Below are 56,886 nucleotides of genomic sequence, written 5' to 3' on the forward strand. Positions count from 1 at the left end.
CAGCGCGGCGCCGTCGTCCGCGGCCCACGCCGTCCCCCTCGTGGTGCGGGGCGCCGCCGACCCGTCGATCCAGATCTGCCCGCCCCCGGGGCCCGGGCAGGTGGCGTGCGCCGCCCGCCAGGCGATCGACGCCGTGGGACGGGCCGCCGGCGGGGCGGCCGCTCCGCCGGCCGGAGCCCTCACGCCCGCCCAGGTGCGCGCTGCCTACAACCTCAAGGGCACCGCCTCGGGCGGCAGGACGGTCGCGATCGTGGACGCGTTCGGCTACCCGAACCTCGAGCGGGACCTCGCGGCGTACCGGAAGCAGTTCGGCCTGCCGCCCTGCACTACGGCGAGCGGCTGCCTGAAGATCGTCAACGAGAACGGCGGCAAGGCCCTGCCCAGGTTCGACCTCGGCTGGGCACAGGAGCAGGCACTCGATGTCGACGCCGTCTCCGCCGCCTGCCCGGACTGCAAGATCGTGGTCCTGCAGGCCAGCACGACCGAGCTCACGAGCGTGGGCACCGCCGTCCAGACCGCGGCGAAGATGCGCGGCGTCGTGGCCATCTCCAACAGCTACGGCGGATCCGACGCCTCCGACGATGCCTACGGGAAGTACTACAACGTGCCCGGCATCGCCGTGACGGCCAGCGCCGGGGACTCCGGGTACCAGGGCGGGTCCTACCCCGCGACGTCCTCCTACGTCACCGCGGTGGGCGGCACGAGCCTGAGCCCGGCGCCCGGGACCAAGCGGGGCTGGGCCGAGAGCGCCTGGGCCGGCACCGGCTCCGGCTGCTCCTCGTTCAACGACCCTCTGGGCGCGGCCGACGAGTACGGCACCGGGTGCGACAACCGGGCGATGAACGACGTCTCGGCGGCCTCTGACCCGGCCCACGGCGGCCTCGCGGTCTACTACCCGACCTCGGCGACGAGCGCCAGCTGGGGCCAGTTCGGCGGCACGAGCGAGGCCTCCCCGATCATCGCCTCGGTCTACGCCCTCGCCGGCCACACGGGCTCGAAGGCCAAGGGCACCTACGCGAACAGCATCCCGTACGCCCACTCGGAGGCGCTGTTCGACGTGGAGTCCGGCTCCAATGGCACCTGCGACCCCGCCCTGTGGTGCACCGCAGGCCCGGGCTGGGACGGCCCGACCGGGCTCGGCACCCCGAACGGCATCAGGGGATTCTGACCGGGGACCAAAGCCTCACGCGGCAGCGGGCCTCCCAGGAGGATCATGGGCACCACAGCCCGGGACCTTCCTGGGCAGGCCCGAGGGGTCATGATGCGCCGCTTCCCAGCCGTCCTCGCGATGATCGCGCTGCTGGTCCTCACCGGCTGGACGGCCGCCGGCGGCCCGCGTCCTGCGATGGTTCCCGCCCTCAACGCGATCGACCTGCACTACGAGCAGCTCGGCGGCGCGGCCTCCTTCCTCGGCGCGCCCCTGGCCGCCGAGTACCCCGTGGCCGGCGGTGCAGCCCGGGACTACCAGGGCGGCAGCATCTACTGGAGCGCCGCCACCGGGGCCTGGGAGGTCCACGGCGGCATCCGTACCGAGTACCTGGGCCGGGGCGGTCCGGGCGGGTTCCTCGGCTTCCCGCGCACCGACGAGACCACCACCCCGGGCGCGGCCGGGCGGTACAACGACTTCGCCGGCGGTTCGGTGTACTGGAGCGCGGCCACGGGAGCGCACGAGGTCCACGGCGGGATCCGCGCCGAGTACCTCGGGCGCGGCGGCCCGGCCGGCTTCCTCGGCTTCCCGGTCCGGGACGAGAGCCCGACCCAGGCCCCGACGGGGCGGTACAGCGACTTCACCGGCGGGTCCGTCTACTGGAGCCCGGCCACGGGAGCGCACGAGGTCCATGGGGCCATCCGCGCGAGGTATGTCGGGCTGGGCGGCACGGCCAGCATCCTCGGCTTCCCGGTGACGGACGAGGCGGGGGCGCCCGACGGCATCGGCCGCTACAACCACTTCAGCGGCGCGAACGGCTCCTCGATCTACTGGGACCCGCTGTGGGGTCCCCACGAGGTCCTCGGTGGGATCCGGTCCCGGTGGTCGTCCCTCGGCTGGGAGCATGGCCGGCTCGGGTACCCGATCAGCGGCGAGTACAGCATCACCGGCGGACGCCGCAGCGACTTCCAGCACGGCGCGATCCTGTGGAACTCGACCACCTCCACGACCCAGGTGGTCTACGCGGCCCTCCCGTCCGCGCTGATGGGCGTGGACCTGGAGCGCATCCCGACTAGCCGCAGGGTCGTCGCCCTGACCTTCGACGCCGGCGCCAACAACGCCGCCGTCCGCTCCATCCTGAACACGCTCGCGGCCAACGGCGTCCCGGCCACGTTCTTCCTGACGGGGGCCTGGGCGAACCTGTTCCGCTCCGACGTGTCCGCCATCGTCGCCGCCGGCCACACCGTGGGCAACCATTCCATGACGCACCCGTACTTCACGGCGCTCACGGACGCCCAGATCGCCGCCGAGGTAGGCAACGCGCAGTCCGCCATCGTCGGCGCCGGCGCCGACCCCCGCCCGTTCTTCCGGTTCCCCTACGGGGACCGGAACGCCCGCACCATCGCGGACGTCAACGCCGCAGGGTACGCCGCCATCCGCTGGACCGTGGACACCCTCGGCTGGGAGGGGACCGTGGGCGGCACCCGAGGGCCGGACTTCGTCCTCCAGCGGGTCATGGCTGCGGCGCAGCCGGGCGAGATCGTGCTCATGCACCTCGGCTCGAACCCGGACGACGGCTCGACCCTGGACGCGGCCGCCCTGCCCGCCGTCATCGCTCAGCTGCGCGCCGCGGGCTACGGGTTCGTGACGCTCGACGCCGCCCTCGGCTAGCGGCCGGGGTCAGAGCGGCCGCGTGAGCGCGGGGTCACGCAGGGAACCGCAGCAGGTGCCAGTAGGGCGAGCCTGGAGTGACGTAGGCCCACTGGTACTGGTCGACGCCGATGCTCGGCAGCCACAGCCAGTTGCCCACCACGACGAGGCCCGGGCAGTTGTAGCCGCACGCAGGCGGAGGCGGCGGGGCCGCGGCAGCTTCCACTGCCGGTCCCATCAGGAGCAGCGAGGCGGCAACCGCCACCGTGCCCCTGAACTTCTTCATCTTCATGGTCGATCCCGTCGAGACCCCGAGACCAGGAGACAGGTTCCCTCAGTAGGGCCATTGTTCCCGGTGTCTCTTGCCCCGGTCAACGGACGGCGCCCCGAAGTCAGTGCGGACCATCACCTACCGGCCGGCGAGGTCGTCGGCCACGCGCCGGAGGTCTTCCATCCAGCCCTTCGACCGGTTCGGCTCCCGGGCGGCGCCTTCGAAGTTCTGCAGCGCTTGCGCGATGCTGTCCAGCGCGGCCGAGATGTTCGCCTTCACCGCGTCGTAGCCCTCGTTGGAACGGGGATCAGAAGACGCTGCGAAGAGCAGGTCTGCTCCGGCCCGCACCACCAGGGACGCCTCAAGTTCATTCATGCCATACGTCCTCAGGGAAGCTGTAGATCCGGGCCGTGGTCGCGCTGCAGGGCGACGGCGCAGGTGAAGCCCGCGAGGTCCTCCCAGTGCAGCGGTATGGGTTCGGCGGGCGTCGCGCCGATCGACGAGAGCCAGGCCGTGAGTTCAGCTCTGTCGTCGAAGGTCAGATGCGCCCCATCGATGAGGACGCCGGCGATGAGATCTTCGATGTCTTCTGGGCGGGAGATCACCGCCTCCCACCACCCGTTCTCGGTCCAGCCGCCCAGGCGGCGGACCGCCAGCGAGAGCGTTGTCCCCGTAAGGAGGCCGGAGGCGGCGTCCGCGATCATCGTGCGGTACATCCGGCGGTCGTAGTCTTCCATGTCATCCGTCCGTTGCTGTCAAGAGGATGCAGCCGAGGCCGGTGACTCATACTCTGAGTGATGTCGAAGGGGCACGGGCAAGCCAGGCGCCGCGGACGGCCAACGGCCGTAACTACTCAGTATTCTCTACTTCGTCGCCAGGTGAAAGCGGCGGCTGGGAAAGCGGTATGGCCGTGGAGGGTGCGGTACCGTGGAGGGATGCCCTACACTATGTCGCCCTTGGCCCCGAGGGGCGGCGAGCGGGCGCTGACCATCCCCGAACTGGCCGATGTCCTCGGCGCCGACGCCTTCAGCAACCCGCGCTACCACGGGTACGGCGAGTGCGACGAGGAGACGAGGCGGCAGCTGCAGAAAGTGCGCCACGCGCCCGAGGCCTTGGTCCGGATCTACCGGGCACTTCCCTCGGGCCTCGGCCAGATCAACCCGGGGGACTGGGTCACGCTGTCCCAGGACTACGCACGCCAGCACGCGATGCGGGACGACGACGCAGCCAACGACTGGCCGATCGTGTTCGCCGACGTCCCCGCGCGCACCGTGATCACGGACGGCAAGGACCTCGACCAGTACGGGTACGCAGGCCCGCCCCTCACAGGACTGCGGGACAGCGCCGCCGGGGACAGCGTGGCCCCGTAGGCCCGTAGGCTTTCAAGGCCAGTGGGGGGCGAGCCGGGCCGTCACGCCACCTCGTACACCCTCCCGAGCGCCGGCAGGTGCATGAGCACCCGCACGACGGGCCGCCCGGTGGCCGCCTCGACCGCGCGCCGGTAGGTATCCATCTGCCCGAGGTAGTGGGCGCGGATGTGACCCGCCGGGTCGTGGCCGGGGTACGTCTTGTGGTCCACGAGGACGAACCCGGCCGGGCCTTCGAGCAGCAGGTCGATCCAGCCCTCCATCGTCTGCCCGTCCGGCCGCCAGCCGATGGCCGCCTCACGGTGCCGCGCCCAGCCGGGGAACTCGGCGTCGAGCCACGCCTCGAAGCGCTCGCCGGCCGAGGTGAGCAGCGACGCGTCGATGGTCCGCGCGACGCCCCAGCGCTCCACGAGGCGCTCGGCGAGCCGGGCGCGGCCGGCCGGGTCGAGGGTGCGGAATTCGGTGCCGAGGTACGCGTGCACCGCGCTGCCCACGGCGCCCCAGTCCTCGGAGCCGTGCGCGGCCAGGGGCGAGCCGAGCACCGCGGCCTCGCGGATCTCGGCCTTGAGTCCCTCGACGGGCACCTCGCTCGCCTTCAGCCGGGCCGGGAGGCGCACGGCGCCGGCACCCGCCGCGGGCGGGTCGAGGAACCTCGGCGACCACTCGCCGTCGTCCGCCTCGGGCTCCGCTGGCTGCAGGCAGGCGAGCCGGGCCGGGACCGCCGTCTCGCGGCAGACGGTCACCGGCCCGTCTGCGGGGTGCTCGCCGGCCTTCCACGTGACGAGGCCCTCGATCCCGAGGTCGTTGAGCAGGCCGGGGGAGCCGTTCTTCGCCGTGAGCACCGTGGTGTGAGCGGCGCGGGTCATGCCCACGTACATGAGCCGGGCCTGGTTGCGCTGCTCGCGGGCGAGGAACCGTGCGGCGGCCTCGGACTGCTGGGCCCGCTGGTCCAGCGCCGACCCGCCATAGGGGAACGGGCTGGGCCACAGCCGGATCCAGCGCCCCGCGAGCGGGTCGGCGAGGTCCAGCTCGCGCGTCTGCTCCACGCCCGTGCCGAACGGCCGCGCCTTGGCCTCCCTGTCGAGGCTCTCCATCACCACCACGGGCCATTCGAGCCCCTTGGCCCGGTGGTACGTGAGCACATTGACCACGTCCGGGCCCGAGTTCTCCGCCGACTCGTGCTCGTCCGAGGCGAAGAAGTCCAGGAATCCGCGCAGGGTCGCCGGTTCCCGCAGCGCCCGGCACCGCTCGTAGTACAGCTCCACGGCGCCGCGGAAGGCGTCCAGGTTCCGCAGCCGCCGCTCGGGGGCGGACCAGCCCGCGATGAGCCCCGGCAGGCCCAGCACGCCGGTCACGGCCTCGAGGACCTCGGTCGGGGTGGCGGCCACGGCCTGCTCGCGCAGGGTGTCGAGGGCCGCGACGAGGGGCGCGTCCCGCCAGGCATCATGCACGAGGCGGGGCCCGGCGATCATCTGGCCCTCGTCGTTGCGGACCTGCTCGCGGGGCACGACGGAGCCGAGCAGCTCCCGCTGCCACGTCAGGTGCGAGGGGTGTTCCGGGTGGAGGGCCACGAGCTCTGCGAGGGCCACGGTGTCGTACCGGTCGGCGACGTACGCCATGCCGGCGCGGGTCAGCTGCACCTCGCGGGCGCCGCCGAGGGCGCGGGGGTCCAGGCTCGCCCTCAGGCCCAGCGCGTCGAGCGCGGCCGCGACCGCGCGGACCTCGCCGTTGGTGCGGGCCAGGACGGCCACGTCGCAGGGCTTGAGCTCCGGCCGCCGCCCGAGCAGGTCCTTCACCCCGGCGGCGGTGGCGCGGAGCCGGTCCTCGGCTCGGCTCGCCGGCCTTGTCCACGCCTCGACCCCGCCCGGGTCGGCACCGAAGGCGGCGGCCCTGGCCGGCGGCAGCTCGAGGTGCACGGACTCCCGTGCCATGCCGTGGTCGGCGAAGACGCGCTCGAACACGGCGTTGGAGAGGTCCACCACGGCCTGCCGCGACCGCCACGTGTGCGAGAGCTGCTCGCGCCGCTCGGGCGGGACCTGCGCCATGACGGCCTCCATGAGCTCCGGGTCCGTGCCGCGGAACTCGTAGATCGCCTGCTTCGGATCGCCCACCCACACGGCCCGGCGCACGAGGGCGCCGAGTTCGAGGAACAGTGCCAGCTGCAGCGGGCTCGTGTCCTGGAACTCGTCCACCACGAGCACGTCGATCCGGCCGCGGAACGACTCCCGGAAGGCGCGGTTGTGCCGGGCGAGGTCGAGGACCTTGGCCTCCTGGTCCACGAAGTCCATGAGGGCGTTGTCCCGCTTGAACTGCTCGTACGCCTCGAGGGAGTCCGCCGCGCAGTGGAACAGGCCGCGGACGTAGCCCTCGAGGTCGGCGTGGAGGGCCGGGTTGGAGAGCAGCTCGGCGGCGATGCGGTCGCGCAGGGGGCCGAAGATCTTCTTCAGCGGCGCCGGTGCGCCCGAGCCGAGGAAGCCGCGCCACACCTCCCACGGGGTCGCCTCGACGCTCTGGGCCCGGGCGATCCGGTCCAGGACCTTGGGGTGGTTCTCCTGGAAGGACTTCGTGGTGAGGTTCGCGGCGCTGCCGTCCTCGTGCACGCCGCGGGCCACCGTGCGGTCCAGCTCGGCCCGCAGCGTGTGCAGCTCGTGGAACCAGTCGGCGCGGTGGTCCTCTCCCGGGGGATCGAGGAAGCCCCGGAATCCGGCCCACGAGGGGTCGGCGCAGCCGCGCACCGCGTTGGCGTCGAGCTGGTTGGCGCGGGCCAGGTTCACGATCCGCTGGAGCGTCTCCTCCCACGACTCCACCCCGTACCCCTGGGCGAGGTCGGGGTGGGTGCCCAGGCGCACGGCGATCGGGTTCAGCTCCTCGGCGTGCCGGGCGCGGATCTCGTCCGTGGCGAGCCGGAACATGGCCTCGAGCTGGTCCTCGCCGATCACCTCGAGCGCGGGCGAGAGGCCGGCGTCGATCGCGTACTCCGCGAGCAGCTGCCCGCACACGCTGTTGACCGTGCCGATGAGGCTCGCCCCGAGCTGCTGGGACGCCGCGGCGAGGACCGGCGACGGTGCCGCGCCCTCGGCGTCGAGGAGCCGGGCCGCGATCCGCTCCCGCAGCTCCCCGGCGGCCTTCTTGGTGAAGGTCGTGGCCATGATCCGCTCCGCCGGGGTGCCGGTGGCGATCTCCTGGACGATCTTCTCCGTGAGGGTGTACGTCTTCCCCGTCCCGGCGCTGGCCGAGACCATGGTCACGTTCCGCAGCAGGCGCGCGCTCACGAGTAGTCCCCCTTCAGCCCGCACAGGGCCCCGAACCGGCAGAACCGGCAGCCCGGCTCGACGTACAGGCGGCCCACCGCGGTCTCGACGTCCTTGACGGTGGTGGGCTCCCCGTCCTCGGCGGCCGCAGCCTCGGCCTGCGCGGCGGCGAACGCGTCCTCCACGGGCTTGGTCGCCGTGACCCTGCCCGCGAGGACCTGCTCGACCGTGAACTCGGCCGAGCGCACCGCCCGCCCCCACAGCTGCCCCGGGTCCTCGTCCCGCGGGATGGCCGCCCCGAAGTGCGCGTGCGCGGAGGCGAACGCGTGCTGCTTGAGGAGGAAGTACGCGGTCGGATCGTCCGGCGGTGCCTCGCCCTCGTGCAGCGCCCACTGGTACAGGGCCAGCTGCAGCGCGGTGCCCTCCTTGATCTTCTGGCGTAGGTGCTTGGCGGAGCTGTACCACTTGAGGTCCACCACCACGGTGCGGCCCTGCTCGTCGATCCCCACGGCGTCGGCGCTGCCACGCACCGGGACGGTGAGGACGCCCTCCGGGGTGACGAGCTGCAGGTCCTTCTCGATCGGCTTCTCGACCTCCTGCAGCACCACGCCCCCTTTCTCGAGCCCGCGGAAGAACTCCCGCGCCGCCACCGTGACAGCCTCCACCACGGTGAGCCGGCGCGCCTTCTGCCCCGGCAGGAGCAGCTCGGAGGCGAGCTCGGGGAGGAGGGCCTCGATGACCTCGGCGATCTCCGCGGCCTCGGGCACGGCCCGGTGCGCCGCCCGCAGCCGACCGTGCAGGACCTCGATGACCCGGTGGGCGAACGAGCCGATCATGCGGCTGCCCTCGGGGATGTCCGCCGCGTCCGGCACCCGCAGGCCGCCCTTGCGCTCGAGCGCCCACCGCATCGAGCAGCCCAGCAGCACGTCGAGCTGCGAGTAGGACATGGTCTCCGGGGCCAGCGCGGGGTTCGCCCCGACCTCCTGGACCGGGTCGGGCGGCGCCGGCCGGTGCGCGGCGGCCCGGGCGAGCCGCGCGGTCCGGCCCGCGAGGCGCCACACGCCATCCTCATCGGTGAGGTCCCGCGGCGTACGCGTGGCGCGCCCGATCCGCCCGCTGAGGCCGGCCCCCGGCTCGGCCGGCGGCCCATAGCGTTCCACGAGGGATTCGAGCAGTGGGTTCGGGCCCACCCGTTCGCCGTTGCGCTGCGCGGCCTGCACGAGCACGAGCCGCCGGCACCGGCCGGCCGCCGCGAGCGTCTCGCGCACCGCCAGCGCCGTGAGGTCCTGCGGGGTGGGCAGCTGGACGCCCACCCGGGCGAGCGAGGCGGCGTCCTGCGGGTCCCAGCGCCGCACGGTCGGCGCTGAGGCGGACTGGAACCCCCACCAGAGGGCGTCCTCGACGTCCTCGCCGAGCTCCGCGAGGTGGTTCAGGCGCAGCCAGGGTGCGGCCTCGGCCGGGGCGAGCGGCTCGGCGCCGGGCGTGACGACGGAGGCGATGATCCGGCGGAGCTCCTTGCGGTCCACGCGCCGCAGCGGGGCCACGAGTGCCAGGACGCGGCGCAGCTGCGCAGCCGTGGCCTGCAGACGCGGCACGACGGCGGCCCTCGCCGTGAGCGCCGCCGCGAACCAGGCCGTGGCCTCGACGAGCTGCGCCCCGCTCGGCAGGCGGTGCTCCATGTCGGGGAGCAGGCCCGTGCTGAACAGCCGGTCCAGGGTGGCCGCGAGCTCGGGGCCGAGGGTCTCGTCTTCGCCGATCGCGCGGATCGCGAGGTCCCACACGGGCCCGCGGGTTCCGGGCTCGCGGCTGAGCGCGCGCAGCAGGTGCCGGGCCGCGCGGCGCTTGACCGGGGAGTCCTCGAGCGTGAGGAACTCCGCGAGCAGGTGCACGTTGACCGGCTCCCACACGAGCTCGAAGAAGAGGGGGATGAGCTGGTCCTGGGCCCGCCAGGGCGACCGGGCGCCCACCCCGAGCCGGGGCTGGCCGCGCTGGGCCAGATACTGGTCCAGGACGGCGGTGGGGTCCGAGCACACGACGGCGGTCCGCCCGTTCGCCCCGGCCGCGAGCCAGCGCGCGGCATGCTCGGCCGCCTCCCACTCGGTCTCCGCGGCCAAGACCGTGAGCTCGGGAGCGCCCGCGGGCTCCGGAGCCTCGCTGATCCTGATTCCCCGGTGGCGCAGGGCCCCGACGACCCGGCGCCACACGGCCGGGAAGGTGTCCTCGGGATGCTGGAGGACCAGCTCGTCGATGCCGAGCGGCAGGGGAGAGGACCCGAGTTCGGCGAGCAGCTCCACCACGTCGTCCGCGAGCGAGGGCGCGAGCCCCAGGTCCGCAGCCTGCGGACCGCCGGCTTCCCTGCCGAGGCGCTCCGCGGCGGCGAGGGTCTGCAGCAGGGGCGAGGCCCCGCCGTCGGCCGTGCTGGTAGGAAGCGTTCCGTCCCACCCGTTGGCGACCGCGTCGTCGCGGGCGGCGAGGAGCTCGTGGGCGGTGGACCAGGGATCGGCTGCCAGGGAGCGGTGGAACCACGCATCCGGCGCATCCAGATGCTCGAGCCGGCGCAGGTACTGGCTCACGCGCTCGGCGTTGGGCACGTCGGGGCGGGTGAGCCCGAGGCGCGTCTGCAGGAGGCCGATGAGGTTCTTCCGGCCCACCCGCACGCGGTTCAGCCCCGGGTCCGCGTACGCCCACGGCGCGCGATCGAGGAACCACCCGAACTCGACGATCATCCACTCACCCTAGCCAACCCCTCCGACAGAACAGGCGTCCCCGGGCCGTGACGAGGTGACCGGGCCCGATGCACCTACTCCCCGAGAACGCCGGCACCTACGCTGGCCTGCACGCCGGGCACTCGGCGCGAATCGAACGGAGGAGCAGCGGTGAGGCGGACACCGATCGAGCGCATCAGCAGCAACGACCTCACCGTGCTCGCGACCGACCGGGGCCCCGCCCCCATGCACATTGCCGCGGTCCTCGAATTCGGCCCGGGGGCCGCGCCCACCTTCAGCGAGGTCGCCGCCGCCCTTCAGGAGCGGATTTCCACGGTCCCCCGCCTGCGCCGCCGGCTCCTGGCGCCTCCGCCTGGCTGCGGACGGCCGGTGTGGGTCGACGACCCGGGATTCGCCCTGTCCCGCCACCTCGCCGAGGCCGGCCCGCTCGCGGCCGACGAGCGGCTGCTGGACGCCGCGGCCCGGATCGCGTGCCAGCGGCTCCCGCGCGACCGCCCGCCGTGGGCGGCGCACTGGCTGCACGGCGGACCGGACCGGCCGGCGGCCCTCGTATTCGTGGCCCACCACGTCCTGGCGGACGGGCTCGGCGGCCTCGCGGTCCTCGCCGCCCTCGCGGATCCCCCGCCAGGCGTCGCGCCGCCCCCGGCCGATGCCAACCCGCCCCCACCGGCTTTCCCGCAGCGTCCACCCCGGCGGCACGAACTCTTCACCGACGCCTGGACCGAGCGTCTCGGCGCCCTGGCAGCCACCCCGCGCGCGCTCGCGGCGGCCGCCGCCGGACTGCGCGAGCTCGGACTGCTGGGCCGGCGCCGCGGGAAAGACGGCCATCGGGCACGCCTCCGCGCGCCGCGCACGGCGTTCAACCGACCCACGGGGAGCCGGCGCCGTATCACCGCCCTCTCCGTCCCGCTCGAGGGCGTCACCGAGGCCGCCCACGCCCGCCGCTGCACCGTCAACGATGTGCTCCTCGTGGCCGTCGCGGGCGCACTCGGCTCCGCCTTGCAGGTCCACGGCGAATCGCCCGAGCGATTCGTCGTTTCGGTCCCGATCTCGTCCCGCGGGAGAACGGAGGCAGGCACACTCGGCAATGCCAACGGCGTGGTTCCCGTGGAGGTCCCTGCCGACCCCGACCCCGCCGTGCGGCTCGCCCGGGTCGCCGAGCAGTCCGACGCGCGCCGCAACGCGCCCCGCGGGACCTCCGCCGGCCCGCTGGGCGTCGCCTTCCGGGTGCTGGCCCGCGCCGGCGTATTCCAGCACTTCATCGACCATCAGCGCCTCGTGAACACGTTCCTCTCGAACATGCGCGGGCCCGCCGAGCCGCTCTTCCTCGCTGGTCACCGGATCACGCAGATCGTGCCGGCGAGCCTGACCCCCGGGAACGTCGGCGTGTGCTTCACGGTCCTCTCGTATGCCGGCCAGCTCGTCGTCGCCGTGCTGGGCGATCCGGAGGTGGTCCCCGAGCAGGATCGGCTCACGGTGCTCCTGGACCGTGAACTGGCCCGCTTCACCGGGTAGCGTGGGCCCATGGAACGTCTCACCTCAGCTGACGGCACCACCCTCGCCTACGACCGCCTCGGAACCGGGGCCCCGCTCATCCTCGTCTCGGGGGCCTCCGTGGACCGCCTCGGGGACGCCCACATCGCGGACGCCCTCGCCGAGGGCTTCACGGTCTACAACTACGACCGCCGCGGCCGCGGCGACAGCACGGACACGCTCCCGTTCGCGCCCGAGCGGGAGATCGAGGACATCGGCGCCCTCCTGGACCGCGCCGCGCACGACGCCGGGTCCCCGGCCGCCGTGGTCGGCCTCTCCTCGGGCGCCGCGCTCGCCGCGCGGGCCGCGGCCGCGCTGCCGGTGCGCGCGCTCGTGATGTGGGAGCCGCCGTTCATGACCGACGACGCCGGCCGCGCCCGCGCCCGCGAGTACACGGCCACCCTCGATGCGAGGCTCGAGGCCGGCGACCTTGACGGCGCCCTCACCACCTTCCTGCGCTACGTGGGGCTGCCCGACGCCGCGATCGACAGCACCCGCCAGTCGCCCACGTGGGCCACCGCAGTCCGCCTCGCCCCCACCCTCGCGTACGACAACGCCGCGATGGGGCGCGACGGCGTGGTCCCGCAGGAGGTGTTCGGCCGCATCACGGCCCCGGCCCTCGTGCTCTCCGGCGGCGCGAGCCCGGCCTTCATGCCGGCCGCCGCGCAGGAGGCCGCCGCCGCGATCCCCGGGGCGCGCACGGGCGTGCTCGAGGGGCAGACGCACAACGTCGACGCCGCCGTCCTCGCCGCGGCCGTGAAGGAGTTCCTCGCGGCGCAGCAGCCGCCGGCGTGACGACGGCGCCGCCTGCGCTGGACTTCGGCGAGGCCCTCGACCGCGTCGCCGCGCTCGCGCAGGGCTTCGCCGAGAGCGCCGGCGAGGCAGCGGCGCAGGATCCGGGCCTCGCCCAGCCCATCGCGGCGTGCCCGGACTGGACCGTGCGCGAGCTGGTGGACCACCTCGCGGGCATCCACCGCTGGGCGGCCGCCGCCCTCGGTGCCGAGCATGCCCCGCGGCCCGAGGAGCGCCCCGCCACGCAGGCGCCCGTCGACTGGTACCGCGCGAGCGCAGCCCACCTGGTCGCCGCGCTCCGTGCCGTAGGCCCCGACGCGCCCGCATGGACGCTCTGGGGCGACCGCGTCGCGGCGTTCTGGGCCCGCCGGCAGGTCCACGAGCTCGCGGTCCACACCTTCGACCTCCTCGACGCCCTCGGCCGCGCCGACCGCTGGCACCTCCCCGAGGACCTCGCCCTCGACGGCATCCGCGAGGTCCTCGACGGCTTCTACCCGCGCCAGGTGAGGCTCGGACGCTCGAGGGGACTGCCCGGCGTCGTCCGCTTCGCCGTGACGCACGACGACGGGCGGCCGGCGGCGTCGCTCGTCACGCCGGCGGTCTCCGGCGGCGACGGCGGCCACGCGCTGCTGGGCACCGTCGAGGGCCCGGCGGTGGCGGTCTACCTCGGGCTGTGGGGGCGGCGGCCGCTGCCGGGCGCCCCGGAGGCCCTCGCGGCAGCCGTCCGCGAGGCGCGCCTCACGCCGTAGCCCGCCCCGGGCACGGCTGGGACTGAATGCCGGTTGACGTGAGACTGAGTTTCACGGTTGAATCATCTGTGGCCTACGCCACAGTAGCTTCCTGCCGAGGAGTCCCCATGAACCTTGCCGCGTACCTCGAGACCACCGCCGCCGCCCACGGGCCGCGCACGGCCATCACGTGCGGCGAGGAGGCCTGGACGTACACGGACCTCGCCGCTGCTGCCGCGCGCGCCGCCGGGCTGCTCGCCCGGGCGGGCGTGGAGCCGGGGGACCGGGTGGCGGTCATGCTGCCCAACGTTCCCGAGTTCGCGGCACTCTACTACGGGGCCCTGCGGGCGGGGGCCGTCGTGGTGCCGATGAACCCCCTGCTCAAGCAGCGGGAGATCTCCTACTACCTCGAGGACTCCGGCGCCAAGGTCCTCTTCGCGGCGGAGAACGTCGCGGAGGAGGCCGCCGAGGGCGCCCAGGGCGGCGGGGCCCGGGTCCTCCCCATCGGCCGCGGGGCTTTCACCGGGGCGCTCGCAGGCGAGGAGCCGCTCGGGGCGGTCGTGGACCGCGCGGACGGGGACACCGCCGTCATCCTCTACACCTCGGGCACCACGGGCCGGCCCAAGGGCGCGGAGCTGACCCACAGCAACCTCATCCGCAACGCGGACCTGACCGTACGCACGCTCCTGACGCTGACGTCCGAGGACGTGGTGTTCGGCGGACTGCCCCTGTTCCACACCTTCGGCCAGACCTGCGCCCTGAACACCACCGTCATGGCCGGGGCGACCATCGCGCTGCTGCCGAGGTTCTCCGCGCAGGGCGCGCTCGAGATCATCGACGCCCAGCGCGTCACCGTGTTCGCCGGCGTCCCCACCATGTACAGCGCGCTCCTCGGCGTCCCCGACCACCGCAGCTACGACACGTCCTCGCTGCGCGTGTGCATCTCGGGCGGCGCCGCGCTGCCCGTGGAGGTCCTGCACCGCTTCGAGGACGAGTTCGGCTGCATCATCCTCGAGGGCTACGGCCTGTCCGAGACCTCACCCGTCGCCGCGTTCAACCACCCGGACCGCGTCCGCAAGCCCGGCTCCATCGGCACTGCCGTGGAAGGGGTCGAGCTGCGGGTCGTGCGACTCGACGGCGAGGACGTGCCGCAGGGAGAGGTGGGCGAGATCGCGGTGCGCGGGCACAACATCATGAAGGGCTACTGGAAGCGCCCGGACGCCACGGCGGAGGCCATCCGCGACGGCTGGTTCCTCACCGGGGACATGGGCCGGGTCGACGCGGACGGCTGCTACTCGATCGTGGACCGGAAGAAGGACCTCATCATCCGCGGCGGCTACAACGTCTACCCGCGCGAGGTCGAGGAGGTCCTCTACGAGCACCCGGCCGTGGCCGAGGCCGCCGTGGTGGGCGCCCCGCACGCCGAGCTCGGCGAGGAGGTGGTCGCCGTGGTTGCCCTCAGCGCCCCCGGCGCCGCGACCGCGGAGGAGCTGCGCGAGTTCGTGAAGTCCCAGGTCGCCGCCTACAAGTACCCGCGCGAGGTGCGGATCGTGGAGGCGCTGCCCAAGGGCCCCACCGGCAAGATCCTCAAGCGCGACCTCAGGGCCGAGCTGGCCGGCTGAGCGCCGAGCCTGGCGGGGGGGCCTCAGGCGCCGGGCCAGGTGCCGCGGCGCTCGGCCTCGCGGGCCTCGAGTGCCGCAGTGAGCCGCTCGACCCGCTCGGTGAGGGCCTGGACCTTCGCCTCGAGCGTCTGGTCGATGGCCTCGACCTCCGCCTCGACCCCCTGGACCTCGGCCTCGACGGCCTCGACGCCCGCCTCGACCTCGGCGGCGGTCTGCGACGTCATCGTCTCGACGAGCCACGCCGCGATGGAGGCGGTGACCACACCGAGGACCGCGATGCCGGAGACCATGAGCGCCGCCGCGACGAGCCGGCCGATGACCGTCACGGGGTAGTGGTCGCCGTAGCCCACCGTGGTGATGGTCTCGAGGGCCCACCAGATCGCCGCCCCGAAGCTGCGGATGTTCGACCCCGGCACGTTCTGCTCGACGTCCTCGACGGTGAGGGCCCCGCAGTACATGAGCATCCCGGCGGCGGCGATCACGTAGACCACGAGGCGGCCGCGCAGGGCGTTGCCGGCCTTGTTGTGCACCACCCGCAGGAAGGTCACGAGCCGCAGCGGCCGCAGCGCCGGCAGGGCGAGGATCGCGAGCTCGTGCAGGTTGCGCACGAACCACCGGCCGCGCCGGGGCGCGAGCCACAGCTGCCCGGCGTAGTCCACCACGAACACGGCCCACGCCGCCCACAGCAGCCACTCCGCCCACTGGCCCTCCTGCGGCGGCAGGTTCCCGATGACCTGCACCGAGTAGGCGGCAAGGAACACGAGGGCGGCAACGAGCGTGGGCCACTCGGTGAGATTGCGCCAACGGTCCTGCGTCATGCCCGAAGGGTACCGCCGTCCGGCGCCTGTGCGGCCTCCCTCGTCATTCCGTGACCGCCGGGAGCCCTAGCGGGGCGCATCCGGCGGCGTGGACGGACGCGCGGTGGAGGCGCGGGGAATGAGCGTGGGGGCGAGTGTGCGGTGCGCCGCCGTGGGCGCCCGTCCCTGGATGGAGTTCAGGAGCGCGTCGACCGACGCCGAGGCGATGTCCGCGAAGGGCACGCGAACGGTGGTGAGGGGGACCGGGAGGCGGGCCACGAGGGGGATGTCGTTGTAGCCGACGATGGAGAGGTCCCTCGGGATGCTCAGCCCCGCGCGCTGGATGACGGAGGTGAAGCCGAAGGCCGTGTTGTCGTTGACGGCGAACACCGCCGTGGGCCGGCGCCGGCCGGCGAGGAAGGCCTCGGCTGCGGCTTCGCCGCTCTCCATGCTGAACGTCGACGGGTAGACGAGCTCCGGAGCGTCCTCGATGCCGGCTTCGCGGAGTGCCTGGCGATGGCCCTCACGGCGGGACAGCGCCGTCGGCGCATGGTCGGGACCGGCCACGAGGCCGATCTCCCGGTGGCCGAGGTCGATGAGGTGTCGGGTGGCGAGGTACCCCCCGAGGACGTCGTCGCCGACCACGCTCAGGCTCTCTCCGTAGGAGCGCAGGGCGAGCACATGCGGGATGCCGCGCGCGAGGAGCTCGGTGCACAGTCCCCCCTCGGTCGTCGCCGTGGTGAGGATGAGGCCGTCGACGCGGGAGGCCAGCATGGCCAGCCCGTTCTCCCGCTCGAGCGCCGGGTCGTCGTAGGTGGTGGCCACGAGGGCGTGGTAGCCGCGCGCGGCGCTGGCTGCCGCGATCTCCTCGAAGAGCATCGCCATGACCGTGTCCGTCAGCCGGGAGACGAGGACGCCGACGGTGTTGGTCTGCTGGCGCCTCAGGTTCGCCGCGGTGGGGTTGGGCTCGTAGCCGAGGGACTCGGCGACAGCGCGGATCCGGGCCGCGGACGGGCTGCGGTAGAAGCGGTGCTCGCGGTTCATGGCCCGCGAGACGGTTGACCGCGCAACGCCCGCCGCCTCCGCGACATCGGCGATCGTGGGCCGCGGCCCGCTCGATTCCCTGACCTCCATGGCGCCTCTCCTGAACCCCTTGACGTGCTCTCGTGATCAAGCTTACAGTCGAAGCAATCGATAACGGAATCGATTGCACAACTTGGATCGATCACTCGAAGGAGAGCCACATGAGCACCATCGACCTGCGGGGCCTGGTCCCCGCCCCCGTCACCCCCTTCACGCGCAACGGCGACGTCGACGTCGAGGCGATCCACCGCCTCGGCGGCTGGCTCGCGGGCGTCGAGGGCGTCAAGGGCCTCGTCGTCCTCGGTCACGCGGGGGAGGGCACGTTCCTGACCCAGGCGGAGCAGGCCCTCGTCATCTCGTCCTTCCGCGACGCGGCGGAGGGCCGGGTGCCGATCATCGCCGGCATCACCGGCGAGGGCAACAAGGTCGCCGCCGAGGAGGCCCAGCGCGCGGTGGAGGCCGGCGCCTCCGCCGGCCTCGTCTACCCCTCGCACGGCTGGCTGCGCTTCGGCTACCAGAAGGGCGCCCCGCAGACCCGGTACCAGGAGATCTACGAGACCAGCGGGCTGCCGCTGATCCTCTTCCAGTACCCGGACGCGACCAAGGCCACCTACGACCTGGACACCCAGCTCGAGATCGCCGCCCAGGAGGGCGTGTTCGCGACCAAGAACGGCGTGCGGAACATGCGCCGGTGGGACACCGAGATCTCCGTGCTGCGCGCTGCCTTCCCGGAGCTGCAGATCCTCACGTGCCACGACGAGTACCTGCTGCACACCATGTTCGACGTCGACGGCGCCCTCGTCGGCTACGGCGGCCTCGCCCCCGAGCCGCTCGTCGAGCTCATCGCCGCCGGCAAGGCCAAGGACTACGCCAAGGCGCGCGAGGTCCACGACCGCCTCCTGCCCGTGACCAAGAACGTCTACCACCGCGGATCCCACATGGAGGGGACGGTCGCGCTCAAGGAAGGCCTCGTCGCCCGCGGCATCCTCGAGCACGCCACGGTCCGGCACCCGCTCCTGCCCCTCGCCCCCGGCGCCCACGACGAGATCGCCCTCGCCCTGGCATCGGCCGGACTGGGCCGCGTCGGCGCCCCGGCCCGCGCCTGAGCCGCACCGGCACCGAGCCGTCCCGACACCCCACTGGACGCACGACGGCGGGCACCCGCCCGCCGTCGTGCGCCCACCCGAGCGAAAGCTCACCTAGGATTCACTGGAGCCTCAACGACGAGGAAGCACACATGATGTCCGTCACCAAGGGAGCCCTCAGCGTGGGCACCGCAACCCTCTACTCGCGCCGCGAGATCCGCCTCATCCTGGCCTTCGCCCTGCTGGGGACGCTCTTCGACGGCGCCGAGCTGAACCTCATCGGCTACCCGCTCGTGTACATCTCGGGCAGCCTGCACGTCTCGACGCTCGCCCTGATCACCGTCGCGACCGTGCAGGGCTTCGCCTCGATCCTCGGCGGGTTCGTGTTCGGCACCCTCGGCGACACCCTCGGGCGCCGCCGCACGTTCGCGATCTCCGTCGTCGCCTTCGGCATCGCCGCGACCCTCGGAGGCCTCGCCGTCAACTACGAGATGTTCATGGCCACCCGCGTCCTCGCAGGCGTCGGCATGGGCGGACTCTTCGGCCTGTCCTTCTCGATGTTCACCGAGTGCTGGAAGACCGCCCGGCGCGGGACGATGGGCGGCATCATCCAAGCCATGTACTTCGTCGGGGAGATCCTCACCGAGGGCGTCCTCTTCCTCTTCCTCACGGTCCTCGGCCACGACCTCGGCTGGCGCGCCGGCTACGTCGGCATCGGCATCATCAGCACGGTCATCGGCATCGCCTCGCTGAAGCTCCTGCCCGAGTCCAAGCAGTGGCTCGCCTACCAGCAGCACCTCAAGGCCGGCACCCTGCCCGAGGAGCTGCGCCGCACCAAGGTCCCGGTGGTGGACATCTTCAAGCCCCAGTTCGTCGTCGGCACCGTCCTGTTCATGGTCCTCTCGACCGCCATGTTCCTCACCACGAACTCCGTGGGGGCCTACCTCTCGACCTACCTGCTGGCCACGCAGAAGCTCCCGCTCGACACCGTCAGCCTCATCGTCCTGATCGGCTACGTCGCCACGATCGTCGCCTACACGCTCACCGGGGTCGTCTCGGACACGATCCGCCGCAAGTACGCATTCAGCCTCGCCTCCGCGGTCGGGACCGTCGGCTTCGTCTGGTTCCTCGTGCTCCTGGGCACCAAGAGCGCGCACGTCGGCGCCGACTTCTGGGCGTGGCCCGCCTTCTGGGCCCTCATGCTCTGCGCCGGTGCGGCCGGCGGCTTCGGGGTCCTCGGGGTCTGGATGTCCGAGTTCTTCCCCACCCGCATCCGCTCCACCGGCTCGAGCGCGAGCTACTACGTGGGCCGCGGCCTCGGCGCGGGCATCTTCCCGCTCTTCGCCCTCGCGATCGCCGGCACGGTGCCGTTCGCCCTGGCGCTCGGCATCATCGGCCCCGTCGCCGGGCTCGCCTTCTCCCTGATGGCCCCGGACCGCACCGGACGGGCCATCGCGGACCTCGAGTAGCCGGACCGGCCCGCCCACGACGGCGGCGGGTGCCCGTCAGCCGAAGTTCGAGGCCGTAGCGTAGCCCTTGCCGTTGTACTTCTGGACGAGCACCGAGGAGATGGCCGGCTGGCCGTCCATGGTCGTGTCCACCGCGGTGCCCTTGAGCATGAGCGGGGCGTTGAAGCCCTTGATGTCCCGCAGGGCCTTCATGAAGGAGTCGCGCGTCGGTTCGGTCATCTTCCCGAACGCCTGCTCGAGTGTGGCCCCGGCGATGTAGCTCCACATGCAGTGCGGGAACGCGGGCATGCCCTGGTAGTTCGCGTACTGCTTGAGGTCGGAGAGGAACTTGACCACGTCGTCGTCCTTGGCGAACTCCGGGCTCTGCGGGGCCTTGGCGAAGGCCACCGAGTAGATGCCGGGGTAGGCCGAGGCGCCGCCCGGGGCCAGGATGGCCGTGGGGCTCGAGGTGTTCGAGGGCAGGAACCAGCTGGGCTTCCAGCCGATCTGCTGGGCCTTCTGCAGGGTCGCGATGGTCAGCGGGGTGATGGACATGGCGTTGAAGAACACGTCCGCGCCCGTCGCGGCCAGCTGGGTGATCTGCGCGTCCACCGACGTGTCCGTGGCCTCATAGGTCTGCTCGCCGACCACGCTGATGTTCGAGGCGCCCTTGATCGCATCCTTGAAGCCGGAGACGTAGCCCTTGCCGTAGTCGTCGTTCTGGGAGAGGATCGCGACCTTGTGCGTGCCGCCGGAGGAGGCCAGCAGCTTGCCGAACGCCCCGCCCTCGTTCTGATAGGCCGGGACGAGACCGAGCTGCCACGGGCTCTGCTTCTGGTCGCTGAAGATCGGATCGCCCGTCATGACGAGGACCTGGGGCACCTTCTGGCTGATGGCGGCCTCGCGGAACGCGCGGTTGGTCGGCGTCCCCAGCCCCACGCCCTCGGCGAAGACGTTGTCCGAGACCATCTGCTGGAAGTTGGAGAGCGACTTCTGCGGATCGTAGGCGTCGTCGTACGTCTTGATGTCCACCTTGCGGGTCTTGCCGTCGCCGAACTTGACGCCGCCCTCGGCGTTCTTCGCGCCGAAGTACGCCTTGACGCCCGCGACGGTGCAGGTGCCCGGGCCGGCGGTGGCGCCGCTGAGCGGGGTGGTGATGCCGAGCGTGATGCTCGTGTCGGTGATGCCGGGCGATGCCGCGGTGCCCCCGCTGCCGCTCTGCGCGCTGCCTCGGCATCCTGTCAGCGAGAGCGCAAGGACCGACGCCATCGCGACGGCGCCGAGGAGCCCCCGTGTCCCTTTCCGAACGTTCATGATCGACCGTGCCTCTCTGTTTTCTCGGGTGCCTCCGGCGCCGCGTCCGGGGTCGGAACCTGCGCGGGAGAGTTCTGCGGGGGAGTCCCCGTTGCCGTGGAGCGGTGCTTGGCGGTGGAGGGGGTGGTCTCCGCCTGTGCGGCGACTCCCACCGTGGCCGGGGTACCGCCTGCAGTGGCGGCGGTGCCGCCTGCGCGGGATGCGGTGCCGCGGCGGGCGAGCCGCCTCAGGACGCGGGGCAGGCTCACGAGCCCATCGGGCAGCAGGAAGAGCACCGCGAGGAGGATGACGCCCTGGCTGACGGTGGTCAGGTTCGGGTCGATCGCGTTGGTCAGCTGCGGCACGAGGATGTAGTAGGCCCCGCCGATCAGCGAGCCGATGATGCTGCCCGCCCCGCCGATCACCATGGCGGCGAGGAGGCTGATGGAGTGGCCGAAGCTGAGCGTCTCGGGGGAGGTGTACTGGACCGCCGCCATGTAGAGGAAGCCGCTCGCCCCGCCGAACACCGAGGCGATGGTGAACGCGAGCACCTTGGTCCAGTAGGGGGAGACGCCCATCGAGGCCGCCACCGACTCGTTGCCCTTCACCACGGCGAACGCGCGCCCGTACTTCCCGCGCACGAGCCGCCGCGCGAGGAGGAATCCGACGCCGGCCACGAGCAGGACGATGTAGTACTGCCACTGGTCGTTGAACAGCCCGGAGAAGTCCGGGGCGTTCGAGAAGATCGCCGAGGTGCCCTGGGACCCGCCGGTGAAGGTGTCGAGCCGCTTGGCCAGCGGGACGCCCACGATCGGCAGGGCGATGGTGACCATCGCGATCGCGAGGCCGCCCAGGCGCGCGGCGGCGAGGGCCACGAGCAGCCCCACGATCCCGGTGATGACGGCGGCCGCCACGAACACGAGCACGATGTTCCAGCCGTGCGTGACGCCGTAGGCGGTGACGTAGGCGCCCAGCCCCACGAAGAAGATCTGCCCGAGGTTGACCTGGCCCGTGTAGCCCATGACGATGTTCAGCCCGAGCACGGCCACGGCGTACACGCCGATCCGCACGAGGGTCTGGTTGGCAATCGGGGGAAGGAACAGCGGGGCCGCGACGAGGAGGACGACGACCAGGACGGCGACGCCGATCCGTGCCCCCCGGGACTTCAGTGCTGCGCCCATCAGACCCTCACCACGACCTTCCTGCCGAACAGGCCTTGGGGACGGAGGACCAGGATCACGAAGATCAGCGCGAACGGCACGGCGATCTTGAGGTCGTGGCCGATCAGCGGGACGTAGACGGCGACGAGGTTCTCGAGCACCCCGATGCCCCAGGCCGCGGCCACCGCCCCGATCGGGCTGTCCAGCCCGCCGAGGATCACGGCGGCGAGCGCGTAGACCAGCGCGCCGTCGAGCATCCCGGGGGTCAGCGTCAGCTGCGGCCCGACGAGCGAGCCGGCCACCGCGCCGAGCGCGGCCGCGAGTCCCCAGCCGACCATGAGCAGCCGGCCCACGGGCAGGCCCGAGAGCGCGGACGAGGCGGGGTTGTCCGCCACGGCCCGCAGCGCGAGCCCAAGCTTGGTGCGCATGAACAGCACCTGCAGGAGGACCATGATCGCCACGATCGTCACCGTGGTGGCGAGCGAGCGGACGCTGACCGCCGCACCGAGGATGTTGACGCTCGTGAGCGGGAACAGCGAGGGGAACTGGAGGTTGTTGTAGCCCCACAGCACCGCGACGATGCCCGTGACGAGGGTGAGCAGGCCGATGGTGACGACGACGGCCGTGTCCGGGTCGCCGCGCTCGAACCGGCGCATCAGGAACCGCTCGACGAGGGCGCCGAGGCAGAACGAGAGGACGATCGCCAGGAGCACTGCGGCCAGGAGCGGCAGCCCGGCCTGCACGAACGCGTACGCGATGTAGGCGGAGAGGACGGCGAGGCCGCCCTGGGCGAAGTTGATCAGGCCGGTCGCCTGGTTCACGAGCACGATCGCGAGGGCGAGGGCCGCGTAGATCGAGCCGGTCGAGAGGCCGTCGACCACGAGCTGGATGAAGGTCTCCATCGGGTTCAGCCCCCCAGGTAGGCGCGGCGGATCTCGTCCATGCCCTTGAGCTCGGAAGAGGTCCCGGTCAGCACTGTCCGCCCCGTCTCGAGCACCGTCGCGGTGTCGACGAGGGAGAACGCGAGGTTGGCATTCTGCTCGACCACGAGCATCGCGATGCCCGATTCGACGCGGAGCCGGCGGATGGCCTCGTAGACCGTCTTCGCCGTGCTGGGCGCGAGGCCCAGCGAGGCCTCGTCGAGCAGGAGGAGCTTGGGCTTGGCCATGAACGCCCGGCCCACGGCGAGCATCTGCTGCTCGCCCCCGGAGAGCGCCGCGGCCCGCGAGCCGATGCGGTTGCGGAGGTTCGGGAACAGCTCGAGGCAGTAGTCGATGTCCTTCTCGATCTGCCGGCGGTCCTTGCGCAGGTACGCGCCCACGGCGAGGTTCTCGCGCACGCTGAGCTGGGCGAGCGTGCCGCGGCCCTCGGGAACGTGCGCGATCCCGAGCGCGGCGACCTGGTCGGGCCGCAGTCCGCGGATGTCCCGGCCCGCGAACCGGATGGTGCCGCCGGTGCGGACGGTGCCGCTGATGGCGCGCAGCGTGGTGGTCTTGCCAGCGCCGTTCGCTCCGAGGACGCCGACCGCGCCGCCCTCGGGCACGGAGAGAGAGACGCCCTCGAGCACCTGGACCGGGCCGTAGGAGGCGGTGACGCCGTCGAGCTCAAGCAGCGTCATCGGCCGCGTCCTTCCCGATGTAGGCCTCGATCACCCGCGGGTCCGCCTGCGCCTCGGCAGCGGTGCCCTCCATGAGCTTGCGGCCGTGGTCCAGCACCACCACCCTGTCCGTGAGCGCGGAGATGAGGCCCATGTGGTGCTCGACGATGACGATCGTGATGTCCTGCTCGTCGCGCACCTGCTTCACGGTGGCGATCAGCTGCTCGACTTCGCCGTGGGAGAGCCCGGCCGCCGGCTCGTCGAGCAGGAGCAGCGAGGGCCGGGCCAGGAGGGCCCGCCACAGCTCGATGCCCTTGTGCAGCCCGTGCGAGAGCTCGTCCGCGGGCCGGTCTGCGGCCCACGCGAGGCCCGCGCGGTCGAGGAGCGCCAGCGCCTCGGCGCGCATGGCCCGCTCTGCCCTGCCGGTGAACGGCAGCCCGAGGGCCCAGGAGAGCGGGCCGCCAGGCAGTCGGGTGTGGCCGCCGAGGACCACGTTCTCCAGCACGGTGGCGCGCAGCTGGAGGGCGGGGTGCTGGAACGTGCGGGAGAGGCCGATCCGGGCCAGGTGCGAGGGGGCGCGCCCCACGGCCTCGGCGCCGTCGATGGTGATCGACCCGGAGCTCGGCCGGTAGTGGCCGCTGATGCAGTTGAAGAGCGAGGTCTTCCCGGCTCCGTTGGGCCCCACGAGGCCGAAGATGGTGCCGGGCTCCACGTCGAAGCTCACGTCCTGGAGCACCTTGACGCCGCCGAAGTGCAGGTTCACGTCGCTCAGGCTCAGGCGTGCTGCCATCGGCGTACCTCCGTTGTGCGTCATTGCCGCGGCCTGTGGGGTGGGTCACAGCCGCTTGGGATTGAAGCTACGGATCGGAGACGAGATTGTCAACGATTTTGGATGCCGGATGGCGGCGCCTCGGCGGACACCGCGTGGAGCCACTCGATGGTGGCGTCCGTCATGGGGTGGGCGCACCCGAGCGCGTCCAGATAGGAGCGCACCTCGCGCATCTCCTCCTCGCGCCGCGCCGCATGCCGGCGGGTGCCCTCGAGCAGGCGCTGGACCAGGGCAGGCCCGCCCGGACCGAGCTCCGCGGCGATCTGGCCGGTGACCCAGTCGGCCGCGCCGACGGCGCCCGCGGCCGTCACCGCCTCGAGGATGGTGGCGGCGAGGCCCTTCATGAACACGCTGCGCAGGAGCTTGAGGCCCGCGGCGGCGCCCGGCTCGGGGCCGGCCCCGGTGGCGGGGATGCCCAGCGCGGCAAGCTGGGGGATGAGCGCGGCCTCGCCGGGGCCGCTGACGAGCAGCGGCGTGGCGATCCGGGCCCGGGGGACAGGCGCGAGTACCGCGACGTCGGCGAAGCGGACCCCCGCCTCGGCCGCCTGCTGTGCGAGGCGGCGCTTCTCCTCGGGACCAGCCGTGTTGAGGTCGGCGAAGAGCGCGTCCCGCGTCATCGCGGGCAGCGCCTCGCCCAGGGCCGCGGAGGCCGCCCGGCCGCCGACGAGGCTCAGCACGAGGCCGGCGCCGCGGACGGCGTCGCCCACGCTCGGGGCGAGCACGACGCCGGGCGGCGCGGCGGCGGCGCGGGGGTCGGCGGCGGCGACGTGCGCGCCGCGGGCGGCAAGGTCGCTCGCATAGATGGTTCCGGCCTCACCGAGGCCCAGGACGGCGATGCGCATGCGGTCCTCCCGCGATTGGTTCTAAGATTGTAGACAATATCGCGGCTCCGTCCGGGCCGCGAGGGCTCTCCAGGAAGCGAGCGGACCATGGCGGCAGCAGCGGCGAACGAGGCGACGGCGGCCGCGCTGCCCGCCGTCGGCGCGTCCTCCGAGGGCGGGGCCCAGGCGCGGGTAACGGACCAGATCCGGGACGCGATCGTCCGCGGCGAGTACGCGCCGAACCAGCGGCTCATCGAGGCCGACCTGAGCGCGGCCTTCTCCGCGAGCCGTGCCACGGTGCGCACCGCGCTGCTCGAGCTCGCCGGGGAAGGGCTCGTGGAGCGGCTGCCGAACAAGGGCTCGCGCGTGCGGGCCATCTCGGTGGACGAGGCGATCGAGATCCTCGAGGTGCGCATCGGCGTCGAGGGCCTGTGCGCCGCGAAGGTCGCCGAGCACCTCACCGACGAGCAGGCGGCGGAGTTCTCCCGGCTGCGGGCGGACATGGTGGCCTCCGTGGAGGAGGGCGACCTCGTCGAGTACTCGCGCCTGAACCGGGCGCTCGATGTCTGGGTGCGCGAGCTCAGCCACCACGCCACGGCCTCCGACGTGCTGGCCCGGCTGCACGCCCAGAGCGTGCGGCACCAGTTCAGGCTCTCGTCCCGCCCGGCCCGGGCCAAGGTCTCAGTGCTCGAGCACGCCGCCATCATCGACGCGATCCTGGCGCGCGATCCCGAGGGCGCCGAGCGCGCCGTGCGGGCCCACCTGCTCAGTGTCATCGAGGCCCTCCGCGAGGTCGCGGCCCGCGAGGCGACTGCCTGATCGCCCCGCGGGCCGCCCTGCAGCCCGACCCTCCGGGACCGCGTCAGGACGTCGCGGTCCGCCAGCCACCGTGGTACTCGGTCCGCGCGGTGACGGAGTACGGCGCCGGGCTCACCACGGCGCGCACGGCGAACTGCTCGTGCGGCTCCACCGTGGTCTTGCGGGAGCCGCCGTCGGGCTCGCCCCACACCACTCGCAGCTCCGTGCCGAGCTCGACGTTCGGGTCCACGGTGGCGAGCGAGAGGCCGCGCCGCTCGTTCGCGGTGACCCCGGTGAACAGCGACAGCCCCACCACGGTGCCGTCCGCGTCCACGACCGAGTCGTAGTTGGACGAGCCGTAGTTCGCGTTCGGCAGGTCGAAGAACTGGTAGCCGGGCCGGTCGCGGTCGAGGAAGGACGCCCAGATGGCCGCGAGGTCCTCGTCGTTCCAAGCGAGGGTGACCTTCTTGCGCTGGGCGGCCGGGTCGAGCTTCTCGAGGGCTTCGCGGCCGATGAAGTCGTGGTCGAACTTGACGAACGAGCCGTAGCCGAGCTCCCACGGGTTGAGGTAGTAGTCCGCGATGTCCGCCGAGACGAAGGATCCCGCGAGCGCATTGATCGCCTCGTACCCGTCCGCGGGGAGCCACTCGCGGTAGGCGCGCTCGGCCTCGCCGGTGTAGATCGCCGGCAGCGGCGACGGGATCCAGCCGGACTCGAGGGTATTGGAGGAGTAGGCCCGGGAACCGCATGGCTCGATCCCGAACTCGGACCCGGCGGACAGGACGGCGTCGCGGATGCGCCCGTGCTCCTCGTAGGGCCCCCAGATCTCCAGGCCGGGTGCGCCGGCCATGCCGTGGCGCAGGGTCCGGACCCGGCTCCCGGCGATCTCCATGTGGCCCATGTGGAAGAACTTGACCTTCTCGACCGGCCCGCCGGCGAGCTTCTCGATGATCTGCCACGCGTTCGGGCCCTGGATCTGGAACCGGTAGTACTCGCGGGAGACGGCCTGCCCGTAGGGGCGCGACGGGGAGCGGTCGTCGTAGGTGTACTCGACGTTGTACCCGCCGGTCTCCGCGTGGAACTGGAGCCAGTTGGCCACCGGGGCGCGGCCCACGAACACGTACTCGTCCTCGGCCTCATGGAAGAGGATGCCGTCCCCGATCACCCCACCGTTCGAGGCGACCGGGACGAACTGCTTGGCCGTGTCGACGGGGAAGCTGGCGAAGCTGTTGATGCCGGTGTCGGACAGGAGCCGCAGCGCGTCGGGGCCCTTGAGGAAGAAGTTCACCATGTGGTGCGACTGGTCATAGAGCACCGCGGCCTCGCGCCAGGCCTTCTGCTCGCGGCGCCAGTTGGTGAACTCGGCCGGGACCACTGGGTAGATGTACGTGCCGAGCTGGGAGTTGCGCAGGTGTTCGACCGTGCTCTGCGGCGTGCCTCCGGCCGCATCGAGCACTTCTTGGAGGTTCTTCTCAGCCATGGGTTCTCTCCTTCGGTCTCGACGAGTGCTTCCGACAGGAAGGGGCCGCAGCACTGACGACGCGATTGGTGACAATAATGTATTCGATACCTTGACCGGAGGCTAGGCCCGTGGTTGTCTGGCAGGACACCCCCTCCGGGGCCCGTCCGGGCCCGGCGGACACGCGCGAAGGGAAGGGTCGACGATGACCGCAGAATCACTGGCAGGCACCGGGCAGCGGGCCGCCACCGAGTCCCTAGCGGAGGCGATCGCCCGCGTGGGCAGCCCCGTCGAACTGCTCCGCAACCAGGACTGGCCCGCGTTCACGTTCCCGGTGGCGCCCGAGTTCACGAACTGGCGCGACGAGCAGCGGGCCTGGAACACGACCGTGGCCCTCATGGACCAGTCGCACCACATGACCCAGCTCTTCCTCGGCGGCGCGGACCTCATCCCGCTGCTGTCCTCGATCTCGCCGAACACGTTCGGCAGCTTCCGTCCGGGCGTGGCCAAGCAGCTCATCGCGGTCAACCAGGGCGGCTACCTCATCGGCGACGGCATCCTCTTCTACAACGAGGACGCCCCCGAGGGGCTCGTGCTGATCGGCCACCACCTGCTCATCGACTGGGTCCGCTTCAACGTCGAGAAGGCCGCGGCGGCCGGCAAGGACGTGCACCACCGCCTCGAGGCCAACTCCCACATGCGCCAGGGCCCGCCCACGTTCTACCGCTACGAGCTGCAGGGCCCGCGCGCCAACGAGGTCATGGAGAAGGTCTTCGCCGGCCCCATCCCGGAGATCAAGTTCTTCCACATCGGCGACGTCCAGATCGCGGGGCGGCCGGTCAGGGCCCTCCGCCACGGCATGGCCGGCCAGCCCGGCTTCGAGTTCTACGGGCCGTGGGAGGACCACGAGACCGTGCTGGACGCCCTCATGGAGGCCGGGGAGGAGTTCGGCATCCGCCGCGTGGGGGCCAAGGCCTACTCGGCCTCGCCCCTCGAGTCCGGCTGGGTGCCCACCCCGTTCCCGGCGATCTTCGACGACGACCTCGCGGAGTACCGCGCGTGGCTTCCCGCCGCCCGCGCGGGCTCGATCGGCGGCTCCCTGTACTCCGAGGACGTGCACGACTACTACATGACCCCGTACGACCTCGGACTGGGCAGGTCGGTGCGGTTCGACCACGACTTCCACGGGCGCGAGGCCCTCGAGCGGCACGCGGAGAACCAGCGCCGCCGCAAGGTCACGCTGATCTGGGACGCCGAGGACGTCGCCGCCGTGGTGCGGTCCCAGCTGGAGCCCGGCACCCCGGCCAAGTACCTCGATTTCCCCAAGGCCCGGTACGGCCTGTTCCAGATGGACGAGGTCATCCACGCTGGCCGCCGCGCGGGCATCTCCACCGACGCCGGCTACGTCGCCTACGACCAGCTCTACATGTCCCTCGCCACGCTGGACGCCGACATCCCCGACGGCGCCGAGGTGGAGGTGGTCTGGGGCGAGGACCCCATCTCCCGCAAGGCCGCGGTCGACGCCGACCACCGCCAGGTCCGCATCCGCGCCACGGTCGCCCCCGCGCCGTACCACGAGTTCGCGAGGACCGTGTACCGTGCCAACGCCTGAGGGGATCCCCTGCCTCCTGATGCGCGGCGGCACCTCCAAGGGCGCCTACTTCCTCGCCTCCGACCTGCCCGCGGACCCGGCCGAACGCGACGAACTCCTCCTGCGCATCATGGGCACCCCGGACCCCCGGCAGATCGACGGCCTCGGCGGTGCCCACCCGCTCACGAGCAAGGTCGCCGTCGTCTCGCCCTCGCCCGACCGCGGAGGCAGCGGCACCGGCTCGGCGGAGGTCGACTACCTCTTCCTCCAGCTCGGCGTGGACGAGGCGTTCGTGACCGACCGGCAGAACTGCGGCAACCTCCTGGCCGGGGTGGGCCCCTTCGCCGTGGAGCGCGGCCTCGTCCCGGCAGGCCCCGAGCGCACCGAGGTGCGTATCCGCATGGTCAACAGCGGCAGCATCGCCACCGCGCGCTTCGCGACCCCGGGCAGCGCCGTGGACTACGACGGCGACCTCGCGATCGACGGCGTGCCGGGCACCGCGGGCGCCATCTCGCTCGACTTCGAGGACACCGCCGGCTCCTCGACCGGGGCCCTGTTCCCGACCGGCAGCGTCCTCGACACAGTCGAGGGGGTCGAGGTGACCTGCGTGGACAACGGCATGCCCAGCGTCCTGCTGCGCGCGGCGGACCTCGGCGTGCGGGGCGACGAGGCGCCGGCGGACCTCGAGGCCGACGCCGGCCTGGCCGCCAGGCTCGCGAAGATCCGGGCCGCCGCGGCCGAGCTCATGGGGATGGGGGACGTGAGCGGCACGACCGTGCCCAAGCTCGTGCTGCTCTCCGCGCCGTGCGCCGGGGGAGCGGTCTCCACCCGCAGCTTCCTGCCCGTGCGCGTGCACACCTCGATCGGTGTGCTCGGGGCGCTCACCGCCGCGGCCGGCGTGCTCGCGCCCGGATCCGTGGGCCACGGCCTCGCGGCCCTGCCCGAGGAGGGCGCCCCGTTCCGGATCGAGCATCCCACCGGGCACTTCGACGTCGACGTCGCCCTCGCACCTGCCGGCGCTGCGGGGGCTGCGGGGACCGGCGCCGCCGACGCGGCCGCCGGCGGGAGGAGCGCCGCCGGGGGGCTCGCCGTCGTCCGCTCGGCGGCCCTGCGCACCGCCCGGAAGATCTTCGACGGGCGCGTCTTCCCGCGCCCCCGCCTGTAGCAGCACCACGCGCCCGCAGCACGAAAGAGGACAGCAATGACCGACTACACCTCGTTCGATGTGGCCCACCTGGGCAACGTCGAGCTCCTCACCCCGACGTTCGAGAAGAGCCTGTGGTTCTTCCAGGACCTGCTCGCCATGCGGGTGGTCGCCGAGGCCGGGGGCTCCGTCTACCTGCGCACGTGGGACGAGTACCAGCTCTACACGATCAAGCTCACCGCGTCCGACGACGCCGGCGTGGGCCGCACCACGTTCCGCACCACGAGCGCCGAGGCCCTCGACCGGCGCGTGCAGGCCATCGAGGAGATGGGGATGGGCATGGGGTGGGAGGACGGCGAGGTCGGCACCGGGCGGACCTTCACGTTCCGGGACCCGGACGGGCACGAGATGGGGATCTACTACGACACCGAGCGCTACGAGGCCACGGACGACAGGCCGGCCCTGAAGAACCAAGCCTCCCGGTTCCCCGGCCGCGGCGTCAACGCCCGCCGGCTGGACCACATCAACTACCTCGCCAAGGACGTCGTGGCCAACGGCGAGTTCGTCGCGAAGGCGCTGCGCGGGCGCGAGTCCGAGCGGATCAGGCTCGACGACGGCGGGTACGCGGCCTGGTGGTTCCACTTCAACAACAAGTCCTACGACATCGTGTACTCCGACGACTGGCTCAAGCACGGCAACCGGCTCCACCACCTCGCCTTCGCCCCGGACACCCGCGAGGACATCCTCAAGGCCGCGGACATCTTCCTCGAGAACGGCATCCACATCGAGTCCGGCCCGCACAAGCACGCCATCAACCAGACCTTCTTCCTCTACGTCTGGGAGCCGGGCGGCAACCGCATCGAGTTCGCCAACGCCGGTGCCCGCCTCCTGCTCGACCCCGACTCGCCCGTGGTCGAGTGGAGCCAGGAGGAGCGCAAGAAGGGCCAGGCCTGGGGCATGAAGACCATCGAGACGTTCCACACCCACGGGACACCCGTGGTCCGGCAGTGACACCCTAGAAGTACCCACCACCACCGCACGAAGGAGTGTGGAGACCATGACCGAGACACTGGACCAGGCAGCCCCCGCGGCGCCCGTCACCACGGGGCTGTACATCGGCGGCGCCGAACGCCAGGCCGCCGCGACGCTCGAGGTGGCGGACCCCGGGAAGCCGGGGACCGTCGTCGGCCACGCGGCCGCCGCGAGCGCGGCCGACGTCGACGACGCGATCGCCGCAGCCAAGGCCGCCTACCCGGGCTGGAGCGCGCTCGGGGCGGCCGAGCGGGCCGAGCGCATGCGCACTGCGATCGAGGGCATCGCCGAGGCCCGGGACGAGGACGCCGCGATCCTGTCCCAGGAGAACGGCAAGGTCCGGCTCGAGGCGTGGGACGACTCCCTCGTCTTCGAGATCCGCTGGAACCTCGCCCTCGCGCTCGCCGACCAGGTCGACGCGGCGACCGTCCTGGCGCCCGCCCCCGGCATCCCGGTGACCACGACGGTCGGGTACCAGCCGCTCGGGGTCGTCACCGTGATCGTCCCGTTCAACTGGCCTATCGCGATCCTCGGCGCCTCGCTTCCGCACGCGCTCCTGGCCGGCAACACGGCGATCGTGAAGCCGCCGCCCACCACTCCGCTGGCCACGACCCGGGTGGTCCAGCGCATCGCGGAGAAGCTCCCGCCGGGCGTGCTCAATGTGGTCACCGGGAAGGACGCGGAGATGTCCGCGCTCATCACGAGCCCGGACATCGCGAAGGTCTGCTTCACCGGCAGCGTCGCGGGCGGCAAGAAGATCATGGAGATGGCCTCGGGGTCCCTCACCCGGGTCACGCTCGAGCTCGGCGGCAACGACCCCGCCGTGATCCTCGAGGACGCGACCCTGGACGACGCCGAGCTGGACCGCCTGTACGCGGCCATCTTCGACACCACTGGGCAGATCTGCATGAACGCCAAGCGCGTCTATGTGCACCGGTCGCGGATGGACGAGGTGGTCTCGGGCCTGTCCGCGCGCCTCGAGAAGGCCGTGATCGGGTACGGCCTCGACGAGGGCACCACCATGGGGCCGCTGCACTCGCCCGTGCAGAAGGCGTTCGTGGCCGAGCTCATCGAGGAGGCCAAGGCCTCGGGCGCCGACGTGCGGGAGTTCGGCACGCTGCCCACCGACCCCGAGCTGGCCGGCGGCAACTTCCTGCGCCCCGCGCTCGTGATCGACCCGGATCCGGCGCTGCGCGTGGTCACCCACGAGCAGTTCGGCCCGGTGATCCCGATCCTGCCGTTCGACACCGAGGAGGAGGCCGTCAGGGCCGCCAACGACACCTGGGCAGGCCTGTGCGGCTCGGTGTGGTCCGCGGACCCCGCGCACGCGGACCGGATCGCCCGCCAGCTCGTGTGCGGGTATGTGTGGGTCAACGACCACGGCGCCACCCGGCTCGACCTGCGCGCCCCGTTCGGCGGCATGAAGCAGTCGGGGCTGGGCCGCGAGCAGGGGATCGAGGGCGTACGGGCCTTCCAGGACACCCGCTCGGTGGCCCACCTCGACCCGGACGCCCTCGCGGCCGGCTGACGGGCACCGTGGACCAGAGGACCGGAGGCCGCCGTCGCCGACTGCGGCGGGGCAGCCTCCGGTCCTCTCTGCTGCCGTCCCGAGGAAGTGCGGCAGACCGCCTCGGTCCCGGAGAATTCTGTGCCAGATACCTATGGACATTCCCTATGGAGATAGTTAGATTCGACACAGGACGCAACGTGGCGCCCGAGGCGAAAGGAGTCCGGAACGTGGCAAAGAGCGCACCGGCGGCGAACCGCGAAGCATCGCTGCAGCTGATCGACAACTTCTCGCTCGAGATGACCGGCAAGGACGTGCCGGGCCTGCTCGAGGCCAAGGACCACATCCCGCCCGGGACGCGGATCAACATCACCTTCCTCGGCAACGAGGACCTTCAGATGCGGGTCGCGGCGGCGAAGGCCGTCCGCGAGCACGGGTTCACGCCCGTGCCGCACATCTCCGCCCGGCGGCTCAAGTCCCAGGGCGAGCTCGAGGAGTTCCTCGGCCGCCTCCAGGAGGTCGGCGCGGCCGAGCACGTCTTCACCGTCGGCGGCGACCCGTCCGTCCCGGAGGGCCCATACGAGGACTCGCTCGCCGTGATCTCCAGCGGCGTGCTCCAGCAGTACGGGGTGCGCGAGGTCGGCATCGGCGGCTACCCAGAGGGACACCCGGACATCTCGAAGGAGACGCTCGCCCGGGCCCTCGAGGACAAGGCCGCGGCCCTGAAGGACCAGGGCCTCGGCGCCGTCATCCTCACCCAGTTCGCCTTCGACACCGAGCCGGTCGCCGAGTGGATCGCGGGTGTGCGGGCCAAGGGCATCGAGGCCCCGATCCGGGTGGGCACCCCCGGCCCCGCGGGCATCAAGCGCCTCCTGGGCTTCGCGCGGCGCTTCGGGGTGGGCGCCAACGCCATGATCGTGAAGAAGTACGGCTTCTCCCTCACCAACCTGCTCGGTGAGGCAGGCCCGGAGCACTTCGTCGACGACCTCGCCTCGGCGCTCACGGACGCGTGGCCGCACCCGGGAATCCCGGGCAAGGTCGGCCTGCACTTCTACACGTTCGGCGGGCTCAAGGCGACCGCCGACTGGGTGCGCACCTTCACCGCCGAACGGTCCTAGGCGTCATGGCACTGCACACCGAGGCCCGGAAGGACAGGGCCTGCCTGATCGTGCACGGCCCCGACAAGCCAGGCATCGTGGCGGCCGTGGCGGCGCTCGTGACCCGCAACCAGGGCAACATCGTCACGCTCGACCAGTACTCCACCGACCCCACCGGCGGAGACTTCTTCCAGCGGGTCGAGTTCATCCGGCCCGACCTCGCGGTCGCGATGCCGGACCTCGAGGCGGACCTCGCCGCGACCCTGGGCCCGCTGGACATGCAGTGGAAGCTCACGGGCCTGTCCGTCCCCAAGCGCATGGCCATCATGGCCTCGACCTCCGACCACTGCCTCCTCGAACTCCTGTGGCGGCACCGGCGCGGCGAGCTGCCCGTGACGATCCCCATGGTGATCTCCAACCACACGAACACCGCCGAGGACGTGCGCTCGTTCGGCATCCCGTTCTTCCATGTCCCCTCCGCCGGCCCGGACAAGGCCGCCGCGGAGGAGGAGATCCTCAAGCTCGTGGCCGGCAACGTCGACTTCGTGGTCCTCGCCCGGTACATGCAGATCATCTCGGCCGACTTCCTCGACCGGGTCGGGGTCCCGCTGATCAACATCCACCACTCGTTCCTGCCGGCGTTCATCGGGGCCGCGCCGTACCGCAAGGCCAAGGAACGCGGCGTTAAGCTCATCGGCGCGACGGCCCACTACGTGACCAAGGACCTCGACGAGGGGCCCATCATCGAGCAGGACGTCGCCCGCGCCACGCACGCCCACACGGCTGCCGACCTCCAGGCCCGCGGAGCCTACGTGGAGCGCGCCGTGCTCTCCCGGGCCGTGCAGTGGCACGCCGAGGACCGCGTGATCCGGCACGGCAACCAGACCATCGTCTTCTGACCCAACCCCCAAGACCCTTCCGAAGAGAAAGAGGTTCACCGTGGCACCGAAGAATCTGCAGGAAGTCCTCGACGCATCCAAGGGCGCCGTCGACCTGCTGCGCAACTCCCAGATCGGCTCCTACATCTACCCGGTGGTCCCGGCCGACTTCCAGAACTGGATCAAGGAGCAGAAGGCGTGGCGCGAGACGGCCGTCCTCTACGACCAGTCGCACCACATGGACAACCTGTTCCTCAAGGGCTCGGACGCGATCAAGCTGATCACGTCGACCGCGATCAACTCCACCGCCAACTTCCCGGTGGACAAGGCCAAGCAGTACGTGCCCACCACGGCCTCGGGCCACGTGATCGGGGACGGCATCCTCTTCCGCGAGGCCGAGGACGAGTACGTCTACGTGGGCCGGGCCCCCGTGACCAACTGGCTCCTGTACCAGGGCGAGACGGGCGGCTACGCCAACCTCGACATCACGGCCGACCGCCGCTCGCCCTCCCGCCCCTACGGGCATGCCGTCACGCGCCAGTACTACCGCTTCCAGATCCAGGGCCCGAAGGCCTGGGCGGTCATCGAGAAGCTCAACGGCGGCCCGGTGGAGCAGCTGAAGTTCTTCAACATGTCCACCATGACCATCGACGGCACCACGGTCCGCACGCTCCGCCACGGCATGGCCGGCGCCCCCGGCCTCGAAGTGTGGGGCCCCTACGCGGACCACGACCGCATCATGAACGCGATCATCGAGGCCGGCGCGGAGTTCGGGCTCGTGCCCGTGGGCTCCCGCGCCTACCCCTCCAACACCCTCGAGTCCGGCTGGATCCCCTCGCCGCTGCCCGCGATCTACACGGGCGAGGCCGAGCGTGGCTACCGCGAGTGGCTCCCGGCGGACGGCTACGAGGCCACCGGCACGCTCGCCGGCTCGTTCGTCTCGGACAGCATCGAGGACTACTACCTCACGCCGTGGGAGCTGGGCTACGGCTCGTTCGTGAAGTTCGACCACGACTTCATCGGCAGGGACGCCCTCGAGAAGATCGACCCGGCGACCCAGCGCCGCAAGGTCACCCTCGCCTGGAACGCCGAGGACATGACGAAGATCTTCGGCTCCCTCTTCGACGTGGACGGGCCGCAGTACAAGTTCTTCGACCTGCCGCTGGCCAACTACGGCTCCGCCAACTACGACTCCGTGGTGGACGCCGACGGCAACGTCGTCGGGTTCTCGATGTTCACCGGCTACAGCGCGAACGAGCGCCGCGCGCTCTCGCTCGCCACCGTGGACCCCAACGTCCCCGAGGGCGCCGAGATCAAGGTGGTCTGGGGCGAGCCCGACGGCGGGAGCCGGAAGGCCGCCGTCGAGCCCCACGAGCAGATCGAGGTCCGCGCTGTGGTGAGCCCCGTCCCGTACTCCACCGTGGCCCGCACGGAGTACCACGGCGGCTGGCGCACCAACTACCAGACGGCCTAGGTTGGGAACTCGGCACGGGGCGCATTGCCCCGTGCCGAGTCCGTGTCGCAAGGAGATTCCATGAGCCTGAGGTTCGCGCTGCTCGCCCTGCTCAGGGTCGGCCCGCTCTCGGGCTATGACCTGCAGAAGCAGTTCTCCCTCTCGGTGGGCCACGTGTGGCACGCCCCCGATTCCCAGATCTACCCCGAGCTGCGCAAGATGGAGGCCGAGGGCCTCATCGAGGGCGAGGAGCAGGCCCGCGGCCAGCGTGCCACGCGGCGCGTCTACCACGTCACCCCGGCAGGGGAGCGGGCGTTCCTCGACTGGATGGGCACCCCGCTCGAGTACGCGCGGGTCCGCGATCCCGCCCACCTGCGCGCGGCCTACCTCGAGGCGGCCACCCCCGCGGCGGCCCGCGAGTTCTTCCGGGCCCACATCACCCAGTGGGAGGGCGAGCTGGCCCAGTGGGAGGGCGAGCTCCGCCGCATCGACGCGGTGGCCAACCCCATGCTCGCCCGGCGGCTCGCCGTGACGGAGCCCGGGGCCCGCGAGCGGACCGTCGCGTTCAAGCGCTTCACGTACGAGGGCCTCGTGGACCGCGCCCGCTCGGAGATCGCCTGGGCGCGGCGCGGCCTCGAGCTCGTCGAGGGGCTCGAGGCGGCCGACGGCGGGTGGGCCGGCTCGCGCGCCACCGGCGCCTGATCCGCTCCGGCCGCCGCCTACTCCGTGTTGGCGTGCGCCGCCTTGGCGGCCGCGTTGTCGACCCGGCGGCGTTCGGCGAGGATCAGGCAGACCGCATCGAGCGCCAAGTGGGTCGCCTGGTCGAACAGGCTCGAGAGCGGCTGGACGCTGGCGGGCTCGCCCGGCCGCCGGTACTTGGTGGCGGCCGGGAGGACGAGGCGCGTCGCGGCCAGCTGCCCGAGCGGGGAGTCCGGGTCCGAGGTGACCGCGTGGACCCGCGCCCCGGCCGACGAGCCGGAGCGGGCGATCTGCACGGTGTGGCCGGTGGTGCCCGAGCCGGAGACCGCGACGAGGAGGTCTCCGGGGCCGACCGCCGGCGTCGTGGTCTCTCCCACCACGTGGACGGCCAGGCCCAGGTGCATGAGGCGCATCGCGAAGGCCCTGGCCATGAGGCCCGAGCGGCCCTCGCCGGTGACGAAGACACGCGGCGCCTCCTCGAGCGCCCGCACGGTCTGCTCGAGCCCGTCGCGGTCGACGCGCGCGAGGACCGGCTCCAGTTCGCGGGCAATCGTGGTCAGGGGATCATCGGCCACTGCGGGTCCTTCCGTCGATGCGGTCCAGCTGCTCGCGGAGCTGTTCCGCGGCGGCAAGGGGGTCGGGAGCGCCGGTGACGGCGCCGCCCACGATCACGCGGAGGCGCGGGATCGCGGCGAGCGCCGGCAGGTCGTCCACGCCGAGGCCGCCTGCGAGCGCGAGCCTGCGTCCGGCCGCCCACGCGCCGAGCAGGCTCGCGGGGCCGGCGTGCGCGGCCTGGACGTCCTTGGCCACGTGGGCGGCGAGGACGACGTCGTCGGGTAGGTCCGCGGCGAGCCGGGCGCGCCGCTCCTCGGTCGTCGCCATGAGGTCGACGACGGTCTCCGCGCCGTGGTCCTGCGCGGTCCGGATCGCCTTCTCGAGGGTCGCGTCGTGGGCGACGGCGAGGACGGTCGCCGACCGCGCGCCGGCCTCGAACGCCATCTGGAACTCGGTCACGGCGTCGTCGGCCGTCTTGAGGTCCGCGAGGACCGGCGTGGGCCCGGCGGCCGCGGCGATCTCGGCGACCACCCCCATGCCGTGCGCCTTGATGAGCGAGGTGCCCACCTCGATGACGTCCGCGGCGGGGGCGAGGGCCCGCGCGAGCGCGAGCGCCCGAGGGCGCGGGATGCGGTCGAGTGCTATCTGGAGCTCCATAGAGGGGTCCTCCTCGGGGTCAGGGAGCCGGCGCCAGGGTGGCGGCGGCGGTGAAGGCGGCAAGCTGCTCCCGGGTGGGGAGGCCGTCGCGGTCGCCGCGGTGGGTGGTGGCCAGAGCGCCGACGGCGCTCGCGCGCTCGAGCGCGGAGGCGTCGTCGAGCCCGTCGAGGAGGGCGCTGATGAGCCCGGCGGCAAACCCGTCGCCCGCACCGACGGTGTCGACCACGCTGACCCGGAAGCCCGCGTGGTCCCACCGGCCCCGGGCGGTGTGGAGGGACGCGCCCGCTGCGCCGTCCTTGACGGCGACGCGCGTGGCCCCGAGGGCGAGGTAGAAGTCGGCGATGCCGTCGGCGCTGTCCCGGCCGGTGAGGAGCCGCCCCTCCGCCCGTCCCGGCAGCACCCAGTCGGCCCTGCTCGCGATGGCGTTCGTCGCGTCGATCAGCTCGGCCTCGCTGGTCCACAGGGTGGGCCTGATGTTCGGGTCGAAGGAGACGGTCGCGCCGTGGGCACGGGCCACGTCGAGGGCGCGCAGGGCGAAGGCGCGCGTGCTCTCCGAGAGCGCGAGCGGGATGCCGGTGAGGTGCAGGTGCCGCGCCGAGGCGATGCACGCGTCCGTCGCCTCGCTGGAGGCCAGGCGGCTGCCCGCGGAGCCCTTGCGGAAGTACCGCACCTCGGGGTCGCCGCCAAGGGCCAGACTCTTGAGCTGGAAGCCGGTGGGGGCGGCGTCGTCGACGGTCACCTCGCCGGTGTCCACGCCCTCGGCCCGGAGCGTCTCCAGGGCGTACGTGCCGAAGGGGTCTGCCCCCACGCGCCCGATCCAGCCGGAGCGGTGCCCGAGCCGGGCGAGCCCGACGGCGACGTTGGTCTCCGCGCCGGCCAGCCCCCGCTCGAAGGTGGCCACCTCGTGCAGGGGGCCCGGCTCGCACGCCATGAACATCACCATGGCCTCGCCGAAGGTGACGGCGTCCAGGGGCGCGCTCATGCCGCGGCCTCCTGCCGCGGCGACCAGGCCTCCACGGGGTTGCCAAGCTCTCCCAGCCCGTCGATGCGCACCGAGACCGAGTCCCCGGGCGCGAGCGGGACGTCGCGTCCCGGGGCTCCGGTGAGGATGAGGTCGCCCGGCCCCAGGGGCATGAGCTGGGCCAGATAGGCGAGGATCTCGCCTGGGTCGCGGGCCAGGCCCGCAGTGGAGGCCCGGCTCGCCTCGGTCCCGTTGACGGCGACGGTGACCGAGAGGTCCGCCGGGTCGAGGTCTGTCTCGATCCAGGGCCCGACCGGGGTGAAGGTGTGCCTGCTCTTGGCGGCGGTCCAGAGGGGGTCCTCGCCCTGGGCGTCCCGGTCCGTGACGTCATTGGCGACGGTGAGGCCCAGGACGCAGGAGAGCAGGTCCGAGGGCCGCACCCCCGAGGTGTCCCGTCCGATCACGAGGGCGAGCTCGCCCTCGGCGACGGTCCGGCCGGCGTCGTCCGGCAGCCGCAGGGCGGCACCAGGGCCGACGACGGTGCGTGCGGCCTTCAGGAACGCACCCGGAGGGAGGGCCCTGTCGGCGGAGCCGGTGTTGTGGGCCATGCCGACCACCGTGCGGGGCTCGACCGGGGCGAGCAGCCGGGCGCCGGCGGCGGGGACGCGGGTCCCGGTGCTCCGCGGCCGGCCGGCGAAGGGGTCGGTCACCACGGCGAACTCCTCGCCGTCCCAGCTCGCGTAGTCCTTGCCGCCGGCGTGGGCGATCCTGCACACGCGCATGTCAGGACTCCGCGCTGCGCAGCGTCGAACCGGACGGCGCGGCGGCGCGGGGCCGGACGAACGGGATGAGCACGGCGGATCCTGCGAGGCTGACAGCCATGAGCAGGAAGGATGCGCTGCTCGAGCCGGTGGCGCCGTCGAGCCAGCCCACGAAGTAGGAGCCGACGAAGCCGCCCAGTGCGCCGAGGGAGTTGACGAGCGCCACCGCGGGGCCGGCCACCTCGCGCGGCATCAGCTCCGGGATCGCGGCGAAGAACGGCCCGTACGGGGCGTACATGGCGGCGCCCGCGATCACGAGGAGGACGAACGCTGCCCAGAAGTTCTTGGTGCCGAGGAGGTACGAGCCGTAGAAGGCCACCGCGCTGAGGGCCAGCCACGGCCAGACGTAGCGGTTGCGGTGGCCGGAGAGGTCCGAGAAGCGGCTGTTGACGACCATGAGCACGACAGCGAAGACGTAGGGGATGGCGGAGATGAGGCCCGTCATCCCGATGCCCGCGCCGCTCGCGGCCTTCACAATCGAGGGCAGCCAGAAGACGAAGCCGTACACGCCGAGGCTCCAGAGGAAGTACTGCACCGAGAGCAGGACCACGTTGCGGGAGCGCAGCGCGATCCACAGGGACGCCGCGGGGGCCATCGAGCGCTGCTCGGCCTCGAGGGCGTCCTCGACGGAGGCGCGTTCGGCCGGCTTGAGCCAGCGCGCCTGGTGCGGGTGGTCGGAGACGAGCGCCCGGAACACGAACGCCCAGGCGATCGCGGGCAGGCCCTCGATGATGAACATCCAGCGCCACGAGGTCGCCTCGATGAGGTAGCCGGACACGGCGGTGAGCCACAGGACGGTGACCGGGTTGCCGAGGATCAGGTAGGTGTTGGCGCGCCCGCGCTCGGCCTTCGTGAACCAGTGGCTCAGGAAGATCACCATGGCGGGCAGGACGGCGGCCTCGACGACACCGAGGAGGAAGCGCACCACCATGAGCCACGGGACGGAGGAGACGACGCCCTGCAGGGAGGCCAGCAGGCCCCAGGCGAGCAGGCTCCAGAAGATCAGGTTGCGGGCGCTGCGGCGCTCGGCGTAGATGCCGGCCGGAACCTGGAACAGGAAGTAGCCGAGGAAGAACAGGGCGCCGAGCAGGGCGGAGACCCCGGCGTCCAGATGCAGATCGCCCTTCATGCCGCCGGCGACGCCGATCGAGTAGTTCGATCGGTCGAGGTACGCCAGCGAGTAGGTGACGAAGGCGATGGGGAGCAAACGGGCCCAGCGTGCCCGGCCCGGAGAAGCTGCGGCCGCGCGGGCCAGCCCGGGATGTGTTGCCGACTGGTCGGACATGAGATCACCTCACTGTGATGTTCCATATGATGGAAGGGCTTATCGCCACTTGGAATAAAGTGTGCTCTCTTCCATCGGACTGCACAAGGGTTTGGGCGCAACCAATTCCTCGAACCGGCAGATGCTCCCACATGGTGGAATGGTTCTGGCATACTGGGGGCCATGACCCAGACTCCTCCGGACATGGTCGGGAAGGCCCTGCTGCTCCTCACCCTGCTCGGCGACTACCCTGACGGGGCGTCCCTCTCAGAGGTGGCCAGGAAGGCTGGGTTCCCCCTGAGCACGGCCCACCGCCTCGCGGCCGCCCTCGTGCGCGACGGCTATGCGAGCGTCGACGAGGTCAGCCGACGGTACAGCCTCGGGCTCCAGACCTTCTCCCTCGCCAGCCGGGTCGCCCACCGGCACGGGTTCGCAGGATCCGCCCTGCCCGTGCTCCGCCGGCTCGCCGACCAGACGGCCGAGAGCGCGCTCATGTCGGTCATCGACGGCCACCACCAGCTCTACGTGCACCACGTCCAGGGCAGCCACTCGGTGAGCGTCAGCGGAGAGCCCGGGCGCCGCGGGCCGCTGCACTGCACCTCGATGGGGAAGGTGCTCATCGCCTTCGCCGCCGAGCCCGTGCGCAGTGAGCTCGTGGAGACCCTCGAGCTCACGGCCTACACGCCCCACACCATGGTGGACAGGGAGCAGTTCCGGAAGGAGATCGAGTCCGTCGCCGCCCAGGGCTACGCGATCGCCGACGAGGAGCACGAGGCCGGAATCCGCGCCATCGGCGTCCCCGTCCGCAACCCGGACGGCCTCACCGTCGCGGCGCTGTCCGTCGCGGCCCCCGCATACCGCGTGAGCCGGGAGAAGCTCCTCGACTACCTCCCGCCCCTGCACGAGGCCGCGCGGGAGCTGACTGTCCTCCTGCCCCCGCGCTGACCCCTCTGGGGTCCTTCGGCGCGGGGCGGGCCTCGCCCGGGACGTAGGGCAGCAAGGGTCTTGACGGCCAGGGCTGACAATTAATAAAATCGAGTTACAAATCAACCGGTCGGCCCGAAGAACCCCCAGCATCGCGGCCGACGCACCCAGCCGGCAGCCCGCCCGCCCCAGTCCGGGACGGGCGGGCGCCAGCCGCTCCGCCCGGGGCAGCGCCTTTCAGGCCTGTCCCACGGCTTCGCCGCACGCACCGCGGTTCCCCATCAGCCGGGCGGCCGCGGCCGCCCCTGCGAAAGGGCATCCATGGGAACATGGGCAGCTCTCGCGCACCAGCCGGCCTTCCCGATCGGGACCATGCTCCTCCTCACCGACGGCACCGTCATGTGCCAGTCGGGCGGTTCACGGAGCTGGTGGCGGCTGACGCCCGATGAATCCGGCAGCTACGTCGCGGGGACGTGGACGCAGCTCGCCGACATGCACAGCTCGCGCCTCTACTACGCCTCCGCCGTGCTCCGCGACGGCCGCGTCCTCGTCGCCGGCGGCGAGTACAGCGACGCCGGCCCGGACACCGACACGGCAGAGGTCTACGACCCCGTCGCCGACACCTGGACGAGCATCGGCAACCCCGGCTGGGGCCACCTCGGCGACGCGGCCGCGTGCCTGCTCGCCGACGGGCGCCTCCTCGCGGGCAACCTCAGCGACGGCCGCACGGCCGTCTACGATCCCGGGACCGACGTCTGGACCGCCACGGGCACCATGGCAGCACGCTCCAACGAGGAATCGTGGACGCTGCTCCCCGACGGGTCCGTGGTGACCGTCAGCTGCGCGAACCACCCCCACGCCGAGCGGTACATCCCATCCACCGGAGCGTGGATCGGCGCCGGCTCCACGCCGGTCGAGCTCGTCCAGGCCTCCTCGATCGAGATCGGCCCCGCACTGCTCATGGCGGACGGCCGGGTGTTCTGCGCGGGTGCGACCGGCCACACCGCCCTCTACACGCCCTCCGGGGACGCCACCGGGACGGGCACATGGGCCGCTGGGCCGGACTTCCCGGCGGACGCTCAGGGCCGCCTGCTCAAGGCGAAGGACGCGCCAGCCGCGCTCCTGCCGAATGGGCGCGTGCTCTGCGTGGCCGGACCCGCCGGGGACGCGGCGGGGGACTGGCCCACCCCGACGATGTTCTTCGAGTTCGACGGAGCCTCCCTCACGCGCGTCGCCGACCCGCCCAACGCCGACCAGGTCATCTACCAGGGCCGCATGCTCCTGCTCCCGACCGGGGAGGTGCTCTACGGAGCCCAGACCGCCGCCCTCTACGCGTACCAGCCGGACCCCGGGGGAGACCCGGCCTGGGCGCCAGCGATCACCTCGGTCCCCACGAGCCTCGGCATCGACGGCACCTACACCCTCACCGGGACCCAGCTCAACGGGCTCTCCCAGGCCGTGGGCTACGGCGACGACGCGCAGATGGCCACGAACTACCCCCTCGTCCGGCTCACCGGGACGTACTCCGGGAAGGTGCGCTACCTGCGCACCGCCCAGCACTCGACCATGGCCGTGGCCACGGGCACCGCAGCCGTCTCGACCCAGTTCACCGTGCCCAACGACCTCGAGTTCGGGCCCTACGAGCTCAGCGTCGTGGCCAACGGCATCGCGTCCGCGCCGGTCGCGGTCACGGTGGGCCTCGGATCCGGGCGCGCGGAGTACCTCGTGGTGGACACCTGGACCCCGAGCCAGGACGGCGCCCTCTGGGCGTACGTCGGCGGCGCCTGGCGCGGCCGGGTCATCGGCCAGTCCGAGCTCGTCGGCGTCGCCCAGGACCTGTTCTCCGCGGACGCGGTCGACGTCTGGTGGGACGCCGCCGGGCTCGTCACCGCCCGGGCCTGGTCCCCGGCGCACTGACCGCCCACGTCCCTCCCACCCGCCCGCGCTTCTCGCGCCCGCCCACGTCCCTCGCACCCGCCCACCCACCCTGACCCCTAAGGAGCCAGCCATGCCCACCCCCTCCCAGGCCGTGATCGACCAGCTCGACGCCGCCTCGAACGCCCTGGCCGCCGCACCGTCGTCGGCCTCCCAGCCCGCCGCCCCGCCCCAGCCCGGGGCGGCCCCAGCGAAGCAGCCCACCCCCGGCGCCGCGCCGGCCGGAACCGGCGGCAACGCGACCACCCACTACCTCGTCCTGGACCACTACGTGGCCGGCGGCCCCGCCGCGCTCTGGGCCTACGACGGCGCAGCCTGGCGCGCCGGGCTCGTCTCCGAGCCCGGCGACGAGCAGGGCTTCGTCCAGGTCGCCTTCGCCGCGAACCGCGTCGACGTGTGGTGGGACACCAGCGGCTCGCTCAGCGTCGTCCGCTCCTGGAAGTACCTCTGAGAGGCGAGGACCAGCCATGACCGCAGCATCAGCCCCGCGCGCCGCCCACTCCTACGGCTGGGTGCCCGACGTCCCCGACCAGCGCGACCACCTCTACGCCGCGCCCCGCGAGGTGATCGGCGCCCTCCCGCCCTCGGCTGACCTCACCGCAGGCTGCCCGCCCGTCTACGACCAGGGCCAGCTCGGGTCCTGCACCGCCAACGCGATCGCCGCCGCGCTCGAGTTCGACGCCGACAAGGAGGGCATCGCAGGCTACACGACACCCTCGCGACTGTTCATCTACTACAACGAGCGCGCCAAGGAGCACACCGTGGCGAGCGACTCCGGCGCCCAGATCCGCGACGGGATCAAGTCGGTCGCCGCCCAGGGCGCCTGCCCCGCGAGCGAGTGGCCCTACGACATCGCCCAGTTCGCGGCCAAGCCGGGCGAGCAGTGCTACATCGACGCCAAGCAGCACCGCGCCGTCGCCTACCAGCGCGTGGCCCGGTCCATCGCCCAGATGCAGGGCTGCCTCGCCGCCGGGTACCCCTTCGTGTACGGCTTCACCGTGTACGAGTCGTTCGAGGGCCCGGAGGTCGCCCGGACCGGCGTCGTCCCCATGCCCGCACCCAACGAGCAGGTCCTCGGAGGCCACGCCGTCCTCGCGGTCGGGTACGACAACGCCACCCAGTGCTTCCGCGTGCGCAACTCGTGGGGCACCGGCTGGGGCCAGGCGGGCTACTTCACCATGCCGTACCAGTACCTGCTCTCGACCGGCCTGGCCAGCGACTTCTGGACCGTCCGGACCGTCGCCTGACATGCGCGGCGACCCCAGCACTCCACGGGCGGGAGAGCGCGACATCCTCGAGCTCCGGGTCCACGGCGTCCGCAACACGCCGCCCCAGGAGATGCTCGGGGTCGCCGTCGACCAGATCGAGATCGCCCGCGACGGCGCCATCCCGCTCGCCGACAGGCTCGCCGGCTTCTACACCGCCAAGGACCCCGACCCGGCCGCTCCCACGCGTATCGAGGCCTACAGCTGGGGGCACCTGGACCGCTTCGCGAAGGGCCGCGGCTTCCTCACGGGCGTGTGGCGCACGGCGTACAACGTGGTCTGGTTCCTCGTGGCCCCGTTCGGCTTCGCGAACGCCGGCTACTGGGCGCGCGCGTTCGAGACCGATCCCGGCCGCGAGGGCGGCCTGCGCACCGGCAGCGGCGGCGGGATCACGCGGCTGTTCGGCCTCGCGCTCACGCTCCTGCTCACGTCCGCCGTTTCGACCGTCGTGTTCGACCTCGTGGCCGTCCAGTGCTTCCTGCCGGCCGACCGGGCAGGCACATGGCGCGTCTGCAGCGCGCTGCCCGGCCAGCTCGACGGGCTCGGCCAGTGGACGCGCGGCCAGCGCCTCGCGCTGTTCTCGCTCGCACCCCTCGCCGCCGTCGCCGCGATGGCCATCCTCGGGCTCATCAGCGACGTGCGGTTCCGCACCCGGATCCACGACGCCGCCCGGGTCCGCGCGGCGCGCGGAGCGCCGGACGCCCTCCCGCTGGCGGTCCCCGAAATGTGGATGCGGCGGCGCGTCAACTCGCCGACGGGCCTGACCCACCTCGCCGCGAGCCTCGACCTCGTGGTGGCGACGCTCGCGTGGGACGCCGCCCCGCACGACGGCGCCGCCGCACCGACGCTGTTCGTCCTCGCCCTCGTGCACCTCGCCGCCTCCGCGGCCATGATCGCGTTCTGGGCGAGGTCGGTGCGCGCCCCGCACCCGGTCCCGGACTGCGAGAGCCTGCTGCGGCGGCTCGCCGGCAGCCGCGACGCCCAGGCGGGGCTGCTGCTGGTCCTCGCCGCCGTCATCTACGTGCTGTGCCTCGTGCTGGAGATCTGGGGCGCGGGCACCAACGTCCCCGGCCCGTTCGGCGGCGGGCAGCTCACCCCGACCCTCATCCTCGTGGCCCTCACCGTCCTGGCCACCGCCGGATGCGTGGTCCGCGCCGGCTACAACGAGTGGATCGCGGCGGCCGTCCTCTCCACCGGGACCGCCGCCCTCTGGGCCCTGCTCGCCGGCTGGCTCGATCCGCTCGGACCGGGCGCGAACGCGGCGGCGCTGGCCGTCGTGGTGCTCAGCGGCGTGGCCGTCGTGGTGCCGTACCTGTCCCTGCGCCGCAGGAACGCGCGCGCCCGCGAGGAGGCGTGGCACGGTGCGGGGCCCGGGGTCTTCATGTTCCTCGGGCTGCTGGTCGGGGCGTTCCTCGCGAGCGCCCTCGCCCTCGGGGCCGGCGCCTTCCTCCGCTCGGGCCGGTTCCAGACCAGCGCCGTGCCCGGGGACCCGCTCTTCCGCGCCGTCTCCCTGCCCGGAGGAGCGCATGACATCGCCGTGCCGATCGCCTTCTGGGCCTTCGGCGGGGTGCTCGGCCTCATGGCCGCCGTGGTGATGCTCGTGCTCATCGTGGTCGGGCTCCTGAAGCTGCGCAGCACGACCATCGACGATCCGGCCATCGACCCGACGGAAGAGTGCTACCGCCCCGAGATCGCCCGGCAGCGCCGCGCCAGCGCCTTCCTGCAGCGCGCGGAGCCGCTGCTGCACTTCATCGCGTGGACCGTCGGCGTGGCCGTCGCGACCTCTCTCGCGCTCGCGGTCCTGTGGCAGTACCGGGACCGCAGCGGCCGCTGGGCGTGGGTGCGCGGCGTGCTCGCCAGTGCCTTCGGGGCGGACTCCGTGGCCGCGCTGTGGCAGGCCGGCCAGCTGATCGTCCTCACCTCCGTGGTGCTCGGGGGCGCGGCGGTGCTGGCGCTCGCCGTCGCCAAGGCGGCCGCGCCGGACGCCGCGCGGCCGCTCGGGCTGCTGTGGGACCTCATGGCGTGGCTCCCGCGGGCCGCGCACCCCTTCGGGCCGGCGTGCTACAGCGAGCGGGCCGTCCCCGAGCTCGCCGATCGCATGATCCGCTGGCTCGAGCCGGACGGCGTCCCGGACCCGCGCCGCAGGGTCCTGCTCGCCACCCACAGCCTCGGCACGGTGCTCGGCGTCGCGGCGCTGTTCCACCTCGCGGCGACCGGCCACGCGGACCTGCTCCCGCGGGTGCGGCTGCTCAGCTTCGGCATGCAGCTGCGCCCGTACTTCGGCCGGTTCTTCCCCGAGCTGTTCGGGCCGGACGTGCTGGGCACCCCGGGGGTGGGAGCGCCGTCGTTCTGGACCGCGGACCCCTGGAAGGGCAAGGACCTGCCCGTCCTCGGCACGCCGCCGCGCAGCCGCGCCCGCGTCCTGGCCCGCGTGGGCGGCTCCGCCGGCCCGGGCTCCGGCGCGCACGACGCCGGCCGCTCGCCCGCCGCCGGACCGCTCACCGCGCTGCTCGGCTCGGCATCAGTCCGGTCCGCGCGCCCCGGCACTGACGGGCAGGGCGCCGCGCAGGCCAGCCCGGCGCAGCCCGTGTGGCTGAACCTGTGGCGGCGCACCGACTACCTCGGGTTCCCGGGCTACTCGTACGCCCGGGACGCGAACGTCCTGGACCGGCTGGCCCTGGAGATGGAGCCTGACTCCTACATGGCCCAGGTGGCGACCCACGGCAACTACCTGCCCACGGTGGCCTACCTCGAGGCGCGCCGCGACCTGCTCCTGAACTGGTAGCCGGCGTTCAGCGGGGCCCGAGGCGCTCGAGCCGCCGGGCCCAGCTCGGGGCGTGCTCGGGCCGCGGGCCGATCGCGATGAACCGCGCCGGGATCCGCTGCAGCAGCGGGAACCGGCCCACGAGCTTCAGGGGCAGCGGCAGCGTGTCCGGCGAGGTCGCGAGCGCGCCCCGCAGCGCGCGGTTCACCACGCCCCGGTGCGCAAGGCGCTGGAAGGCCTGCACGAGCCTCGTCGGCGGGAGCCGGCGCCGCTGCACCGCCGCGAGCACGTCCTCGGGGACGGGCCCGGGGGAGCGGCGCATCCACTGGCCCACGATCCGCGAGGCGGCGACGGCGTCCTGGATCGCGAGGTTGATCCCCACGCCGCCCACGGGGGACATGGGGTGGGCGGCGTCGCCGATGAGGAGCAGGCCGTCGCGGTGCCAGGTGTCGAGCCGCTCGATGCGCACGTCGAGCAGCTTGACGTCCTCGAGCCGGTCGGGCGCACGGTCGAGGCGGTCGGCGAGCCACGGCTGCAGCCGGGCGAGCCGCGCCCGGAAGGCGTCGAGGCCCTCCGCGCGCAGGGCCTCGTCCTGGCCCTTGGCGATGAGGTAGCCGCACTGCCAGGAGTCCCCCCGGTCGATCATGACCATGAACTCGCTCCCCGAGAGGCGCCCCACGCCGCCGTCCGGGTCGCCGGCGTGCCGCGGGAGCCGGAACCACTCGACGTCCACCGGGACCCCGAACGCCCGTGGGGCGAGGTCCGCGCCCACGCGCACCGCGGACCAGCGGCCGTCGCACCCCACGACGAGGTCGGCGGCCAGGGTGTGGTCGGCGGGTCTCGGCTCCTCGGCCGCCGGGGGCCGGTAGTCGCGCCAGCGCACCCCGGCGACCCGGCCGGCGTCGTGCGTCAGGCCCACCACCTCTGCCGAGCGCAGCAGCGTGAAGTGCGGCTCGCGGGCCGCCGCGTCGGCGAGCATCTCGAGGAAGTCCCACTGCGGCACGAGCGCCACGTGCCGGTGCAGCCCGGGCAGCGACCGGCCCAGGTCCGCAAGGCGCACGGTGCCCGCGTCGAGCTGGATCTCGGCCTCCTCGAGGAGGCGGTGGGGGAGCGCGGCGAACGCCGAGCCGAGCCCCAGCTCGTCCAGGAGCGTCAGGGTCGAGGCGTGGACGGTGTCGCCGCGGAAGTCGCGCAGGAAGTCCGGGTGCTTCTCGAGCACCACGGTGTCGATCCCGCCGCGTGCGAGCAGCAGTCCCAGGACCATGCCCGCGGGGCCGCCGCCCACCACGGCCACCCGCGTCCTCTCCGGTGCAGCCATGGCCCAAGGGTACGCGGCGGCCCCGCGCGCGGAAACGCCGCATCAGGACATGCGCGGTTCCGGGGCGGGAACGGCGCGTCCTGATGCGGCGTCGCGCGGGGTGGGGATCAGTTCTTGAGGTACCCGTTCGGGTTGAGGACGTACTTGGTGGCGGCGCCCGCGTCGAACTCCGCGTAGCCGCGGGGCGCGTCCTCGAGCGTGATCGCCTTGGCGTTGACGTTCTTCGCGATCGAGACGCGGTCGTGCAGGATCGCCATCATCAGGCCCCGGTTGTACTTCATGACCGGGCACTGGCCCGTGGTGAAGGACAGCGACTTGGCCCACCCGGTGCCCAGGCTCAGCGACAGCGAGCCCTTCTGCGCGGCCTCGTCGATGCCGCCCGGGTCGCCGGTGACGTACAGGCCGGGGATGCCGAGGGCGCCGCCCGCCGCCGTGACGTCCATGAGCGAGTTCAGCACCGTGGCCGGCGCCTCCTTCGCGCCCGCCCCGTGGCCCTTGGCCTCGAAGCCCACGGCGTCGATGCCGCAGTCCACGAGCGGCTCGCCGAGGATCTGCTCGATCTGCTCGGCCGGGCCGCCCTTGGTGAGGTCCACCGTCTCGCAGCCGAAGCTCGCGGCCTGCTTGAGCCGGTCCGCGTTCATGTCGCCCACGATCACCACGGCGGCGCCCAGGAGGAGCGCGCCCGTCGCCGCCGCGAGGCCCACCGGCCCGGCGCCGGCCACGTAGACGGTCGAGCCGACGCCCACCCCTGCGGTGACGGCTCCGTGGAACCCGGTCGGGAAGATGTCCGAGAGCATGGTCAGGTCCATGATCTTCTCGAGCGCCTGGTCCTTGTCCGGGAACTTGAGGCAGTTGAAGTCGGCGTACGGCACGAGCACGTAGTTCGCCTGGCCGCCGACCCAGCCGCCCATGTCCACGTAGCCGTACGCGGAGCCCGGCCGGTCGGGGTTGACGTTGAGGCAGATGCCCGTCTTGCGTTCCTTGCAGTTCCTGCAGCGGCCGCAGGCGATGTTGAACGGGACCGAGACGAGGTCGCCGACCTTGAGGAATTCGACGTCGGGGCCGGTCTCGACGACCTCGCCGGTGATCTCGTGTCCGAGCACCAGGTTCGGCGGGGCCGTGGTGCGGCCGCGGACCATGTGCTGGTCCGAACCGCAGATGTTGGTGGCGACGGTCTTGAGGATGACCCCGTGCGGGACCTTGCGCCCCACGTTGGCCGGATTGACCCCGGGCCCGTCCTTGAGCTCGAACGTCGGGTAATCGATGTCGATGACCTCGACCTTGCCGGGCTCCTTGTAGGCGACTGCCTTGTTGCCTGCCATTGGTTGGTACCTCTCTGCTCCAGTGAAGCAGGGGCCCCCGCCCCTGCGGTGCTGATTCAGCGGACCGTCTCGGGCGTCAGCAGCGGCTCTTGGGGGACCGCGTGGCTTACCGCTGACGTCGTCGTGTGGCGGTCTTCGAACCCTAGGCACGTCGCGGACGGGGGTCAAGGGTCCGCGGTCCCCCGCAGCACCAGGGGCCGCGGCACAACGGGCGACAGCACAACGGGGCCACAGCACAACGACGCCGCACCCGCGCCCCGCTTGGCTCCTTCGGGGGAGCGGCGAGGCGCCGGTGCGGCGTCGTGCGGGCGGGCTGGGCCCCAGGGGGGCGGGCCCAGAGAGCGCCCGGTAACCCGGCTAGCGGGACGCCCCTGCGATCGGGGCGTCCGCTGGCGGGAGAGGGGCTCCGGGATCAGGCCGGGAGCTGGAGGACCTGACCGGGGAAGATCAGGTTCGGGTTGGCGATGGTCTTGGCGTTGGCGTCGGCCAGGGCCTGCCAGCCGCCCTTGACGCCGAGCTTCTCGGCGATCTTGCCGAGGGTGTCGCCCGAGACGATCGTGTAGGTCTTGCCGCTCACCGCGACCTCGGCGGCGTGGCGGGCAGGAGCCTGCTGGACCTGCTGCACCTGCTGGACCGGGGCGGCCTGCTGGACCGGAGCCTGCTGGACCGGAACGACGCGCTCGACCGGGGCGGACTGCACCTGGATCGGGGTCGGGTTGGCGCCGGCGGTGCCGGAGAGACCCAGCTTGGCCGAGCACGCGGGCCACGCGCCCCAGCCCTGGCCGGCGAGCACGCGCTCGGCAACGGCGATCTGCTGGGAGCGGGACGCCGTGGTCGGCGAGCCCGTGCCGCCGTACGCGGCCCAGGTGCTCGGGGTGAACTGGAGGCCGCCGGAGAAGCCGTTGCCCGTGTTGATGGACCAGTTGCCACCCGACTCACACTGGGCGAGGGCGTCCCACGTGGAGCCGTCGGCCGCGTTGGCGGCGGGGGCGCCGAGGGCGGCGGCGCTGAGCGCGGCACCGGACGCGGCGACGAGGGCGAGGGAACGGCGTGCGGCGGTAAGGGTAATCTTCTTCATAGGAAACTCACCATGCTCGGGGCTCCACCGGCACTCCTTCCGTCCCCGGAATTCGTCGTGCGCCGCCGGCCCCTGACAGCTCGAAGGTCAGGTCAATGGTGGCTGCGCAGACGGCGGCGAACGGTGGACGGCAGCACCCGGCATATGTGGCCAACGGCAGTCGGCCGCAGGCTTTATGACGCCTCGCAGAGAGCTATCGCGGGCGGAGTCCGTTACCGAACTGATACCTACGGTAGGGTACAAATCCTCTGTTGCCAAATCGTGATCCAGGGAAGGGTCGAGGAAGCCTGCGGCGGCGTGGGCTAGGCGAGGAGCCCGCGGACGTCCTCGGCGGTCAGGCTCGAGGAGAACATCGCGTCGTCGTCCATCACGGAGGAGAACAGCGCGGCCTTCTTCTCCTTGAGCTGCATCACCTTCTCCTCGATGGTGCCCTTGGCCACCAGACGATACGTCATGACCCTCCGGGACTGTCCAATCCGGTGCGCGCGATCCACTGCCTGGGCCTCCGCGGCAGGGTTCCACCACGGGTCCAGGAGGAAGCAGTAGTCCGCCTCCGTCAGATTCAGCCCGAAGCCGCCGGCCTTGAGCGAGATGAGGAACACCGGGGCCTCGCCCTCCTTGAACCGGGAGACCACCTCGCCGCGGCGCCGGGTGGATCCGTCGAGGTACTCGTAGGCGATCCCCGCCGCGTCGAGGCGTTCGGCGGCCTTCTTCAGGAACGAGGTGAACTGGCTGAAGACGAGGGCGCGATGGCCCTCGGCCACCACGTCGTCGAGCTGCTCGAGGAGGGCATCGAGCTTCGCGGGCGTCACGCCCTCGTGCGAGTCGTCCACGAGCGCGGGGTCCAGGGCCATGAGCCGCAGGAGGGTCAGGGAGCGGAACACGATGAAGCGGTTGCGGTCCAGGTCCTCGACCAGGCCCAGGACCTTCTCCCGCTCCCGCTGCAGGTACTGCTGGTAGAGCGAACGGTGCTTGGGGGAGAGCTCGACTTCGAGGCGCTGCTCGAGCTTCTCCGGCAGTTCGGTGGCCACGGCCTCCTTGGTGCGCCGCAGCATGAGCGGACGCACCCGACGGCGGAGCCTTGCCAGCCGCTCGGCGTCGCCGCCCTTCTCGATGGGTCGGGCGAAGTCCTGGGCGAAGTGGTTCGCGGCCGGGAACAGCCCCGGCGAGACGATTGCGAACAGGGCCCACAGCTCCATGAGGTTGTTCTCGAGCGGGGTTCCCGTCAGGGCGAGCTTGAAGGGGGTCTCGAGGTCCCGGGCACACTGGTGGGCCTTCGTGGCGCGGTTCTTGAGGAACTGGGCCTCGTCCATGATGAGCCCGGACCAGTCCAGGGCCGCGTAGGCCTCGAAGTCGAGGCGGAAGAGGGCGTAGCTCGTCACCACGATGTCCGCCCCGTGCGCGGACGCGGCCACGGGGGTGCCCGACTTGCCCTGCGTGTCCGTGAGGGCCACCGTGCGCAGGCCCGGGGCGAACCTCCCGGCCTCGGCCTCCCAGTTCGGCACCACGGAGGTGGGGGCGAGGACGAGGAACGGGGGCTTCGCAGCAGGGTCCGGGTCCGCGGTGCTGCGCGCGTGCAGGATCAGGGCGAGGGTCTGGAGCGTCTTGCCGAGCCCCATGTCGTCCGCGAGCACCCCGCCGAGGCCGTGCCGGTGCAGGAACGCCAGCCACTGGAAGCCCTCGTCCTGGTACGGGCGCAGGGTGGCCCTGAGCCCCTCGGGCACCGGCACCGGGTCGAGGGCATGCGGGTCGAGCAGCCCGTCGACGGTCTGCCTCCACCGGGCTGGCTCGACGGTCTCGCCCGCGAGCTCGGCGATCTCGTCCCAGAGCCCGGCCTGGTAGACGCTCAGCCTGGGCGGCCTCTTCGCCGGAGGGCCCTCGATGCGCCACTCGCGCAGCTCGTGGGACTCGTCGATGATCCGCTTGAGCCGGCGGATCTCCGGGGTATCGATGCGGAACCAGGTCTTGTCCGGCATGAGGACCCTGTCCCGGCCGCGCGCCAGAGCGGTGAAAATGTCCTGGAAGGGGATGGTCCGGCCCTCGACCTTCACCATGAGGCCGAGGTCGAACCAGTCGTTCTTCTCGGACTCGACCGCGCTGAGCACCAGCTGCGGGGCGCCCTCGAGCCGCCGGTAGTCCGGTTTGGTGCCCTCGATGCGCACCGCGACGCCCTCGAGCCGTTCCAGGGCCGGGAGGGCCCGCTCGGCGAAGTCGGCGGTGTCAAGGTCCTCGAGCCGCGCGGGCCCGATCGGCGCCCCCTGCAGCGGGCTGTCGGCGAGGACCTCCGCGACGCGCTGCAGCGTGCCCTCCTCGGCCGGCTCGTCCCGGTGGAAGCCCTCGCCCGGGACCGGCGCGAGCGGAAGCTGCCGGACGGCGTCGCCCGCCGGATACTCCCAGTGCCAGGCGAGCCGCAGCTCGTCCCGGGGTCCGAAGCTCGCGGTAAGCACGAGGAGGGGAGGCTCGATGGGCGGGAGGTCCACCGCGTCGTCCGCGGTGATCGTGACCGAGCGGGCGAGGTCCGGGTAGAACTCCGCGAGGAACGCCTCCCGGTCGGCGGCCGGGATCTCCACGCCCTCGGGGGTGCCCAGGAGCGCGCGTTCCCGCTCGCCGAGCCGCGACTCGGACTGGGCGAGGATGATCAGCTCCTCGTCGGCGCCGGTGCGCACCACAGCGTATGTGCCGTGGTCGCCGACCGTCCCTGCACGTTCCGTCGGCAGGGCGACGCCTTCGACGGCGAGGGTCGGGACGAGCCGGAGCGCGGCCGGGTCGTCCTCCCCGGGGAGGGCTTCGAGGCCGACGACGGCGGTCCCCTCCGCGAGGGTGACCCCGGTTCCGCGCCGGGCGGCGACCAGTTCGAGGCCGAGCGGGCCGGCGGCGCCGAGCAGCGTCCACAGCAGCGGGCTCGTGAACTCGTCCAGGTACAGCCAGGGATCGTTGCCGTTCCAGTAGCCGGACCCCGTCCCGAGGCGGAGGGCCTGCAGTTCGCGGAGCAGCTCGAAGTGCGGTGTGTAGAAGTCGCCGACGTGGTCCGGGCGCCCGAACCTGCTCCAGGAGAGGTCGCTGCGCAGCCACCGGCCGGTGGTCGGGTTGTACTCGACCGGCCGCATGCCCAGCCGGTGCTCATCCCGGCGGCGGCCCCCGGACCGGGCAAGGCGGGCGCCCAGACGGGTCTCGAGGTCGCGGAGCTCGAACTGGAGCCCGAGCCGGCCCGAGCGCCCCTGCAGATGGCGCTCGCCCGCGGGGTTGATGATGCGCCGCAGCTCGCCCTTCCACGCTGGCTCAGCGGCTCGCACTGCGCTCTTCTGGGAGGCCTCGGCGCGCAGCCGCTGCGTGTTCGCGGCGAGCACCACGGCGGCGACGTGCTTGCAGTCCGCCGCGATCGGGCAGGTGCACCAGCCGCCGGCGTAGCGGAAGGTGGCCTGCTGCGGTTTGAGGTACACACCGACCTCGTACGGCTCCGCCGCCGTGCCGAAGACCTCGGCCGTCATCTCCGTGATGTCGGGGTGCCAGGCGAGGTTCTCGACGCGTCCCTCCCTGGCATAGGCATGGGCCCGGGACATCGCCGCGGCGCCGATCCGGTTGACCATCCCGGCCACGTCCACGAGGGGCAGGGCTCCGCCTCCGGTGCCAGGATGCTGGCCGGGGAGGGAGAGCGGTGCCATGCCTTCATCGTCCCATGCGCCACCGACAGTCATGGGCCGGGAGGGCGGGGCTACGAGCAGCCCTGGCCAGTGGGGTTCGCGTTGCAGTCGTCGGCGTAGAGCTTGACCTCGGATCGCCAGACGCTGAGCGTCTTCGGCGTGCTGGGGACTGGGGCGCTGCCGGCGATGGTCTGATAGGGGCCGCCGTCCACCGAGAACTCGCCGGTGAAGACGGTCGTCAGCCCGACGTTCACGTCCCCCGTCGCCGCGTAGACGTGGCTCGTGGCGGTCTTCTCGCCCCACCGCGACTCGGGGATCGGGCCGCCGGGGACCGCGGTGACCAAGCTCGTCCCGTCGCCGTAGGACCAGCGGTACTCGCTCGGCTTGACCCGGATGTCCACCTTCTTGCCGACGATGGTGATCGAGAAGGACTGGTCGGACGGCTCTGCGTAGATGTTGGTCTCCGCGCCCTTGAGCGTGTGGCGTCCAGGCTGGCTGCCGAGCTTGGGTGCCTTGATCGGCAGCTCGCGCAGCTGCTTCTCCGTCACCGCGATGACGACGTCGCCCGGCCGCTCAGGCGGCTTGCTTGGGTAGAGGCATGCCTGCTCCAGCCGCTCCCACGGCGCCCCCTGCTTGCGGGTGTCCTGCCGTTCCCACACGACCATCTTTCCGTCCGGCTCGGCACTGCATCGGCTGTCTAACGCCGCACACGTTCCCGAATCCAACGTGTCGGTGTCTTCGGCGCAGGCGGGTGCATAGGAATAGACGAAGACCTCCTTCGCTCCTTCCACCCGTGGAAACTTGAACTCGACCTTGCCATCGGTTTGGCCATGGGCCTCGAGTTCGGCTCCGTCCCAGTCCACCCCGGTATCGGCCGTTGCAGCTGCGGCGGGAACGATCGCAGCAAGAAGCAGGCCGAGCGCTAAACGAGTAGGGGCTTTCACGCCCGACCTGCTTCAGAGGTTGTCCACTTGCCGTCCGCGTACCTCGCGTACAGCGCCTTTGCTCCCTCCGCTTTTCCTCCGTCAAGTGTCTTGGTCCGGGTACCTGCTTTGTCGAATTGAGCCGAAGACGACTCCTCCAGAGTGAAATAGCCAACCGCCTGACCGAAGGGATCCAACTTGAGGTCGCTGGAGAACCCTGAGACCGTCCAGCGCGGACCAATGTTCCATCCCCGCTCGTTCTTGACTTGATCACCTCTAGCGACGTAGACGTTGCAGATCTTGCAGTCAGGCTTTGAAACCGCCTTGAGCGGCCCCGTGTCGCCGGTCTCGAGCGCGTAGGTCACAGTGTCGAACCAGTACTGGGTGAAGGCCTCGAAACCCGCCTTGGTGTTCTCCTTGGCGGCTGCGGGCAGCTCGGGCTTGGGGAGGTTCCGGGCCGGCCCGGTGGAACTGGCAGGCGTGGGCCGGGGATCGGCGGTCGGCGTCGGCGTGGCCGCCGCGGAGGCGCTCGCCGAGCCGGTGGGCGAGACCTGGGACTCGGCGTCGGCTCCGCCCGAACACGCGGAGAGCACGAGGGCC

The 56,886-nt window shown here is 72.3% G+C and carries 48 protein-coding genes (2 of these 48 cut by a window edge); 23 read left to right on the top strand and 25 right to left on the bottom strand.

What is annotated here, in order from left to right; translation table 11 throughout:
- Together J2W21_RS03195 and J2W21_RS03200 are read left to right on the top strand one after the other, a co-directional pair.
- Positions 1–1,168, top strand: the 3' portion of a protein-coding gene (locus tag J2W21_RS03195; protein WP_307113069.1) for a S53 family peptidase. 77 nt of this gene lie to the left of the window's left edge; the window shows 1,168 of its 1,245 coding nt (coding positions 78–1,245); its start codon lies beyond the left edge, outside the window; it ends in the stop codon at positions 1,166–1,168.
- 45 nt (positions 1,169–1,213) lie between these two features.
- The gene (locus J2W21_RS03200; RefSeq protein ID WP_307113070.1) at positions 1,214–2,818 is read left to right on the top strand and encodes a polysaccharide deacetylase family protein; all 1,605 of its coding nucleotides are present in this window, start codon (positions 1,214–1,216) and stop codon (positions 2,816–2,818) included.
- Between the two features lie 34 nt (positions 2,819–2,852).
- Here the strand turns inward: J2W21_RS03200 and J2W21_RS03205 are convergent, their stop codons facing one another.
- The 3 genes from J2W21_RS03205 to J2W21_RS03215 form a co-directional block, all read right to left on the bottom strand.
- A complete protein-coding gene (locus J2W21_RS03205) occupies positions 2,853–3,089 on the bottom strand; it encodes a hypothetical protein (RefSeq protein ID WP_307113071.1) in 237 nt (78 codons plus the stop codon).
- A 117-nt stretch (positions 3,090–3,206) separates the two neighbouring features.
- On the bottom strand, positions 3,207–3,443 hold the full coding sequence (locus J2W21_RS03210; protein WP_307113072.1) for a hypothetical protein: 237 nt from the start codon (positions 3,441–3,443) through the stop codon (positions 3,207–3,209).
- An 11-nt stretch (positions 3,444–3,454) separates the two neighbouring features.
- Complete coding sequence (locus J2W21_RS03215; RefSeq protein ID WP_307113073.1) at positions 3,455–3,805, bottom strand: hypothetical protein; 351 nt, start codon at positions 3,803–3,805, stop codon at positions 3,455–3,457.
- Positions 3,806–4,003: 198 nt separating this feature from the next.
- Between J2W21_RS03215 and J2W21_RS03220 the strand changes: the two genes are divergently transcribed.
- Positions 4,004–4,438, top strand: coding sequence for a hypothetical protein (locus J2W21_RS03220; protein ID WP_307113074.1), 435 nt, complete (start codon positions 4,004–4,006; stop codon positions 4,436–4,438).
- A 41-nt stretch (positions 4,439–4,479) separates the two neighbouring features.
- On the opposite strand, the gene J2W21_RS03225 is transcribed toward J2W21_RS03220, so the two are convergent.
- Positions 4,480–7,707, bottom strand: coding sequence for a UvrD-helicase domain-containing protein (locus tag J2W21_RS03225; RefSeq protein ID WP_307113075.1), 3,228 nt, complete (start codon positions 7,705–7,707; stop codon positions 4,480–4,482).
- The gene (locus J2W21_RS03230) at positions 7,704–10,412 is read right to left on the bottom strand and encodes a PD-(D/E)XK nuclease family protein (RefSeq protein WP_307113076.1); all 2,709 of its coding nucleotides are present in this window, start codon (positions 10,410–10,412) and stop codon (positions 7,704–7,706) included. The genes J2W21_RS03225 and J2W21_RS03230 overlap by 4 nt, the downstream gene beginning before the upstream one ends.
- Positions 10,413–10,562: 150 nt before the next feature.
- On the opposite strand from J2W21_RS03230, the gene J2W21_RS03235 reads away from it, so the two are divergent.
- From J2W21_RS03235 to J2W21_RS03250, 4 genes are all read left to right on the top strand, one after another.
- The gene (locus tag J2W21_RS03235; protein WP_307113077.1) at positions 10,563–11,927 is read left to right on the top strand and encodes a wax ester/triacylglycerol synthase domain-containing protein; all 1,365 of its coding nucleotides are present in this window, start codon (positions 10,563–10,565) and stop codon (positions 11,925–11,927) included.
- Positions 11,928–11,936: 9 nt separating this feature from the next.
- On the top strand, positions 11,937–12,740 hold the full coding sequence (locus J2W21_RS03240) for an alpha/beta fold hydrolase (protein ID WP_307113078.1): 804 nt from the start codon (positions 11,937–11,939) through the stop codon (positions 12,738–12,740).
- On the top strand, positions 12,737–13,486 hold the full coding sequence (locus J2W21_RS03245) for a maleylpyruvate isomerase family mycothiol-dependent enzyme (protein ID WP_307113079.1): 750 nt from the start codon (positions 12,737–12,739) through the stop codon (positions 13,484–13,486). The genes J2W21_RS03240 and J2W21_RS03245 overlap by 4 nt, the downstream gene beginning before the upstream one ends.
- Before the next feature lie 107 nt (positions 13,487–13,593).
- The gene (locus J2W21_RS03250; RefSeq protein WP_307113080.1) at positions 13,594–15,087 is read left to right on the top strand and encodes a long-chain-fatty-acid--CoA ligase; all 1,494 of its coding nucleotides are present in this window, start codon (positions 13,594–13,596) and stop codon (positions 15,085–15,087) included.
- A 23-nt stretch (positions 15,088–15,110) separates the two neighbouring features.
- On the opposite strand, the gene J2W21_RS03255 is transcribed toward J2W21_RS03250, so the two are convergent.
- Together J2W21_RS03255 and J2W21_RS03260 are read right to left on the bottom strand one after the other, a co-directional pair.
- Positions 15,111–15,905 (bottom strand): ion channel, encoded by a 795-nt coding sequence (locus J2W21_RS03255; protein ID WP_307113081.1) that lies wholly within the window; start codon positions 15,903–15,905, stop codon positions 15,111–15,113.
- 66 nt (positions 15,906–15,971) lie between these two features.
- A complete protein-coding gene (locus J2W21_RS03260; protein WP_307113082.1) occupies positions 15,972–17,018 on the bottom strand; it encodes a LacI family DNA-binding transcriptional regulator in 1,047 nt (348 codons plus the stop codon).
- A gap of 110 nt (positions 17,019–17,128) precedes the next feature.
- On the opposite strand from J2W21_RS03260, the gene J2W21_RS03265 reads away from it, so the two are divergent.
- Positions 17,129–18,073 (top strand): dihydrodipicolinate synthase family protein, encoded by a 945-nt coding sequence (locus J2W21_RS03265; protein ID WP_307113083.1) that lies wholly within the window; start codon positions 17,129–17,131, stop codon positions 18,071–18,073.
- Positions 18,074–18,204: 131 nt separating this feature from the next.
- Positions 18,205–19,521, top strand: a complete 1,317-nt coding sequence (locus tag J2W21_RS03270) for an MFS transporter (protein WP_307113084.1) — start codon at positions 18,205–18,207, stop codon at positions 19,519–19,521.
- Positions 19,522–19,557: 36 nt separating this feature from the next.
- Here the strand turns inward: J2W21_RS03270 and J2W21_RS03275 are convergent, their stop codons facing one another.
- The 6 genes from J2W21_RS03275 to J2W21_RS03300 form a co-directional block, all read right to left on the bottom strand.
- Positions 19,558–20,814 carry an ABC transporter substrate-binding protein gene (locus J2W21_RS03275; RefSeq protein ID WP_307113085.1) on the bottom strand — a complete coding sequence of 419 codons (1,257 nt, stop codon included), beginning with the start codon at positions 20,812–20,814 and terminating at the stop codon, positions 19,558–19,560.
- Entirely contained in the window at positions 20,811–21,974 is a 1,164-nt protein-coding gene (locus J2W21_RS03280; protein ID WP_307113086.1) for a branched-chain amino acid ABC transporter permease, read from the bottom strand. Before J2W21_RS03280 ends, J2W21_RS03275 begins: the two co-directional genes overlap by 4 nt.
- Entirely contained in the window at positions 21,974–22,855 is an 882-nt protein-coding gene (locus tag J2W21_RS03285; protein WP_307113087.1) for a branched-chain amino acid ABC transporter permease, read from the bottom strand. The genes J2W21_RS03280 and J2W21_RS03285 overlap by 1 nt, the downstream gene beginning before the upstream one ends.
- Before the next feature lie 5 nt (positions 22,856–22,860).
- Positions 22,861–23,571 carry an ABC transporter ATP-binding protein gene (locus J2W21_RS03290; RefSeq protein WP_307113088.1) on the bottom strand — a complete coding sequence of 237 codons (711 nt, stop codon included), beginning with the start codon at positions 23,569–23,571 and terminating at the stop codon, positions 22,861–22,863.
- Positions 23,558–24,340, bottom strand: coding sequence for an ABC transporter ATP-binding protein (locus tag J2W21_RS03295; RefSeq protein ID WP_307113089.1), 783 nt, complete (start codon positions 24,338–24,340; stop codon positions 23,558–23,560). Before J2W21_RS03295 ends, J2W21_RS03290 begins: the two co-directional genes overlap by 14 nt.
- 89 nt (positions 24,341–24,429) lie before the next feature.
- Positions 24,430–25,221, bottom strand: coding sequence for a DUF1932 domain-containing protein (locus J2W21_RS03300; protein ID WP_307113090.1), 792 nt, complete (start codon positions 25,219–25,221; stop codon positions 24,430–24,432).
- 87 nt (positions 25,222–25,308) lie between these two features.
- Here J2W21_RS03300 and J2W21_RS03305 point away from each other — a divergent pair, with 87 nt between their 5' ends.
- Positions 25,309–26,019 (top strand): GntR family transcriptional regulator, encoded by a 711-nt coding sequence (locus J2W21_RS03305; protein ID WP_307113091.1) that lies wholly within the window; start codon positions 25,309–25,311, stop codon positions 26,017–26,019.
- 43 nt (positions 26,020–26,062) lie between these two features.
- On the opposite strand, the gene ligM (J2W21_RS03310) is transcribed toward J2W21_RS03305, so the two are convergent.
- Positions 26,063–27,478 (bottom strand): vanillate/3-O-methylgallate O-demethylase, encoded by a 1,416-nt coding sequence (ligM, locus tag J2W21_RS03310; RefSeq protein ID WP_307113092.1) that lies wholly within the window; start codon positions 27,476–27,478, stop codon positions 26,063–26,065.
- A gap of 184 nt (positions 27,479–27,662) precedes the next feature.
- On the opposite strand from ligM (J2W21_RS03310), the gene J2W21_RS03315 reads away from it, so the two are divergent.
- The 8 genes from J2W21_RS03315 (at position 27,663) to J2W21_RS03350 (ending at position 36,861) form a co-directional block, all read left to right on the top strand.
- On the top strand, positions 27,663–29,069 hold the full coding sequence (locus J2W21_RS03315) for an aminomethyl transferase family protein (RefSeq protein ID WP_307113093.1): 1,407 nt from the start codon (positions 27,663–27,665) through the stop codon (positions 29,067–29,069).
- Positions 29,056–30,213 (top strand): 4-oxalomesaconate tautomerase, encoded by a 1,158-nt coding sequence (locus J2W21_RS03320; protein ID WP_307113094.1) that lies wholly within the window; start codon positions 29,056–29,058, stop codon positions 30,211–30,213. Before J2W21_RS03315 ends, J2W21_RS03320 begins: the two co-directional genes overlap by 14 nt.
- Positions 30,214–30,249: 36 nt before the next feature.
- The gene (locus tag J2W21_RS03325) at positions 30,250–31,203 is read left to right on the top strand and encodes a VOC family protein (RefSeq protein WP_307113095.1); all 954 of its coding nucleotides are present in this window, start codon (positions 30,250–30,252) and stop codon (positions 31,201–31,203) included.
- Positions 31,204–31,249: 46 nt separating this feature from the next.
- Entirely contained in the window at positions 31,250–32,752 is a 1,503-nt protein-coding gene (locus J2W21_RS03330; RefSeq protein WP_307113096.1) for an aldehyde dehydrogenase family protein, read from the top strand.
- Positions 32,753–32,961: 209 nt separating this feature from the next.
- A complete protein-coding gene (locus tag J2W21_RS03335; protein ID WP_373423057.1) occupies positions 32,962–33,849 on the top strand; it encodes a methylenetetrahydrofolate reductase in 888 nt (295 codons plus the stop codon).
- Between the two features lie 5 nt (positions 33,850–33,854).
- Positions 33,855–34,727 carry a formyltetrahydrofolate deformylase gene (purU, locus tag J2W21_RS03340; RefSeq protein WP_307113097.1) on the top strand — a complete coding sequence of 291 codons (873 nt, stop codon included), beginning with the start codon at positions 33,855–33,857 and terminating at the stop codon, positions 34,725–34,727.
- Positions 34,728–34,767: 40 nt separating this feature from the next.
- Positions 34,768–36,180, top strand: a complete 1,413-nt coding sequence (gene ligM / locus J2W21_RS03345; protein ID WP_307113098.1) for a vanillate/3-O-methylgallate O-demethylase — start codon at positions 34,768–34,770, stop codon at positions 36,178–36,180.
- Positions 36,181–36,240: 60 nt separating this feature from the next.
- The gene (locus J2W21_RS03350; protein ID WP_307113099.1) at positions 36,241–36,861 is read left to right on the top strand and encodes a PadR family transcriptional regulator; all 621 of its coding nucleotides are present in this window, start codon (positions 36,241–36,243) and stop codon (positions 36,859–36,861) included.
- A 17-nt stretch (positions 36,862–36,878) separates the two neighbouring features.
- On the opposite strand, the gene hxlB is transcribed toward J2W21_RS03350, so the two are convergent.
- The 5 genes from hxlB to J2W21_RS03375 are packed head-to-tail and all read right to left on the bottom strand — an operon-like array spanning position 36,879 to position 41,059.
- Positions 36,879–37,433, bottom strand: a complete 555-nt coding sequence (gene hxlB, locus J2W21_RS03355) for a 6-phospho-3-hexuloisomerase (protein ID WP_307113100.1) — start codon at positions 37,431–37,433, stop codon at positions 36,879–36,881.
- A complete protein-coding gene (locus J2W21_RS03360; RefSeq protein ID WP_307113101.1) occupies positions 37,423–38,070 on the bottom strand; it encodes an orotidine 5'-phosphate decarboxylase / HUMPS family protein in 648 nt (215 codons plus the stop codon). The genes hxlB and J2W21_RS03360 overlap by 11 nt, the downstream gene beginning before the upstream one ends.
- 19 nt (positions 38,071–38,089) lie before the next feature.
- Positions 38,090–39,052: a sugar kinase gene (locus J2W21_RS03365; protein ID WP_307113102.1), complete on the bottom strand. Its 963-nt coding sequence runs from the start codon at positions 39,050–39,052 to the stop codon at positions 38,090–38,092.
- A complete protein-coding gene (locus tag J2W21_RS03370; RefSeq protein WP_307113103.1) occupies positions 39,049–39,813 on the bottom strand; it encodes a fumarylacetoacetate hydrolase family protein in 765 nt (254 codons plus the stop codon). The genes J2W21_RS03365 and J2W21_RS03370 overlap by 4 nt, the downstream gene beginning before the upstream one ends.
- Before the next feature lies 1 nt (position 39,814).
- Positions 39,815–41,059, bottom strand: coding sequence for an MFS transporter (locus J2W21_RS03375; RefSeq protein WP_307113104.1), 1,245 nt, complete (start codon positions 41,057–41,059; stop codon positions 39,815–39,817).
- Between the two features lie 240 nt (positions 41,060–41,299).
- Here J2W21_RS03375 and J2W21_RS03380 point away from each other — a divergent pair, with 240 nt between their 5' ends.
- From J2W21_RS03380 to J2W21_RS03400, 5 genes are all read left to right on the top strand, one after another.
- On the top strand, positions 41,300–42,061 hold the full coding sequence (locus J2W21_RS03380) for an IclR family transcriptional regulator (RefSeq protein ID WP_307113105.1): 762 nt from the start codon (positions 41,300–41,302) through the stop codon (positions 42,059–42,061).
- A gap of 300 nt (positions 42,062–42,361) precedes the next feature.
- On the top strand, positions 42,362–43,957 hold the full coding sequence (locus tag J2W21_RS03385; RefSeq protein ID WP_307113106.1) for a kelch repeat-containing protein: 1,596 nt from the start codon (positions 42,362–42,364) through the stop codon (positions 43,955–43,957).
- Positions 43,958–44,048: 91 nt separating this feature from the next.
- Entirely contained in the window at positions 44,049–44,426 is a 378-nt protein-coding gene (locus J2W21_RS03390; protein WP_307113107.1) for a hypothetical protein, read from the top strand.
- A gap of 16 nt (positions 44,427–44,442) precedes the next feature.
- Entirely contained in the window at positions 44,443–45,222 is a 780-nt protein-coding gene (locus J2W21_RS03395; RefSeq protein ID WP_307113108.1) for a C1 family peptidase, read from the top strand.
- A 1-nt stretch (position 45,223) separates the two neighbouring features.
- Positions 45,224–48,025, top strand: coding sequence for a hypothetical protein (locus J2W21_RS03400; protein ID WP_307113109.1), 2,802 nt, complete (start codon positions 45,224–45,226; stop codon positions 48,023–48,025).
- A 7-nt stretch (positions 48,026–48,032) separates the two neighbouring features.
- Here J2W21_RS03400 and J2W21_RS03405 read toward each other — a convergent pair whose 3' ends face one another.
- From J2W21_RS03405 to J2W21_RS03430, 6 genes are all read right to left on the bottom strand, one after another.
- Positions 48,033–49,322 carry an FAD-dependent oxidoreductase gene (locus tag J2W21_RS03405; RefSeq protein WP_307113110.1) on the bottom strand — a complete coding sequence of 430 codons (1,290 nt, stop codon included), beginning with the start codon at positions 49,320–49,322 and terminating at the stop codon, positions 48,033–48,035.
- A 107-nt stretch (positions 49,323–49,429) separates the two neighbouring features.
- On the bottom strand, positions 49,430–50,644 hold the full coding sequence (fdhA, locus tag J2W21_RS03410) for a formaldehyde dehydrogenase, glutathione-independent (protein ID WP_307113111.1): 1,215 nt from the start codon (positions 50,642–50,644) through the stop codon (positions 49,430–49,432).
- Between the two features lie 412 nt (positions 50,645–51,056).
- Positions 51,057–51,722: a LysM peptidoglycan-binding domain-containing protein gene (locus J2W21_RS03415; protein WP_307113112.1), complete on the bottom strand. Its 666-nt coding sequence runs from the start codon at positions 51,720–51,722 to the stop codon at positions 51,057–51,059.
- A 302-nt stretch (positions 51,723–52,024) separates the two neighbouring features.
- A complete protein-coding gene (locus tag J2W21_RS03420; protein WP_307113113.1) occupies positions 52,025–55,384 on the bottom strand; it encodes a DEAD/DEAH box helicase in 3,360 nt (1,119 codons plus the stop codon).
- A 50-nt stretch (positions 55,385–55,434) separates the two neighbouring features.
- Entirely contained in the window at positions 55,435–56,028 is a 594-nt protein-coding gene (locus J2W21_RS03425; RefSeq protein WP_307113114.1) for a hypothetical protein, read from the bottom strand.
- A 275-nt stretch (positions 56,029–56,303) separates the two neighbouring features.
- Positions 56,304–56,886: the 3' portion of a DUF6318 family protein gene (locus J2W21_RS03430; protein WP_307113115.1), read on the bottom strand. It continues 56 nt past the right edge of the window; the window shows 583 of its 639 coding nt (coding positions 57–639); the start codon falls outside the window, past its right edge; it ends in the stop codon at positions 56,304–56,306.

Source organism: Sinomonas atrocyanea (assembly GCF_030811715.1).
Classification (GTDB): Bacteria; Actinomycetota; Actinomycetes; order Actinomycetales; family Micrococcaceae; genus Sinomonas; species Sinomonas atrocyanea_A.

Bases quoted from the DNA above. Each gene is read 5' to 3' on its own strand.
- J2W21_RS03200 (WP_307113070.1), top strand. From the start codon at position 1,214: ATGGGCACCACAGCCCGGGACCTTCCTGGGCAGGCCCGAGGGGTCATG.
- J2W21_RS03205 (WP_307113071.1), bottom strand. From the start codon at position 3,089: ATGAAGATGAAGAAGTTCAGGGGCACGGTGGCGGTTGCCGCCTCGCTG.
- J2W21_RS03210 (WP_307113072.1), bottom strand. From the start codon at position 3,443: ATGAATGAACTTGAGGCGTCCCTGGTGGTGCGGGCCGGAGCAGACCTG.
- J2W21_RS03215 (WP_307113073.1), bottom strand. From the start codon at position 3,805: ATGGAAGACTACGACCGCCGGATGTACCGCACGATGATCGCGGACGCC.
- J2W21_RS03220 (WP_307113074.1), top strand. From the start codon at position 4,004: ATGCCCTACACTATGTCGCCCTTGGCCCCGAGGGGCGGCGAGCGGGCG.
- J2W21_RS03230 (WP_307113076.1), bottom strand. From the start codon at position 10,412: ATGATCGTCGAGTTCGGGTGGTTCCTCGATCGCGCGCCGTGGGCGTAC.
- J2W21_RS03240 (WP_307113078.1), top strand. From the start codon at position 11,937: ATGGAACGTCTCACCTCAGCTGACGGCACCACCCTCGCCTACGACCGC.
- J2W21_RS03250 (WP_307113080.1), top strand. From the start codon at position 13,594: ATGAACCTTGCCGCGTACCTCGAGACCACCGCCGCCGCCCACGGGCCG.
- J2W21_RS03255 (WP_307113081.1), bottom strand. From the start codon at position 15,905: ATGACGCAGGACCGTTGGCGCAATCTCACCGAGTGGCCCACGCTCGTT.
- J2W21_RS03260 (WP_307113082.1), bottom strand. From the start codon at position 17,018: ATGGAGGTCAGGGAATCGAGCGGGCCGCGGCCCACGATCGCCGATGTC.
- J2W21_RS03265 (WP_307113083.1), top strand. From the start codon at position 17,129: ATGAGCACCATCGACCTGCGGGGCCTGGTCCCCGCCCCCGTCACCCCC.
- J2W21_RS03270 (WP_307113084.1), top strand. From the start codon at position 18,205: ATGATGTCCGTCACCAAGGGAGCCCTCAGCGTGGGCACCGCAACCCTC.
- J2W21_RS03275 (WP_307113085.1), bottom strand. From the start codon at position 20,814: ATGAACGTTCGGAAAGGGACACGGGGGCTCCTCGGCGCCGTCGCGATG.
- J2W21_RS03280 (WP_307113086.1), bottom strand. From the start codon at position 21,974: ATGGGCGCAGCACTGAAGTCCCGGGGGGCACGGATCGGCGTCGCCGTC.
- J2W21_RS03285 (WP_307113087.1), bottom strand. From the start codon at position 22,855: ATGGAGACCTTCATCCAGCTCGTGGTCGACGGCCTCTCGACCGGCTCG.
- J2W21_RS03290 (WP_307113088.1), bottom strand. From the start codon at position 23,571: ATGACGCTGCTTGAGCTCGACGGCGTCACCGCCTCCTACGGCCCGGTC.
- J2W21_RS03295 (WP_307113089.1), bottom strand. From the start codon at position 24,340: ATGGCAGCACGCCTGAGCCTGAGCGACGTGAACCTGCACTTCGGCGGC.
- J2W21_RS03300 (WP_307113090.1), bottom strand. From the start codon at position 25,221: ATGCGCATCGCCGTCCTGGGCCTCGGTGAGGCCGGAACCATCTATGCG.
- J2W21_RS03305 (WP_307113091.1), top strand. From the start codon at position 25,309: ATGGCGGCAGCAGCGGCGAACGAGGCGACGGCGGCCGCGCTGCCCGCC.
- ligM (WP_307113092.1), bottom strand. From the start codon at position 27,478: ATGGCTGAGAAGAACCTCCAAGAAGTGCTCGATGCGGCCGGAGGCACG.
- J2W21_RS03315 (WP_307113093.1), top strand. From the start codon at position 27,663: ATGACCGCAGAATCACTGGCAGGCACCGGGCAGCGGGCCGCCACCGAG.
- J2W21_RS03325 (WP_307113095.1), top strand. From the start codon at position 30,250: ATGACCGACTACACCTCGTTCGATGTGGCCCACCTGGGCAACGTCGAG.
- J2W21_RS03330 (WP_307113096.1), top strand. From the start codon at position 31,250: ATGACCGAGACACTGGACCAGGCAGCCCCCGCGGCGCCCGTCACCACG.
- purU (WP_307113097.1), top strand. From the start codon at position 33,855: ATGGCACTGCACACCGAGGCCCGGAAGGACAGGGCCTGCCTGATCGTG.
- J2W21_RS03350 (WP_307113099.1), top strand. From the start codon at position 36,241: ATGAGCCTGAGGTTCGCGCTGCTCGCCCTGCTCAGGGTCGGCCCGCTC.
- J2W21_RS03360 (WP_307113101.1), bottom strand. From the start codon at position 38,070: ATGGAGCTCCAGATAGCACTCGACCGCATCCCGCGCCCTCGGGCGCTC.
- J2W21_RS03365 (WP_307113102.1), bottom strand. From the start codon at position 39,052: ATGAGCGCGCCCCTGGACGCCGTCACCTTCGGCGAGGCCATGGTGATG.
- J2W21_RS03370 (WP_307113103.1), bottom strand. From the start codon at position 39,813: ATGCGCGTGTGCAGGATCGCCCACGCCGGCGGCAAGGACTACGCGAGC.
- J2W21_RS03380 (WP_307113105.1), top strand. From the start codon at position 41,300: ATGACCCAGACTCCTCCGGACATGGTCGGGAAGGCCCTGCTGCTCCTC.
- J2W21_RS03385 (WP_307113106.1), top strand. From the start codon at position 42,362: ATGGGAACATGGGCAGCTCTCGCGCACCAGCCGGCCTTCCCGATCGGG.
- J2W21_RS03390 (WP_307113107.1), top strand. From the start codon at position 44,049: ATGCCCACCCCCTCCCAGGCCGTGATCGACCAGCTCGACGCCGCCTCG.
- J2W21_RS03395 (WP_307113108.1), top strand. From the start codon at position 44,443: ATGACCGCAGCATCAGCCCCGCGCGCCGCCCACTCCTACGGCTGGGTG.
- J2W21_RS03400 (WP_307113109.1), top strand. From the start codon at position 45,224: ATGCGCGGCGACCCCAGCACTCCACGGGCGGGAGAGCGCGACATCCTC.
- J2W21_RS03405 (WP_307113110.1), bottom strand. From the start codon at position 49,322: ATGGCTGCACCGGAGAGGACGCGGGTGGCCGTGGTGGGCGGCGGCCCC.
- fdhA (WP_307113111.1), bottom strand. From the start codon at position 50,644: ATGGCAGGCAACAAGGCAGTCGCCTACAAGGAGCCCGGCAAGGTCGAG.
- J2W21_RS03415 (WP_307113112.1), bottom strand. From the start codon at position 51,722: ATGAAGAAGATTACCCTTACCGCCGCACGCCGTTCCCTCGCCCTCGTC.
- J2W21_RS03420 (WP_307113113.1), bottom strand. From the start codon at position 55,384: ATGGCACCGCTCTCCCTCCCCGGCCAGCATCCTGGCACCGGAGGCGGA.
- J2W21_RS03425 (WP_307113114.1), bottom strand. From the start codon at position 56,028: ATGGTCGTGTGGGAACGGCAGGACACCCGCAAGCAGGGGGCGCCGTGG.